This window comes from Sphingobacterium sp. N143 (genome assembly GCF_030325625.1).
Taxonomy (GTDB): domain Bacteria; phylum Bacteroidota; class Bacteroidia; order Sphingobacteriales; family Sphingobacteriaceae; genus Sphingobacterium.
Window position 1 is genome coordinate 461,371 of record NZ_JACAIS010000003.1, and the last position, 54,065, is coordinate 515,435.

Genomic DNA, 54,065 nt, shown 5'->3' on the forward strand with positions numbered 1-54,065 from the left:
GGTGACACGTATAATCTCGAGATGTCATGTAAAGTAAATGGCCAGCAGGTCTCTTCAGGTAATTTTGCAACGATGCACTGGACATTTGCTGAAATTATTGAGCGTATTTCTTATGGTGTCCATCTTTTTCCTGGAGACATTATCGGATCAGGAACGGTTGGAACAGGTTGCTTTCTAGAACTCAATGGGACCGGGCGGCTCGAAAACCCACAGCATAAAGACCAATGGTTAAAGCTAGGCGATCAAGTTGAACTAGAAGTGACTGCACTGGGGAAACTCTCCAATTCTATCGTACCCTATAAACAATAAATTTCTCAACATGAATTCTTCCTCATACGATACCATTACATTTGAATCTTCAACAGATAAGGCTATCATTGATAATCTGATCAAATATGCCATTGCACCACGACCAATCTGTTTTGCCAGTACGATAAATCATTTGGGACAAATTAACTTAAGTCCTTTCAGTTATTTCAACTTCATGTCCCATCAACCACCTATCTGCGTCTTTTCACCATTACGCAGAATGCGTGACGGTAGTACTAAACACACCTTAGACAATATTCAAGAAGTCCGTGAAGTGGTTATCAATATCGTCAATTATGCCATGGTGCAACAGCAATCTTTAGCAAGTACAGAATACCCTCAGGGAACAGACGAATTTAATAAATCAGGATTCACAGCCATCGCTTCTGTCCATGTTGCCCCGCCTCGAGTAGCCGAATCTCCCATTCAGTTGGAATGTAAAGTCAGGGACATTATTACATTGAGCGACGAGCCTGGAGCAGGAAATCTGGTCATCGCAGAAATCTTATGTATGCATGTCCACAAACACTTATTGGACAACGATAACAGTATAAGCCAGGCAGATCTGGATCTCGTTGCAAGGCTGGGCGGTGACTGGTATTGCCGGGTCACCGGGGAAAATCTCTTTATTGTCCCCAAGCCACTACGCAGGCTAGGCATCGGGATAGATCAACTTCCAGAAAATATACGACGTTCTGATACCCTAACAGGCAATCACCTGGGGCTCTTGGCCAATGTGGAAGCTTTACCTAAATTACAACAAGGCTTACCTGAGGATAAATATTTAAAATATCTCCGTTTGAATTTCCCAGAAGATTCTCCCCAGTTCACGCAAAAGGTTCATGAATATGTGGCGCAATTATTGGATGCTGGACAACTTGATAAAGCATGGCAAATCCTACTGTGTAGTACTCGTGTTTTGTAAAAACTCAAGTCATTAAGTTCACACGCTTAAATATGATCACATCTGGTTATTTAAACCAAGCTCTTTTGCTACTCGGATACCGTCTTCAATGAGCTTTCTGACATTTGGGTAAAGCTGAACAAATTCCATTAATTTATTTTCGGCTTTACTTACTAGGTCATATGCCCCATGGGCCCAGGCGATTTCAAAAAGCTCGGTCAGAGCTAACCAATTGTCTACATCTGCCGTCGTTAATTGATCAAAAATACTACTCCAGGCTTCAGAAAGTATAACAGGTTCTTTTCTCAGCTCCTGTATGGCAGAATGATTAGCAACTAACCCTATCTCTTCTGCGTTACTATCCAATAAACCCGCTTTTTCTAGCATTGGCTCAACAATAGGTTCATAGGCATCCTTATCTGCTGCACCAGCAAAAACTGAGACAATTTCTCTTCCAACCGCCATATCATATGTCCCCCATTCGGATCTGAAATAGATTTCCTCATCTTTATCTCGATAGACTTCACAATCACCAAATGAAATCAAAATTACTTTGTCAACATTGCGGATAATCTTCAACACAACTCCTTCCACTACGATTCCAGAAGAAAATATCAGGGAGCATCGCTTGCCCACTATAATATTAATTTTGGATAATTCAGCTTCTGAGAAGTCTTCCAAATCTTTCACCGCTCCCGCTAGGCGACCTACTGGGGCCCCAAAGCCTTCGATATGATAATCCGTGCCATGCTCCACTAGCTGTCTCCCCGAAACTGCTAATGCGGTCCCCCCCTTAGTTTGTAGGTAAGATAGTTCTATATCTGCATTAGCGGCCTTAAAAATTCCTGACACCTGTAAGCCTGAACTATATACAGCAGTACAGACTGCCTGCCCATCAATCGCTTTATCCAAACTTTGCTTTCCACCAATACGAAAAGCCATGGTATCTGCAAATTGATCAAGAACAACCTTTAGATGTTCAAAATCCGTCGTAACAAATAGCTGAGGCTGAGGCTTTGTAATATCATATGGATAATCTACAGCGTTTAGATCATAAGGTATTTTGGGTACACACTCCTGCATACAACTAGCGCTCTCCCCGATAGAAGACAGCAACCCGGCACCGTAAATCTTCGGATCATCAAGACTACCGATCAGCCCATATTCTACAGTCCACCAATGCAATCTACTCAATAATGCCATTTCTGATGGGGCTCCCATGTTATCTTGCACAATTTGCAATTGTTTTTCTGCAGCTGTCAATTCTTCTGCAGTTGTAGTGATATCCTCTTTCAAAATTGACAAATGCCGTATAGCTTCATACAATTCAAAATCATTACCAGAAGACAAGGCTTTGGTCCCAATTTCACCAAAATATTGTAGGTAGGCTGCATAATCAGGCTCACCAATGATGGGGGCATGTCCTGAAGATTCGTGAATAATATCCGGTGCAGGCGTATATTCAATATGTTCCAATTGACGTATATCAGCAGCAATCACCAATACTCGATGGGCCTGAAATTCCATAAAAGCCGCCGGTGGTATAAAACCATCAACCGTTACCGCCCCCCAACCGATCAACTTCAAGCTGTCATTCATTTGCTGCAGATCAGGGATATGCTCGATCGACAGTCCAGCTTTCTTTAATCCAGGAATATACGGATAATAAGCCACATCTTTTAAAAATGCATAATTCTGCCGCATGACATAGCGCCATAAGGCTTGATCCAAAGCTGTATAACGTTCATATTGTTGAGCGACGACATAGCGTTTTAAATGTTTGGGCAATTGCTCCAAAACAACGTTGTTGTATGTTTCCATTTATAATCGGTATCAAAAATAAAGTATGAGACTTTTTATATGAAGGTAGAAAATATTTAGGAATTCTGAAAGAACAATCATCCATAAAAACATTTTAAAACCAAACATACCAAAAGTTAACACAATAAAATATTCCTAAACAAACTTAAAAAAAACTATTTTACATAATTTAATTCTAAAAAGCTTATTCACCATGTTAATCCCAGCTGGATTTCCAATTTGTACCGTAAAACGACCTGCTAAAATTACAATTTCATATCCCTGTTCTTGACATTGCCGTAGTTTTTTCAACAGGACAGCATGCCCTAAATGAAGATCTGAAGTCGTAGGATCAAGTATAAGTTTGATCACCAAAGGACGAGCTGTCTGCTGAGCTTGTCGCATTTTGAGCATCAAACCATCTTTCGGCAAAATGATATCAGTGTTTTCTTCTAAATCTTTTAACATGAGGATATAAAACAAAAAAGCCCGAACGATATGTTCGGGCTTAGCTATAAAAGTGAATAAATTTTTAAATTTAATAGGCATACAGTTCCCGAACCATGATCGGGAGATAATAATTATAGAAAAAAGGAAAACGTAATATATTGTTCATTTTCTTCATGCCGCAACAAAGTTAATACTATATATCTAAATTCCAAAAAAATGCTCAGAGCCAAAAATTACCACAAAGTATGTCATCATCACACATCTTTCTAAGTGCTAGACACATTCGCTCCACTTGCTGTTTTTTTCTCCAACAACTTACCTTCACCATTATAAACATATATTTCAACTTGTCCTTTATTCTTTTTTTCCACGATCTTCTTCACTAATAATTGATTCTTGAAATACTCATGGTAGATTAAAGCATTGGCACTATATATGCGTTCAGCCAAATTATTGTGCTGATATAAATCAGTATAATTGATTTTATCCTTTTTATAAATATGCTTTACAAGCTGTCCATTTTTGTCAAAGGATCTAGATTCCAGCACTTGCCCGCTGCAATCCAATTTAGCTCTACTGATCAATTTATTATCTAAACCATAATCCGATTTTGTATGGTCAAATTCATTTTCAACAGTATAATGATCATCAAAAAAGATTTTTGACACTTTCCTCTTGCCTTTTTTGGGTTGATAAAACACCAATTTTTCCTGACTTATTTTGCCATTTCGAAAATCCCGCTGTACACTCGAGGTATCAGTGATTACATATTGAAAGTTTAAGACCTCATCAGTCTTCACATTCATTTGTTGCATAACGCCATGCCTTACCTCAACAATGCCACGTTTTCCATCTTTTTCAATCTTGAAATTCCCCTCAACTAATCCCTCCTGATTGATTGAAACAAAGGCATTGGATGGCCCCATAAACTGATTCTGTTGCAGAATATATTTACCAGTTTTTAATTTAGTCGTTTTACCATTTTCTATTATTCTGATAGTATCTTTAGGAGATTCTGACAGATGCAATTGGAAACTATTTTTATCCAGTCGAACATATTCCTGTGCCATGACTAATCGACTTGATATAACCATACTCATAAGTAACAAAAAACCTGATTTTAACATATTGTAATAATATTGTTGCAAATATGATAATACAATTATTAAACCAAAAAATTCATATTGCCGATATTTTTACTTCATTTAACATCATATCACCGTCATATACTATGCTTTATCCTATTGAAAATCATATAAAAAAAGGAGAAGTATCACACAGCATACTTCTCCTTTAAATTTTTAGTCTAAGTAGGTTTAGACAGACTCTAAATATTGTGCATAACAATATCCTTCTTCATTATCATTGGTCCGAACTAGCCACCATTGATCATTTGCCTTACTTATTAACGTAATAATTTCTCCTTTGGCGGCCTTACCTACGATAGGTTGGTCAGTACCGGGGCCTTTTCTAATATTTAGGTTACTATTTTCTGTAATCACCTTCACCTGACTTCCTGGCACTTCAGTGGCCACATCAACATTTAAGACAACATCACCAGTCTGAAAATTTGGGTCTATATTACCATAAATCTCCCAAAGTTTATTTTTTACATCGGCAGTTGGTGCAGTACCTCTAATCTGGAGTACACCATCCATCTCTGCATAATTCAGATCATTAACACCTGATGATTGTGCAGTATCTAAAAGGACTTTATACTTTTCTTGCAATGACATAATTTCGCTATTTTATTTTTTAACAACAATACCACTTAAATCTACTTTTTTAGGATTCAGATTATCCAAGCCTTGCTTTAAAGTAACAATTTTCGGCTGCTCTAAAGTACCGGTAACTGAAATCACGCCATCTTTTACGTTAGCTTGCACAGTAGGAAAATCTTTCATAAAAGTGTTTACTGCGGCTCCAAGCACTGCATCATTATTTGAGGTTTCAATTGGAGCCGGCGTACTAGAAACAGGCGCACTGACAATGATATCGTTTTGAATCGACTTGACATCTTTATCACCTGCTGTTTTAGCTATGGATTCAATCTGTTGTTTTTCCTCTTCTGATGCCACAGTTCCACTGAGGATAACTTTTCCTTTTTCTACTTCAACATCCACAGTTGTGCGACCGGTAAGTGCATTCTCTATTTTATCCTCCAATTTATCATCCGACAAACCGGACTTACATGCAGAAAATGAAAAAGCTACTGAGGCTGTTAAAAGACAAAATGTTAATTTGTAAAATTTCATATGACCAATTTTAGTTTATAATTTTCAAACAATAACCTTAACAAACTACTCAAACAATTGTTTGTCTAATAATTTTTAAACCTAAATTGCTTGTTGGATCATAATTATATAATTAAATTTAAAAGCTAAGGGATGATAACAGTGCGTAGACATGATAGTGCAATTGAATAGATTATAATTATGGGATTTTTGAATAACATTTTTGGCAAAAAAGAAAGTAAAAAGGACAGCATACAGGATTTTTGGATATGGTTTACCAAAAACGAGCAGGCTTTTTATCGTACTGTAAAAAATGCCGACGACATAGATCAGAATTTCTTCAGTAAACTTGCTCCAAAAATTGATGCATTACGGAAAGATCTCTACTTTTTGACGGGAATGTATACGGATAATATTGCAGAACTGGTCATCACACCTGATGGTGTCGTTAAAAATATTGCATTTGTAGAAGAACTAATCGCCTGTGCTCCTATTCTTCCAAATTGGCGATTTACTGCATTAAAGCCTGCTATTGACGATATGGAAAAATTTAAAATTAACATGTATGGCTTTTCCTTTGATATTAATGAGATGTTTTTCTACCCTATTGAGCATAAATATCATCCTGATGAAGTTGATATCGTCATCGTCCACCCTAACTATACTGAAGAAGATAAAGTTAATATTGCACATGGTGTAGAAATATTCTTAGATAATTATATTGGAGAACTGAATTCGATTATCGCAATAGATAATTTAAATGTCACTTCCAAAGACTTAGCAACTGACGAACTCATTCCATTAATCAAATTAAAAAATTATCTCATCTGGCGAGAAAAGGAATTCGTTGAAAAATACACGGATGTAAGACATCAAACTGAACATGATACTTATACAGCATTTGAAGGAATGTTACAAAATAACCTTCCTATTCTGGCCATAATCAACACTACGCTCCTTGAGTGGGATGGAAAGGCTTCACATCCATGGATCATCACGGTTAGGATCAGCTATGATGGAACAGCAACAAATGGAATGCCTGACAAGAATACCTATGATTTAATGGATAAAATTGAAGATGAATTGATGAGCAGTTTTCCTACTGATATTGGCTATCTAAACATTGGTCGCGAGACGGCTGATAACTTGCGAGAGATTTATCTTGCCTGTACAGAATTTCGAAAATCATCTCGTACAGTGGATCAGGTGATTGCCCGTTATCAGACTAGTCTTCAAATAGATTATACGATCTACAAGGATAAATATTGGAAATCTTTTGAGCGCTTCAATAAACAAGTGGATTAATACTTGGACAATGCAAGCAATCTCCTATTACTTTTTCATTAAGTATAGTATAATTTTATACCATGGCTGTACAGAAAAAATCCCCCTGTTACTAAACGAATTGATCACAATGGTATCCAGCTTTCGTGATTTATTGATCCGGGATCTTCTGCTCTGGATACTACAGGATTTTGGCGTCAATCAGGTGCCTTTCTATTTTACGTCTTAACTAAATCTTATACTCTTCAATTTTGCGGTATAATGTCGCAATGCCTATTTCCAACAATCTTGCTGCTTCGGCTTTATTTCCATTGGTATGATGCAAAACTCTTTGAATATGTCGTTTCTCTATATTTGACATGGAGAAACTGGATGCATGCATACGGCTTGCTGCTGCTTCAATATGGTCAAAAGGAAGACTACTGACATCCAAAAGTCCCCCCTCACTTAAAATAACACTCCGTTCGATAATATTTTTTAGTTCACGAATATTACCTCGCCAAGTATTTTTCTCGAGAGCGGCTATGAATTCATCTGTCATACGCAGTGGTTTTAGGTTAGATTTCAACGCAAAAACAGTTACATAATATTCTGCCAACGCTTTAATGTCCTGAATACGTTCACGCAGTGGAGGAAGTTCAATTGTAAAGACCGAAAGTCGATAGAAGAGGTCACTTCTAAAATGGTCCAGTTCTATTTCAGTATCCAAATTTCTGTTCGTTGCTGCAATAATGCGTACATTCACTTTTGTAGGTTTAGAATCGCCCACTTTTAAAAATTCACCAGTCTCCAATACACGAAGAATTTTGGACTGCAGGTCCAAGGGCATTTCACCAATCTCATCCAAAAAAATTGTTCCTAAATGTGCTTCTTCAAACAAACCTCTTTGATCCTTTGTCGCACCAGTAAAAGCTCCTGACCTATGGCCGAACAGCTCATTTTCCAATAGGTCCTTTGTAAATGCAGCACAATTTATCGCCACAAAACTATGTTCCCTCCTAGGGCTCGCCTGATGGATTGCCTGTGCAAACACCTCTTTACCGGTACCTGTTTCACCCGTTAACAGGACAGTTGTATCCGTGACGGCAACTTTTTGGGCAAGCCCGATTGCCGATCTGATCGCAGGAGACCGCCCTATGATTTTATCAAATGACAACTTATCTTCAAGTTGTCTTTCCAGCTGTTTTACTCTTCGGGCAAGTGCTGTTTTCTCACAGGCTTTATACAGCAAAGGAATAATCCTGTTGTTATCGTCACCTTTGGTAATATACTCAAAGGCTCCATTCTTAATCGCCTGAACTCCATCCGGAATATTACCATATGCCGTCAGTAGGATAATTTCAACAATTGGATAACGGGCCTTGATTAATTTTGCTGCCTCTACCCCATTTCCATCGGGAAGTTTGACATCACATAGCACGACATCCACATCCGCAGTTTCTAGCTTTTTCAGGCCCGATTTAATATCCGAAGCTTCAATAACATCAAATCCTTCCAAACCGATTATCTTGGCAAGCAATTTCCGAAGTTTCTCTTCGTCATCTATGAGAAGTATTCTATTCACAATAATTATTTTTCTAAAATTACGATTGTTCAAAAGAAATATTGAAAAAATTAGATCTAAAAACTAAAAATAAGTTAGATCGTATAACCTTTTGCATTTTAAACCAATTGACTATTGTTCAAAAAATTCTTTCAATCTCAAAAATAACTTTTACATTTGCAGTTCCACAGCATAAACAAATTGTATGTAAGATTAAAATTCTTTAAGAGCGTAACAGATACCATCGATTGTAAATAAATCGTTCCAATGGTTTTTTCTAACATTTAAAGGATTTTCAACATGCTTTCATTACAACAACTATCCTACAAACATCCGAATAGTGATTTATTGTTTAACAACATAAATCTTCATATCAACTCACAAGAGAAAATTGCTTTGATTGGCAACAATGGTGTTGGCAAATCTACCTTATTGCGTATCATCTCGGGAGAACTATCTCAGTCAGCTGGTAGCAAACAAGTTAATGTCCAACCTTATTACGTACCGCAGCTAACGGCACAGTTTAACGAGCTTACAATCGCCCAGGCTTTAGGGATTGACCATAAACTTAAAGCTCTATATGCCATTTTGGAAGGAGATGCTACAGCGGAAAATTTCAATATTCTACAAGACGATTGGGGTCTAGAAGACCGATGCAGGGATTTTTTTGCTCAATGGGATCTACCAGAAATTCATTTAACCCAGAAAATGGCAAACCTAAGTGGGGGTCAAAAGGCAAAAATTCTACTCGCTGGTATTCAGATTCATCAGCCTAGATTAATTCTGCTGGATGAACCCAGTAATCACTTGGATCTAGATAGCAAAAAAACACTTTACAATTGGCTTCGCTCCTCAAAAGATGCCATGATTGTTGTTAGTCACGATAGAACACTCCTCAATCTTTTAGATGACACGGCAGAAATGACTCCCAATGGTATTAAGCGATATGGTGGAAATTACAGGTTCTATGAATCGCAAAAGGAGATTGAACGCCATGCTTTACTACACGATATTCATGCTCAAGAAAAAGCCGTTAGAGTAGCCAAAGAAAAAGAAAGAGAGACAATTGAACGGCAAAATAGATTGAATAATCGTGGACAAAAAAAGCAGGAGAAAGCTGGTGTCGCCCGTATCATGATGAATACGCTCCGCAATAATGCTGAAAAAAGCACGTCCAAAATTAAGAGTGTCCATCAGGAAAAAATTGGAGAGATCAGGTCTAATTTACATGAACTTAGAAATTCGCAGTCCGCACTCGACGAGATCAAGATTGACCTAGGAAATAGCGGCTTTCCACAAGGAAAACGTATAATTAAAGCCGAAGATATCAATTTCAAGTACCGTACCCAAAAGCTTTGGGAGGAGAACATTAATCTACAGGTCCTCAGTGGAGACCGCATTGTCCTTCAGGGGAAAAACGGTTCCGGTAAAACAACATTGATCAAACTTTTACTTGATCACCTAACTCCAAGTCAAGGTAACATCCAGCGTCATAATTTTACATCGATCTATCTCGACCAGGAGTATTCTTTAATGGCTTCAAATCTGAGTATTTATGATCAGGCACTGCAATTTAATATAAAGGCACTGCCTGAGCATGAAATCAAGACTAGACTCAACCGTTTTTTATTTGGGAAAGATGATTGGGACAAACCTTGTCAGCTTTTAAGCGGAGGAGAAAAAATGCGTCTTATTATATGCTGTTTGACGATTAAACAACAGACTCCGGACCTAATTATCCTAGATGAGCCGACGAACAATCTGGATATTCAAAATATTCGTGTACTGTCACGTGTTATCCAAAATTATTCCGGTACCCTCATCGTAATTTCCCATGATGAAACATTCTTGCAAGAAATAGGTGTACATAAAACCATCTATCTAAATACCTAAATAAAAGGACGGTAAGCTTAAAATCATCCACAGATCAACCAGATCAAATTATTTTTGTAACAATCACATATTCTTTATTTAAAAATATGCTAAATCGATAAATTAATTTAAAAAAGTAAATTTTTATCAATATATTCACGATAATTTTAAACATAAAACAATAACCATCAATTAATTGAACCTTTCCATAGATATGTGTTCCAAAGAAGAGGTATCTCATAGGATTATTGTCAATTAATTACTTCATTTAATTATGTCAGATTATCAAATTAAAGAAAATCCCGAATTGTATGATGCCATAGTTGTTGGCTCCGGCGCAGGTGGTGGTATGGCAGGATATATCCTGGCTCATGCTGGTCTTAAAGTATTGATGCTTGAAGCTGGCCCTTTTTACGATCCGGCAAAAGATTCTTTGCAATTGCGTTGGCCGTGGGAGTCACCAAGAAGAGGGGCAAGCACAACCAGACCTTTCGGTGATTTTGACGCTGCTTTTGGCGGCTGGCAACTCGAAGGTGAGCCTTATAACAAAGTAGACGGCACCGAATTTGAATGGTTCAGGGCGAGAATGTTGGGCGGAAGAACCAATCATTGGGGGCGAATTTCTTTGCGTATGGGCCCTGATGACTTTAAACCTAAAGATGGTGTCACAGACGAATGGCCGATCAGCTATGAAGAAGTTAAACCATTTTATGATCGTGTTGATCGAATGATTGGGATATATGGTACTGCTGAAGGGATCCACAATGAACCGGATGGAATTTTTATGAAACCACCTAAACCCCGTTTGAACGAATTATATATTGCTAAAGGTGCAAAAAAAGCTGGTGTTCCCGTCATCCCTGGACGTGGTGCCGTGCTCACTGAAGTATCCAAAGATATTAAGGATCGGGGTACATGTTTTTACTGTGGTCAATGTGGTCGTGCCTGCAAGGTGTATGGTGATTTTTCATCATCTTCTTGCTTAGTTATTCCGGCCATGAAAACCGGTAACTTAAAAGTTATTGATAATGCGATGGTACGCGAAGTATTGACGAACGACGAAGGCTTAGCAGTTGGTGTTTCCTATGTAAATACCAAAGATCTCCAAGAGTACACTGTAAAGGGAAAAACAGTTATTTTAGGAGCTAGTGCCTGTGAAAGTGCTCGGATTATGCTAAATTCAAAGTCTCAGTCACACCCAGGTGGAGTCGGCAATAGCAGTGGATTAGTCGGCAGATACCTTCACGACTCCACCGGAGCTAGTCTTTCGGGATTTCTACCACAGCTACTTGATCGCAAAAGATACAATGAAGATGGTGTTGGAAGTGTCCATATCTATTCACCCTGGTGGGAAGATAATTCTAAACTGAATTTTCCAAGAGGATACCATATTGAATACGGCGGCGGTTTGCACATGCCATCCTATGGGTTCTTAAACTGGGTCCCAAAGGTTAATGATATCGGAAAAAACAACAATGGAAAAGCAAAAGGTGGATATGGAACTGCACTCAAAGAAGATTTTCGCAGTTTCTACGGAGCAAATGTAGGTATGGCCGGTCGTGGTACTGCATTAGCAAGAAAAGATAATTACTGTGAAATTGATCCGACCAGTGTTGACAAATTTGGAATCCCAGTCCTTCGTTTTCATTATAAATGGGCGAATGAAGAAATTGCCCAGGCAAAACATATGCAAGAAACATTTCAGTCCATTATGCACGAAATGGGGGCTATAATCACCTCAACTATTCCGGGTGAAGATACATTGTATGGTTTGGAAGCTCCCGGAAAGATTATCCATGAGGGTGGTACAACCAGAATGGGCAACGACCCTAAGACTTCAGTACTCAATAAATGGGGACAAGCACATGATTGCAAAAATTTGTATGTCGTCGATGCCGGACCATTCGTACAGCAAGGCGATAAAAATCTTACATGGACAATATTGGCTTTATCTATGCGAACAGCGGAATATATATTGGAAGAAAAGAAAAAATTAAATGGCTAAACCATGAATAGAAGAGAATCTTTAAGAGCATTGGGATTAATTGCTGCAGGATCGGGTCTTTTAACCACCGCCTGCAATTCGAAAGATACAAAGAATACAACCGCCGACAACAGTGAAAAACTACCTGGGGTTCAAGATTTTGAATATGAACGCACAAAACAGCTGCAAGACGAGAAGTTTTTTGATGAGCATGAAATGGCAACAATCACTGTTCTAGCCGATATTATCATCCCAAAGGACGGTAAATCTGGCAGTGCATCTGAGGCTGGAGTTCCCGAATTCATTGAATTTATTGTCAAAGATCTTCCGGACAATAAGGTGCCGATGCGCGGTGGCTTACGCTGGTTGGATCTTCAGGCAAAAAGACGTTATGGTACCGTTTTCATCAAATGCGATCAAAAAGATCAGCTTGCGCTCGTTGATGACATAGCTTACCCAGAATTGGCTAAACCTGATATGCAACAAGGAGCTGCGTTTTTTTCCTTAATGCGCAATCTTACTTCCTCAGGCTTCTATACGAGTGAAATAGGTATAAAAGACATAGGCTATGCCGGCAATAAACCAGGTGTATGGAACGGAGTACCAGATGATGTGCTCAAAGAGCACGGATTTGATCCAAGTAAATTTTTTGGTTAATAAAAAAACCTTTCCAGATCTGGAAAGGTTTTTTTATTTATTCACTTGCTAAGATCAAACAGCTACAGTTGTTCTTGCGCTGGGGCTACTTCCGTTGTCTCAGGAGCCTTGTCGATCAATTCCATAAACTGATCTAACTTAGGCGTAATAATAATCTGCGTTCTCCGATTACGTTGTTTTCCTGTCACTGTGGTATTATCCGCAATTGGGTTATACTCACCTCTACCCCCTGCTGTCAATCGTTTTGGATCTACACCGTATTTATTTTGTAACGCTTGAACAACAGAAGAAGCTCTTAAGGTACTTAGATCCCAATTGTTCCGAATATTCGGTTTTGAGATCGGATCCGTATCGGTATTACCTTCAATCAGCACTTCATAATCTCTATAGTCCTGAATAATCTTCGCTATTTTACTTAAGGTTACGTCAGCCCGGTCACTGATTTCATAACTTCCGGATTTATATAGCATATTATCTGCAAGCGAAATATAAACTACACCTTTTAACACCTGTACATCCACCTCCTGTAGCTCTTCACGACTAAGCGATCTGGTCAAATTATTTGTCAATACCAAATTCAAGGAGTCGGATTTATTCTTAGTCTCCACAAGATGTTTGATATATTTATTCGAAGCATTGATTTCATCAACCAATTTGGAAATATTGACATTTCCTTGAGAGTTTTGATTAATACTATTATCCAATGAGTTTTGTAAAGCGGCATAAGCTGCCTTAAGATCCGCGTTATTTTGTCTTTCAGAAGCCAATTGGTCTTCTAAACTTTTGATTCGTGACCGACTTTCAGTTAGCTGAAGTTGACTATCCTGATATTGGGTTTGTAAGTTTTTGTAATCTGTCTGTAAACCTATATACTTTTTTTTACTGACACCACATCCTGTAAAAAGCAAACTCGCGGTAAGGATGGACATCGGAACAACTATATTCTTCATGGTATTCCTATTTTTGTAGATGTTAAATTAAATCGTCAAACATGGTCAAGCAATATTTCAGCCAAAAAAATAACGACCGGTTGAATTAACACCCTTTAACATCTATTTCTCTAGCTCTTTCAACTCATTTGTAGAAAATATTTGCGCTCCTTTTAAATAGGGATTAGCTCCTTTTAAATAATTATAAATGATCAACTTAGCTTCCTCATTAGGTAATTTATGGAGATTTTTCACGAGGAAATTTTTATCATCAATAATATTATTTTTATAACCAAGAAAAGAAGGGGCATGAACCTGTACACTCCAGCGGATAAACCGGGCTTCTATATGATTGGGATTATTTTTAATCAACTCTTCCAGGTGTTTCTTGCCTTCCTTGAATTGACTTATTTTCTTGAATGGATTTCCCATATGTTTAGCCATCAGAATTTCATAGGCTGCCAGATATACCTTTTCGGTTGTAGATTTAGCCTCCTCCGTTAGAATATCAAAGTTATGTTCACATAATTCCTCATCTTTGACTGCTTCAGCATAATCTTTTCGGATCTTATCGATATTTACCTGCTGTCCTAATCCCGCTTTGGTTACGGTCATTAGAAATATTGTCATCACTACGCGTATCATCATAATTATAAATCAGGCTATTTTAAAAATATTTTCCGATTTAAATTACTAAAAAAATCGAATTCAAATATTAATTTTCAATTATCATACCACAAAGCCTATAAAATTATGTCAATATATCACTACAACAGTCTTTTTAACGAGGAAAACCGGATGCAAAAAAAAATTTTTAAAGCAATTTTGCGGCATGAGATTCAGATTAAAAGCAGGCCCTAGATGGTTAAAAGTAAGTTTATCAATTGTTTTTGGCATATTATTAGGGTGTTTAATAGGAGAAGTGGCTTTCCGTTTACTATAATAATCATTCATAGGCTCCTTTGTCGTTGTATAACCCAAAAAATGAACATCGTTAAGTTTTTGATTCTGTTTTTGTCCTTATTCACATGAGAGTAAACTGATTCTGAATCAAGAGGAAATAAGGCTCATTATTCTCATAATAGAATTATTTTTAGTATATTGCTTATACCAATATAAATTTAAGCAAGCTATGGAGACAAAGGCAGAGTATCAGATTTGGGACACTATCGTAAATAGTGCAAAAACTAAATTCGATTATAAGCATATTCGTGCTATGTTCAAAAAGGAAGACGACGAAATAACCGATAAATTTCTGTTCCATATTATTGCAGGATTTGCCTGCGGTGAAAATCATCAGACGATCTCAACCAACTTATTCAATGAGCTACAGAATATCAATTTCGAATGTAATGAACAGCAGATTGATAAATTTATTTCAGATAAACACGTTAAATTTAGTCCAGAGATCTATGCAACCTATCTTGCATTCTCGATGTTAGAAGATGGAGAGGATATTGATAATATTACTGAAGTAATTAACAACCTATTACAAATAGACCAATAATATTTTTCTAGCGTATCGTTTAATTTTGGAAGATCAATAACCAAAAAAAGTTCAAAGGCTAATTTTGAAATTCCACCATACAAAGAAGTGGTGGTTATATCTGTGATCCCCTACATAAAGTTAAAGCTGTCACTACCATATAGGGGGATGAAGAAAAGTACAGCTATTCGAGGAACTTATCCAGCTCATAATTATGAAGGTTTTTATCAGCTTTATAAAGAAATGGACATTTCAGATAGAGGATACTTCAACTTGAGCATATTATAGTAAACATCTTAAAATATTGACCAGAATATGAAAGTTGTTAAATGATCAAATAAGCCAATTATTGTATCTTAGCCAAATGACAGAATATGCAGCGATTTTTGACATATATCGCTGCGTTTATTGTAATTAGCTGTTTTTGTTTATTTTACTATATTTTTAAAATAGCCAATGAAACATAAACAGAACATTTTTTAAGGCATGAGCGATTCATAACGTGAATTCCGCTATTTGCCACACCATATATTTTATCTTCTTCTTGGAGCGCTCCTAGTATGTGGCCTTACATAAGTTCCATCCTTTCTATAATACCCCTTCACCTGGACTGTACCGCCTGATGGTGTATAGCTTGATGATGACGAAGAGTTGGAGCTACTAGATGATGAATTAGTACCGTAAGATGATCCATATAATTTTTTAGTCCAACCTTGTTTCCCGTAAACATATCTTTTGCTCTTTGTCCATCCTTTATATTTACCATACCTAAATTCCCTGTAAGAACGTTTTTCTCTACTACTATTTACATATATAGGACTGCCAGACGGTATTACAACAACTTCCTTAGAATATTCATCAGGACTGGAATACAAAACTATATCCTCATCTGCATACATCTGTATGTAGTTATTAGTTACACACGATGAAAAAACAAATATTGATAACAATAACAAATAGAACCTTTTCATATAATCCTACCTTTTCATATTCTATTTATCTACATATCTTTTGAAGCTATACTTAGATTTCATACTGGAACTTAAAGTGAAATTATTTGAAATCCCAGTTAGATTTAATATGTCATTATCTAATGAAGTTTCATACTTATACACATTTCCATCTGTAGACTTTATATCTATTCTGTTTTTACCTACCACATCATAGTCGCCCTTTTTAGTAGTATTCATCATCAATACGCCATTATCAAATTTCCAAATGACCGGGGGTGTTACGGTGCTTCCAGATTCAACCCATGATCCGGATAGATCAACACCTGATAATTTATCATCTTTACTACAAGAAAATAAAGTGGTTATAACCAATAATAATACTAATACTTGTTTCATAATAAGTTAGTTTTTAATTACCATCTCGCGCTGGTATACTCGTTTAACATCTTTTAAGTGAATTGGTTTTACGGGATTGAAATCTTCATTTTGAGATCTTAAATAAATAAAATCATCCTCAATTTTAACAAACTCTTTTAATATTATCCCGTCAATTGTCTGAAATACATATACTCTCCCCTTTACAAGGTGATTAAAATTCTCAATTGGGGTACCAACAAAATATTCCCCTGGCAAATACTCAGTTATCATACTAAGACCGTCTATTTCAAAAGCAAAGCACTCTTGCCCAATAAACGGGAAGTATACTTTCTCGATATTTTGTTCCAGTAATACATTATCACCATAACCTTCCAAAAAACCACCTTGCGCCTTAATAGGTACTACCCACATATTTGGCTTACCAGATCCTTTAAAAGCGGCAGGCTTAGCATTAGACTTAGAAAGATCATCACCCCAGATTTCCTCTTCTGTTACATTGAACGCTTCGAGAATTCTATTAACACTTTCCCTAGTAAGGTTTTTACTTTTAAACAAACTATAAAATGAAGTATTACTCAAATTAAGCTTCTCTCTAGCTTCAACAGCTGAAATACCATTTTCTTTTTGATATTTTTTTAGCCAAGATTGAAATTTATTACCTTGATACTCAACCATTTGAAAAATAATTACTAATAATACGTAATTTATATTTGCATAAATTACTAATAGTGCGTAATTTTGACATAACAAAAGAGCAAAAATACTATACTATTTGATTTTGACGAAGCAAAGATAGAAATAGTATTACTAATGTTTGTCATTAAAATGTAACGTATTAGTATTATTATGGAAAAAGTACCATTATTAAAACAAAAGAAAACCCCTAGTCTCCCATCTATAATGGAGTCAATGGAAATTAATGAAGCTTACAAAGTTGATGCTAAGCCATCATACGCTAGACAGCTTCAATACCACTTCAAATCCCACACTAGTAAACGGTTCAGAGTATGGACCAAAGAAGTTGATAATAAGGTTCAAACATTTATTGGGAGGATAGCATAATGAGCCAACTAACCAAATTATTCTCTTATGAAGGTAACAAGGTTACTTTCAAAAACGAACAAGGAATTGCTTATGTCAATGCTACACAAATGGCAAAGTCTTTTGGCAAAAGACCAATTGACTGGCTGAAGTATGATAACTCAAAACAGTATTTGGACGAATTATCCAAAGTGAGAAATATCACTTTGACTGATTTGGTGATAGTTACGAAAGGTGGAGTAAATTCAGGCACATGGATGCACGAAGATGTAGCCTTAGAATTCAGCCGCTGGCTATCCCCTGCTTTCTCTATTTGGTGTAATGATCGAATTAAAGAACTCCTTTCAGTAGGTATGACAGCTACACCGGCGGCCATGGAAGATATGTTAGCCAATCCTGATCTTATAATTCAAATGGCAACTCAACTGAAAGATCTTCGTTTACAGAATGCACAAAAAGATCACCAATTGGCTACAGCAAAACAGTATTTCGATAGAGTTCGCCCAAAAGAACTGTATTATGATGATGTATTGTCATCAGGATCATTGATCACAACTAATCAAATAGCTCAAGAACTAGGGATTACAGCTATTAAGCTAAACAAAATGCTGAAGGATAGTAAAATTATTTATAAGCAAGGAGACAAGTGGTTAATATCATCAGCTTATCGTGGTAAAGGTTATGATGATACGGTAACTTTCAAATACTTCAATTCAAAACAGGAGCCTATGACACGTATAGAAATGCGATGGACAGAGAAAGGCCGTGAGTTCATTCACAACCTATTTAAAAACTAAAAACACTTAAATATCAACTAATTAAACAATCTGAAACAGGTTGTCAGGCGTGAGCTATGCCTTTTAAAATAGCTCAAAATTGAGGTGTGGCGGAATTGGTATACTCAACCTACGGGAGTACCGAGTTACCGGATAAAATAGTAACAATGCAGGTTCGAATCCTGCCACCTCAACACAGCCGAAAGGCGATAAAGTTCTTTGACATATTGATTTCCTTGACAGAAGCGGATGAATGGTAACAACACGCGTGGAGTCTAAAATAACACCGATTTGAGGAAGTCGGGAGCTTGAAATACAGCGAGCTAATAAACCTGAATAGTCAGTTAGGTTAGTCAATTATAAAAAAGGCAAGGTGGCGGAACGGTAGACGCTAAAACCCACTCAATACAATAGATAGTAAAACATCGGGTAAATAAAGAAAGAGTATAAAAGTAAACGGTTGAAATCCGTGTCTGCGAAAACAGATCGTTAACAAAACTAAAACTCATGCAGGTTCGACTCCTGCCCTTGCCACAACGAAAATGCCCAACCTTTTGGCGGTAGTCTGCAGGCTAAAATAATACATCTGAAAACCGCCATTCTTTTAAAATCAAATCCCTAATCATATGGAAGAATATATTGAAGAAATTGCCATGAGGTCAGCTCTTAAGGTGATCGAATGGGAAAACGACTCGAATAAGAAGAAATTCAAGTCTAAACTACAGGTTACAAGAGCAGATATAATAAAAGCTTTTGATTTATCTACCTACTCAAATCTAGTAAGAAAAAAAGGGCTTAAGCCGGTAAGACAAGACGGCCAATCTTCAAAGGTATACTTCGATACTGCCCAGGTCCTTAAGCTGGTCCAATTAAGTCACCATTAATAAACTAAAATATGAAATACTTTAAAAGACAATTCAAGCGGTTAAAATATCGCTACGATCTATTGACTGATCAGGAAAAGAAGTCATTCAAAATGGACATTTTAGAGTGTATAGGATGCACTATGATGTTAATAGCTGTAATAGTAATTATGGTATTGAGCATTTTACTTGAAAAATCATAGGCCATGGGAATAAAACAAAAAATATTCGATATCCGGAAGAATATCGGTAAGCTAACTAAAGACACCGCAAACCCTTTCTTTAAGTCGAAATACGCCGATATAAACCAGTTGATTGAAATGACAGATCCTTTGTTGGCAGATAAGCAAATATTGATCACAATGCCAATACGATTAGGGTTTGTAGTAGTAGAACTAACTGACCTGGAAAGTGGCGAAACAATGGAAAGTGCAATTGAGCTTCCACAATCTAACGATCCTCAAAAAACAGGTTCCGCGATCACATACTTTAGGCGGTATGCGCTTAAATCTTTACTTAACATCCAAGAGGAAGACGATGACGCAAACAAAGCATCTGGTAACATCCAAGAGGAAGACGATGACGCAAACAAAGCATCTGGTAACATCCAAGAGGAAGACGTACGACCATGGTTAACAGAAACTCAATTCAATAGTTACCTGGCCCTGATCAACAAAGGCGAAAAATGGCTTGATAAGATCAAGAAAAAGTACAGAATTAAAAAAGCGTTCTCTACTACTTTAGAGTCTGCTGAAAAAAATTACAAACCTAAAACATAATTAAAATGGGAAGCATATTTCAAATAAACCAGGAGTACTTGCAGATTGCTAGTATTCTTGAAGAAAACGGAGGCGAATTAACTCCTGAACTCGAAGAATCTTTAAATATTAATAGGGACCAGTTACAAACAAAAGGTATTAACTACGCTTTGGTCATCCGTCAATTATCTGGAGAGTCGGATATGATAGATACTGAAATAAAGCGATTACAGGCTTTAAAAAAGTCTAAGGACAATACCGTTGACCGCATGAAAACTGTTGTCAAGGACGCAATGATACTCCATGGCATCGAAAGCATAAAAGGCGACCTCATAAATCTATCAATTAGAAAAGTAGGCGCATCAGTAATCATTGATGATGAAAATAAGGTACCTGAATCATATAAGGTTGAGCAACCTAAAAAACTCGACAAAAAGCAGATTTTGGATGATCTTAAGAAAGGCCTTGAAGTTAGCGGAGCTTCAATGAAAACTGATGGCAAGAGTTTAATTATAAAATAATGGCAAGCTGGAAGATGCACAAGTATTACCGAGGGGTTGTGATACCTCAGCTTAAGGACAGGCTAAATCAATTGAAAGTCTGTCCTTTTTTATTGGATGAAACAGACACCCATATTCTTGTAAAAGGCATCACCAAAACACCATCAACTGCCAAATTAACTAACAAAGATTTTTTACTATTCCTTGAAAAAGTATGGTGCTGGGGCGCACACCTTGGCATTTACATTTCAAACCCCAACGAAGAAGAAATATGGAAAATATTTTAAACAAAGCTATGTCTATAATCTATGAAAATCGGCATAAAGGCACTTTCTTAATATGCATTCAGACAAATGTGGCATCAATAGATTTTAATCATTTCAATGATGACAATAAGAGCATTAAAGATATTCGTTCATATTTTGAAGGTGAATTATCCATATCAAAAGGCGATTATTATGTACCTATTGAATCGTTCATCCCCGAATTAACAAAATATGTGGAATCATTATGAGAATAAAGAAAATGAGAACGGCCGAGGAAATTGCTATCCAAAGCCGATTAAAATCACTACAGGAACAGAAAAGAGAAAAGCTATTCCGCAACCTTGCTCTTATCCATAGCCTTGCAAAGGTGATCCTCATAGCATATCAGGATTCACTTAAAGGCACAAATTTCACCAAGCCGCAGATCAAGGCTAAATCAGATCAGATAAGCAAGCTATCCGAAGACATCATTAAGTCAATCGGAGACGCTGTAAGGCTTAAATCTGAAATGGAGGAATACATGGAGTACGAACATTTTACGGAAGTATATGAGCTGCTTACAATCCTAGTATTCCTGGATACTGATAGCATCAGAAGTATGACAACGGTTTTGACCGAGGAACGTCAAAAACACATTAACAACATCGAAAAATTAGCATAATCATGGCAAAAATAGACAGATTCGAGTATCTTGATAACGATCTCGACAAGAACTTACCATACAAGATTGTGGCGCCAAAACAAAGCGCGATACCAATTAGGACAAACAGCAAAGAAAATGCTTTAAGTATGTTCAAAGATATTACAGAACAAGGTATATCGGCCATACTTACTTTTAATTGTCCAATTACCAAGACCTGCAGAATACTTAAAACAGGTCCACAAACAATTTACAGCTTATCGGAGGAATAGATTATGGCAGATGACAAAAAATCGTTTGTTGCGTACGCCGATTGGCAGGGACAATTCAATCTTTTGTCTAATGAGGAAGCAGGGATTTTGATCAAACATATCCTATCGTATGTGAATGACGAAGACCCGATACTACCTGATGATAACAGGATTTTGAACATCGCTTTCGAGCCAATTAAGTTGCAACTCAAACGAGATCTTAAAAAGTACGAGACAAAAAAGAAGGATAAAAGCGAAAATGGAGCGATCGGAAATTTAAAAAGATGGCATGTTGATTTGTACGAACTTTTCATAAAAAATGAAATTTCACTTGAACAGGCTAAAAATATCGCTTCCAGTCGCACTAAATCGCATAGCGACAACAGCGATCGCACCCGTATCGCCTCGATCGCAAACATCGCTGATACTGTTACTGTAACTGATACTGTTAATGATACTGTAACTGTTACTGAGAGTGTAACTGTAATAGGCGATTCACCCACACAAAATTTTTCGAGTTCATTCGGTAAACAGCCAATTGAAAATTTAAAAAAAAATTGCGCCGGCCATACAAGTTGGCTCGATTCAATTGGAATGAAAAATTCGCTTTTACCTGATCAGGTTTTGGAATGGTTCGAAGCTTTCGTTTTGCATCTTCTTTCAACTGGAAAGACTGAGGAAACAGAATCAGAATTTAAGCGATACTGTTCATCCTGGATAAGCTCTGAAATCCGACAGGGCCGAAAACCAATGGTTGAAAATCAGTCAAAAGATGCTCAGTCATTAACACATGAAGAAATAGCGCTAAAGGTCATAGAAAAAAAATATGGAAAACAACAAACTTACCAAAGTTGATGCATACAACGCTCTGCAAAGCTTAGAATTGTGTATCGAAATGTTTGATTCCCCATTGGTTCGAAACTGTGATGAGCTTGAAATTGATAAAGTGATTTTACCGGCAATTCTGAAAGCTCAAAAAGACTTGGGATTTAATCCAAATGAGCAAAAAGAATCCCATTTACTGGATGGCATAGCTTTGGAAATAAAAAGGTCTGTTCCCAACATAAGGCTAGCTGAAATACCTATCGCTATCAATAAAGGGATTTTAGGCGATTATGGAGATTTTTTAGGCTTATCTATAGTCACAGTCATAAAGTTCCTAAAGTGTCATTATACAAGCTGGAAACGCGCTGAAATAGCAAAGCAATTACCAACAGAGGAACCCGAAAAACAAATTCCAACAAAAGAAGAGCAATTAGACCTAGCAAGACACCATTTACTTGACAGTTTTGAACGGTTTAAAACTATCAGAGATATTGGATATTCGGCCGTGTACTTGTATAGATATCTTAACGAAGATTTCAAGGTAATATCATTTACAAATGAAGTCAAATGGAAGATTTATTACAGGGCAATTTTGGGAATTAAAAACCAGCGTGACACCGGCACCATAAAAACCGTAATCAACAACATTCCAAAAAAAGACTTTGACTTGCTCAACGAATTTTTGAAAGAATACCCTGATGAAATTGAGTGCGCAAAAAAAGTAGCATTTACCATCAAGAAAAAAGAATTGCTGATTGCGATCAGGAACGAATCGGAACGGCTTGCACTTATCAGATTTTACAATGATCTGGTCGAAATGGAAACAGAATTAAAAGACTTAATCGAATAACAAAATGGAAAAACTAACACAAGAACATATAGAGTTCGAACATGATAAATTACGTAAAGAGTTATGGGCAAAAGCCTGGATTGGCACAGCGTCATCAAGTAACTGCACAACTACTTCTACTTGTAACAGATTTGCTGATGAATTTTTAAGCGAATTTGATAAACGATTCTCAAAAACTAAAAAAACTTCATAAAATGGAAAGAACATTAGAAAACGTACACGTAGTTATCTACAGCAAAAAGATGCTTAAAGAAGCTATAAAACGCTTAAACAATTTAGGCCAAGTAATGGAAATAGATATCATAAATTCTTTTGATATCCATGGTTGCGACCTGCTTGTTTTTCATGATGGATTTTTTAAAATGCTTGAACTGTTGCCGTCACACCCTAATCATGAAGTCACCTTAAATGAGCTTTGTGAAATGATAATAAGCTTAGAAGATCACCAATATAAGATTGGGGATATAGTTTTTTCAGAACTAAAACATAATCCCGGGGCCGGATTTACTATTCAACATCTGCAACGAAGAGATATGGTTGATTTCCATAACAGTCGAATATGCGATGAACTTTACAACACTAGACAAATTGACCAAGAAACTGCAGAACGATTGAGAAAGGATGCGCTATGTGGCAAACAATAATTGGAAACACACCCAGTAAATCAAACTGCTACAAGATAATCACTCTATCCGGTCACGGCTCATTAGCCAAAACACCTTCTCTCAAAAAGTACGAAAACGACTTCTTTATCCAGTGTAACCACTATCGAAATAAAATGATAAGTGGCTACTTCGAGCTTTACATAAAGGTTTTTTATCCCTCACAAAGATCTGACCTTGATAATAGCTTAAAGATCGTACTCGACTGCTTACAGAAGGTAAAAGCTATCAAAAACGATAATAAGTGTGTCAAGATCGTAGCAGAAAAATACCTTGACAAATTAAATCCAAGAATCGAATTTAAAATAGAATCAATATGAAAATTATTTCAAAAATATTATTGGCGATTGCCATTATAGCCTTGTTGTCATTGGCTTTTTCCTGTGGTGAAGATGCTATTCAATCTGAACAGACTAACAACAGTAATATTAAAATCGATCTCCTTTTTGAAAAAGACGGATGTAAGGTGTACAGATTTAAAGATTTGTATACAGTTTATTGGAGTGATTGTAGAGGGCGAACCGAATACAATTACACTGTAAAAAGTGGAAAAACCACCACTACCAGGAAACAACAAACTATTTGTAACTAATAAACTGTAATCACATGTTTTTAATAAAATTAATTGTAGGAATTTTTTGTTGTTTTTTAGGCTTCCTAATCGCATATGGTATAGGCAATCTTTTCGGATTTGATTGGAAGTGGGTATTTGTCGCTTTTGGGCAAATAACCTTTGTAATAAGATTCCTTAACTCAGATGATTAAACGCAAAACATCAACATGCTTATCCTGTGGAAATACTCGACAGATATACGCTAAAAAGATGTGTTGTTGGTGCTACGAAAAGCAAAGAAAGAAAACTCCCCTACCCAAGCCTACAAAGCAAATACGAAAATTTTCTAAAAAGAGTCTGGACCAGCTTAAGCGCTACCGGATACTACGTGATAAATATCTCGCAGAAAATCCTATTTGCCAATATCCAGGATGCAAAAGTAGAGAGGTGACACTTCACCACGCCCGAGGTCGCCAAGGCGCTTACTTAACTGATAAGCGCTTTTTTTCTGCCCTTTGCTGGCCACATCATCAACACATCGAAAACCATCCCGAAGAAGCACGGAAATTGGGTTTATCCTATTCACGACTAAATACTGAATAATGAAAGAAATTGATAAAAAAATTATTGATATGAGAGGTAAAGGCATATCAATGATAGATATTTCTAAACAGATAGGTATACCGAGAAACACCGTATACCACTATTACAACAGGGGTTTAGGAAGAATACCAAAACGAGTAAAAAATAAATCTGATAAAGAAGTTGTAAATACATACCATATCATGTATGACAACAAAACATATCCGTCATACTTCTTCCACCTTACTAGTAAAACGATAAACATTCACTCCAAGAACGTCATAAATGAAGGTGATATTCTAGTTTTTAGAAATAGGGATTTGCTGTTAAAAGATAGACTACCTATGAATAAAAACACGGTAAAAAGCAATTATTACCAAGGATGTGGATACTATGAATTCATATACGAACCTATTTAACCAATGGCGCCTTACTGGCGCCTTTAAAAGAAAAGAAGATGGGACATCAATTAAGAGGATTTATAGAATTATATCCAGTAAAATTTCAGCCAAATCAGAACAGCGACAACCCATTCGATGGCGAGGATGTTGTAAGCGAAAATCCTATTTCTATAGCATTGAATACTATCGAGATGATAGAAGAAGGCTTTATATATACGTCTATTCTTATGCCTAATGGTCAAAAGTTTTGTGTAAGAGTGCGATTGACTTATGATCAAATAAAGTACTTAATCAAGCAAGCAATTTAGCCATGGAAAATCAAATCAAAGTAGGACAAATCTGCGAGGTAGCAGTGATAACCGATAATAGTAAGTATCCTTCATTGTATAATATTGGAAACACAGGGGTATTAATAAATGAATATCCTAGCGGGAATGCTGAAATACGTGTAGGTGTAAATGATAGTGATGGATATGGATCATGGCATGCGTCCAAAGGATGCTTCAAGAAGGTAGGCAAGTTAACAATCACTAAAGTAAAGTAGGTTATGACAATCGAAGAAAACAACAATATAGTAGACCTCGCATCTAAAAAGAAAGATGGTGTCTACTCTAAAAAGCCTTACACCTATGCTGTAAAAAATGGCAAGATGGTGGCGTATGCAGACTATTCAGGTGATGTGTACCGGTGTTTCCGAGGATTCAATTCGCATATAGGAAAGGTGCAGAAATATGAAGTCCGAGCAACGTTAACCAAGATCATTAAAGAATTATAAACCATGAAAAGAGAAATAGAAACAAAATTATTTGAGTTTACTCAAAATAACTCAGGTGGTATTTTTGATGTAAACGAAAATGTATGCCATAGAGTAGTAATTGAAGCTGTCGATAAAAATCATGCAATAGCACTACTTGAACCAATGATTGAACATCAAAGTTATTCATGTTCATGTTGTGGCGATAGATGGTCGTCTTGTTATGCTGATGAATTAGATATTTCCGAATATAAAACCGAGGGACTATTTGTAAGTATCTACACACACTACTCAGACTATGAACAACGGTGGTATACCTTATTTGGTGATTTACCAAGAAAGAGTGATCCAGCAGTAATTAAAAGATCCTGGGGCAACGAATTTGGGACTTTGATTTTCTTCGAAAATGAAATCCAATATCTGCAATATCTAGCGAATCAATACGGATGGACAACGCCCGACATTCGCATCCATTACTTGGACGGATCAAAGAAGGAAATATTCAAAGTTGAAATAGACAAGTAGCCCCCTATTTATTAACCCTTATAAATATTAAAAAAATGATAACAGTACATTGGCATTTGATCGTGGTGATAGTCATTACGGTTTTTCTTTTGGCAGGTGCGTTCAAAGAACGTGATGGGTTAGATATAACACCTATATTCTACATTTTTGGGATAGTGGTATTATGGGCCATATATGGCGGTATTTTTCTTTGGTAAACAAATAAATATTAGAAAAATGAACTATCATATAACTAGCGACAAATTCCATAAGTCAGGATTCGTGCCTAAAAGCAAGCATTCAGAAATACCTAAAGCTGCCATTGTAATTTCATATCTAAAAAATAGAGACCGTAGCAATGGATTTAAAACCTGCTTAGGGGAAGGTCATATAAGAACCATAGTGATCAATAATTTCATTATGAGGGGACTTAACTTAAGATTACACGCATGTCTTGATGAAAAACTTGAACTGATTGCTGACAATATGGATCTGTTCAAAAAGTGGGTAACTAAAGAGCTACGCGATAATACTATACTCCTTAGTCGCAAAGAATTTGAAAAACTTAAATCTTAAAACAAATGAATAACGAAATAACAAGGCTAACACCTCAGCAAGCAATAGAACAAGGCTACACGCATTTCACTATTGATCAAACTGACATTTGGGACTCTATCGAACATTTTGTAGAGTATGGTAGACCTGAGTCTTACCCTGACAATAAACTTTTTCTATTGGACAAAAATAAAACGGCTTTCAGCATTAGTGCAGAAACCATTCAATTTTTACTTCAAGACCACATAGAGAATCAAGAAGATTACTATTGTGAAGATGATTCGTTATCTGATGAACTTGCCGAAGCAGACTTTGAAAAGATAGCCGAATTGGTAAATGTAGGTTTCACAAAACGGTTTATGTACCCGACCGATATAGAGTTGGTAAAAGAAGAAAGCGAGGTACACGGTGAGTAAGGCACTAAGCATAAAACAACCTTGGGCAAGCCTTATTGCTCATGGTATAAAGGATATTGAAAACCGTACCTGGGCTACTAAGTACCGTGGCACGATTTACATCCATGTGAGTGGGAAAACACAATTCAATGTCCAATTAACAAACGAGCAAACCAAACTTGCAATTCCAGTTCTTAAAACAGCTTTCGATGGCACCATGCCGTTCGGCGCCATTATAGGAACTGTTGATATTGTAGACTGTGTTATCAATCACCCTAGTATTTGGGCTGAGAAAACAAATGATTTCCTAGTCGATATTGGAGATGAAAAACCAATCTACAATTGGGTATTAGCCAATCCAGTATTGTTTGACGAGCCTATTTTGAATGTAAAAGGCAAGTTATCACTCTGGGAATTTGAAGGAAAGGAGACCAAAGGAAATGGATAAGGAACAACTATGGCTCGAACGTCTTCGAAAATATATTGAGGACAATAAGGAAGATGAGCACCGCCATAAAGTATGCACATGGTGGCTAAGACTTGAATACAATAATGAAACCCCAACTGCTCAAATAAATTATTGGCTAAATAAGTCTGTAGCAAAAGGAATTTTAGGTAAGGAAACATCTTGTTACTACACCAAATATTGGTTTTTAAAAGAAAGTGAGGTAGGAAATGGATAAGCTATTTAGACAGGTAAGCGTAATAGATCGTGAACCTGAAAAATATGGATACTACGATACAAATGTTGGTAATATTGAATACAGCCCGACTAATGGCTGGCAATGGGGAATTCCTAACCCAGATTACTGGCTTGAAGAAATTTCGGTTAATAACAGTCAGGAAAACATCGCCAAAGAATGCCTTTCAGAATGTGACCGTCAATTAGATAAATGGGGAGTACAAAATCATAACCCTTTAATGTGGCATGCCATCCTAGGCGAGGAATTTGGCGAAGTTGCAAAAGAAGTTGTCGAATATTCTTTCGATGTAAGCAAAATTTACCGACTGAAAAAAATGAGAGAAGAATTGATACAGGTTGCTGCTGTTGCAATATCTTTTGTTGATAGTTTGGACAGGAATTTATTAAAGTCAGAAAGCGAGGTGAACTGTGATTGAGAATAAAATCTACCATGCCATTATTCTTCGCTTGGAAGAATTGGAACACAAAGGCGCTTACAATGGTAATGCACACCATCTAGCTCAAGACCTTTCAAAAATGGTAGCTATCGAGCTTTTATCTAAGCAACAAAGGCAAATATATGATGAATTGGAATCAAGCCCTTATTGTGCTGTTGATGCAAAATACTTGTCTTATGCAACTGGATTGGACTCAAAAAACATCGCAAGCCAAATAAGACAAATTCAGACAAAATCTAATTTGATAGGCATTAAAAAGGAAGGTAAAAACTTCAAGTATTATCAATTATGACACCCCAGGAAATAGGCGAACTAATCGAGCTTGTTATCAGCGATATCCTCTCATTGGAAGAAGCAGCGTCGATAGAGTGTATAGATCCGCGCGAACTAACCCGTGTGATAGATGAGGTGATGACTTTCAAATCTCGTCATTCGCGTAATAATTCGGTGGTTTGCCTAGAACTTGGAAGTTTAGAAAGGAGAAAGTAATGAGTCACACAATAAAATCCCCATGTATGGAACACGTTGATTTATCATTGACGCCCGAAGAAGCTGCAAGCGGATTAATCAACAATTTCCATAGCTATTATTACGAACTAGCAGTGGGTAAAGAAACAGCAGAGTTACATGCACGTGTTCATGCAGGAAAAGCCGTTAAACTACTCTATACAATGGCTTACGAGCTGGAAAACGAAGAAGTGAAACACTTTTGGGGTAAAGTGATGAGAATATTAAGAAAGGGAATAAAGAAATGATAACAGTAAACAGTCTGTCAGGCGGGAAAACAAGTTCATTTATGGCAATTCATTTCCCTGCTGATCATGAATTATTTGCTTGTGTCGAACAGTTTGCGCCATACTGGACACCCGAAGAAAGGAACCAATGGTATGATATCAGAATTGAAAGAGAAAAATCACATAATTGGATTAGACGCTTCAATAGTGATTTTGTAATGAGCGCTGAAGATGACAGAACATTAATTGCTCTACATAAATTGTCTTTAGAACTTGGTACAGATTATAGAGGTAGACATAACGGCACAGGTAAAATTGAAGTATTATTTGCACGTGACTATGGAGTCGGAAAGTACAGAACTTATGACGATATAGTTGAAGATTTCCTTCCAAATTCTAGGAAACGGCTTTGTACCGAGGTTTTAAAAGTAGCACCTATTTATAATTATGTCAGAAGGAATATTGCGCCAATTGAAAACGTAGAAATGCGATTGGGTTTTAGGCTTGATGAACTAGATAGAACCGTGAACTTATATTTTAAAATAGTAGAAATAAAGGATCGCAAACCAAATCCCAATTTCAGCTTGCAAAGCGTTATAAATGATTTTAAAATACCGGATTATTTGGTTAAATGGTGGGATATAATGGATGTTGAAGGGCAAGTAAGAAGAGGTGAACGTGAGTTAAAAACTAATCCTTTTAACTGTTATGGAGACGATTACTATAGGGTTCCATCTTTTCCTCTTATAGAACACGGAATTACGAATAGTATTGTCGGTAAATATTGGAGAGGAAGACCTGAATACGATTTCCCAGAAATATCAAATTGTTCCATTTGCTTCCATCATACGATTAAACAACTGCAACAGCAATGGCGTAATCCTTTTGCAGCACACAAAATGAGATGGGCCAGAGAAGCCGAAAAAATAAAAGGTAGAACTTTTAAAAGGCACCAAGTAAATGGGAAGTCAATCCCTATGTCGATGCAGAATATATTACAATTACCACTTCAACTACAAATGGATTTCATTGATTACGCCAGTTGCGATTCCGGTAGTTGTACAGATTAATTAACCCCCACCCTAGTATAGTCTAGGGTGGTAAAGAAGAAAGAAAATGCAATTAAACATAGATTTCAATATTAAATCAATCCACGATAACGAAACCAATAGCAACAAATTGAGTGTCTCATTGGATGTTAACAAGAGTGTTTTAGAACATCTTACAGCTCTTGAAATGGCTAAACAAGCATTAGCCAACGCGCTCGAAGCATATGTAAAAGTGATGCCAGAAGGCATGGTCACTGATAAGGAGTATGAAAAATTGATAACTACACCACTTAAAAAATTGAAAGGGTTTGAAGTATGAAAAATATAATCCGAAAGATTTGGGTTCGTTTCCTCATTAAGCAGCTAAAAAAGGGAGTGATCGACAGTGATTCTGCCACAAGAGTACTTGTCCATTATACACTGGAACAGATGCAAAAGAACGGCGTTAGCGAATTGGAGATCGAATACTCTGCACCTGAAAGAACAGATGTAAAACTATTGATTTTGGCTTATTTAACTGATAAAAACTAATTTCTATGTTAAAAGCCAAAAGACTATCCGACGGACAAGTATTTCCGGTATGGAAGTACCTTAACGATAATAGCGGAATGATTTCTGTATGGTGCCGTGATTGGTACGGTCATCATATAGTTGGAGAAGATTGTAAATTAATTTGGGAGGAATAAACTATGAAAATAATAGACAACAGAGAACTCTTTGAAGTAGAGTTCAACAGTAACACTATGCATGTCTTAGCATTAGACTTAAAATCGGCCATTAGCCATGTTTTAGATGAACAATCAAACGGCGGCGAGGACGACTTTATTCGTGGTGAAAAACTAAGCGATAACGAGTGTATAAAGGCAGTCACTTTCGACGAAGAGACAGGTAAACATCTTAATCTTGTGGATTGGATCAAAGAGGAAATAAACACAGGAGATAAACCGATTATCTTAACATACACGGAAGTATGACCCTCACCAAACAACAAAGAGAAGCGCTCCGACTAAAGTATTCGGGGCGCTGCGCTTATTGCGGATGCGAATTAGGCCAAAGATGGGCAGCGGATCACATTCTCCCCGTCGTCCGAGATTGGGTTAATGGTGGATGCCAATACCCAGAACGCGATACATTTGAAAACCTAACCCCTGCCTGCTTATCCTGCAATACCATAAAAGGATCGTTGAGTCTGGAAAGTTTCCGAAAGGTCATTGGCGGTTTTATCCGTTCACTCAATAGAGACAGCACACAATACAAGTTTGCAAAGAGGTATGGGCTTATTGAGGAAATTGAAAGACCTGTTAAATTTTATTTTGAATTATGCCAGAATACTACAAATACAAAAACAACATCTATAAGCTCATAGATCATGCACAACATAAAACATCAGGTAGCGAAGATATCCCTGTAGTAGTCTACACGGATGGAAATATCCTGTATACAAGAAATGTGTCTGAGTTTTACGAACGATTTACACACATACCACATGATTCATTGGAGGTCGCAGTATTTGAGCTTAAATTAAAAGCCTAGACCAAAAATCTAGGCTTTTACTATTGGATCAACCCAATAAATCTTGTGATCTGTCAAATTAAGCACATCCATTGGTGAAACGTGACATTCAACAATATCCTCTAGTCCATCCCCAAGGACATACTTCAGCGTTTCCGCGGACTCGACAGATCCCTCCAATATAGTTCCTTCATCGAGCACATATAAATCCGATGTAATCATATTGACTTTGTTTTTAGTAATCCACTCCCGAAGCTTATCTTTGGTCATTAGGACAACTCTTTCTCCAGCTTCCTTTGCTTCTTTTATCTCTTCATCAGCAACGTCCGGAAATTCTTTCCTTACAGTCGCTTCGTACAGTTCCCAACTGCCAGTACGGATAGCTTCGTTTCTCAAATAAAGCTTTCGGCCGTACTCTCCGACTTCATTAAAGTATTGTTGCAATGTTTTCATATCTATAGTTCAATAAATACACTTCCGTTTAGGTCTTCTTCACGAATGTTGTTCAATGCATCTTGGATTACCAAAATATGTGGCTCATGAAATGGCACAGCTGTAATTCCCTCACAATCCAACGCAACAAGCCATTCAAAAACATTCGGTACCGTAATAGCCTTCCATGTGACATTTTCGATATCCTCACAATCTGATGGCGCAATTATGACATTATAGCCTTTTCGCTGTAGCTTTTTCAAGACTGAGTGAGTAACCTTTTCAAATCGCATTTTATTTGTTACTTTTAATTAAATATACAAAATTATGTGTTATCATACTTCCACTCCAAGCACGGCCCAGCTGGTTAAATAGTTTAAAAACCTTCAGGTGCATTACCAAAATGAGGAAATCTTTCATGTGAGTGGCTTTACTCGTCCCTACTTGCCAGTTACGCTTAACGCTGATCCTGGTTCTATTGTTCCGGCCCGGTGGAAACTCATTCCATTCTGGGTAAAAACTGAGGATGATGCAGCCAAATATGCGAACACATTGAATGCCGAATCGGAATCAATCTTTGAAAAGAAGTCATACAGCAATTATATCGGCAAAACCCGGGGCCTTCTTTACGTGAACGGCTTTTACGAACCTCATAAAGTAGCTGGGCAAAAGGACACTGAGAACTACTACATCTATACTCCCACCAAAGATATTTTCACCCTGGGTATCGTATACAGCGATTTCAAAGACTATGAGACCAATAACGTGTACCCGACGTTCTCAGTTATCACCACAGCTGCAAACCCTCTATTGGAGGAAATACACAACGAGAAAAAACGTATGCCGTTGATCATTCCCCCGGCCAGTAGGGATGCATGGCTTTCCGCTAGCACAAAGGAAGACATCCAGCAATTAATGATCCCTTATGAAGGTGAGCTATTAGCACACAAAGTATTCCGTGTAACCGGGGCTAAAGGAGATACTAACCGGCCGGAAATACAAGACGCTATTTAGGCTTGAATTGGGCTTGGTACGCTTCAAGCTTCCGCATGATCTCCTGTAGCTCTGAATTTGCTTTTGCTACCCATTCAGCCCGCTGTTTAACAGCAGCCATGGGGTTCATTATCTGGAAATCATCCCGGTTACTCCCACCACGTCTACCCTCAGTATAGATCCTTACCCAGGATGCAAGAAACTCTTCGGGCGTGTAGAACTTTCGCGTCACCTTATGGTAAATCCAGGCACCATTAAGCTTAGCATCGTTATACATCGATTTCACCACGATGGGGATTTCCATCTTCTTTTTTAACCACTCACGTTCCATAGTCCAAAATTAGAATTAATATTTGATAAATTACTAATAATATTAGTAATTTTAACACATGAAAACTCTAAAGGTACAATACAAGGGTAAGATTATACACGCCAAGTTTACTATTGAGGAAAAAGGTATGGGGCTGAGGGATTACTACATTCATCATAAAAACGGTTATTCCTTTTATATATTCCGTAAGTCTGAGGGGGTATGGCGGATTGCGTACGGTGACCTGGATGAGGACCTAAAGGAATCTATAATTGCCGCGCTGTCGGAAAGGTTTGGTTAAATGAAAACACCCGAAGCTTGGGGAGCACCGGGTGTTTTTACCTATTATTAACCTATTTTATGAACTCTAATTTAATTATTTTCTCCTTAAAAACCAAATTATCCCACAAACAACAATCAATAATCCCATGGCCCAACCAATCCAGTTACTGAATATCCCTGTTGCTGAGGGCTGTTGGTCAATATCCTTTGTCTCCCGTTGCCGACGGTCAGTGCTATCCCGGCCAGCTAAGCTATCCTTTGTCTGCTTGAATGATTCAGCCACATCCTTCAGAATATTACGAGCTTGGTTAGTCTTGCGCCTGGTGTAGGACACTATACTATCAGCTTTGAAGGTGACCGATCCGTCAGGTCCTACCTTCACGTCAGTACCAGGTGTTGGGAATATTTTTAGTTTATCATCGGTCTCGCTGGTTGTGTTTGATGTCTCCTTAGATTTATCCACCTTTCCGGTTGTCGTCTCAGTCGAAACCTTTACATCACTCGAAACTGACACAGCGTCAAGCTGCTTGTTAATCTTCGTTGTCTTTCGGAATAGCCCGCACCCTGATAACAGGATGCAGACAATCAATATCAGTGTTAATCTCATAACTTCTCGATTTTAGTGGACAGATCCGTTAGCTTTCCGGCTAGACTATCCAGTTTCGGGACAACATCCTCAATAGGTTTTACGAGGTCATTACCCCGGATTACTTCTATCTTAGTACTTGCGTCTGAGTACGTCGTACTGACCATCAGTATTAAAATGAACCATTTCATTTCCTACCTCCTATTTTATCTTTTTGTTGCTGAGCGACACTGTCGACCTTAACCGCTGCGCTGTCTACTTTAGTTGCGGCTTGGTTGACTTTCTCGACGGCCGGCTCCATTCTGTTCTTAACTTCCAATAGCATTTGTTGATACAGGCGCTCCTGCATTTCAGACTTATCTTCCTGCAAGCTGTTGACTTTATTGAATAGGATGATGATCGCCGTGAGCATTATCCCCATCATTCCAGTTACTAAACCTGTCCGTAATTTCCCCGTAATTCCGAAGTCTTTGAACTCCTTTTCTTGCTTGCTTTCTGCCATTATTTCCACAAACTAGCATAATAATTCACTTTGGCCCGACGATCGTCAAGGCCGTTATATCCCCCATTTACAGCACGGCATACTGCACGGATACTTGCTTCCGAAAGATCCTTAGCTTTGGCCCAGATGTTTTTGAAGTCGAACTCCCGGACAGCCGTGGTAAAGTAGTAGGCCGATTCCCCGATCAGATCAGGATTATCATACAACTCCTGGCCGCCATATCGTTTATAATCGAAGCCACCGGTACATTGCAATGCGCCGCCGCCACGGTATTTCCAGCCATCGCCGGGCTTGGTGTTTCCCAGCTCCGCGGCCTTTTTAGGATTGCCTAATCCGTAAACCCGTTCCGCTAATGCCCACGGATTGCCAGCCAAACGCCCTGCTTCTGCCACAGTGACTTTTGCCGAATGCCGGCCGACACCGAAAATTTGCATTATTCGTGGAGCTGTGTAGTTCATATTCTCCCGTACAATTGTGAACCCTCCGCTTTCGTGGTGGATATTGGCAAAGAAGTGTATCGTCTGAATACGGGTACGACCAAACTTTGCTGCAAACTTAGACAGTGTCTCTCTGCCAATAACACCGTCGGGAGCTGCCCCGACGGATTTCTGTAATTCCTTTATTCTATCTCTTGCTGTCATACCAAACTACTCTTGATTACCTCTCTTAACATATTGGCCAGACTCTCAGTCCCGAACTTTAAAGCATAGTTGTCGTTTCTGACATAATCAGGCACAATCTGGAAATTTTCGTTAATTTCCATCAGATAAGACTTATATCCCAAAGCATCATAATACTTATAGGTCATACCCCCACTAGCTGCACTACTCACCCTTACAAAAGGAACATCATCACCCTGGGGCGCAGTAGGTAATTTCTTCTTGTATTCTCTGGCCAATCGTCTTGCCCATGCTTGAGCAGATGGATTTGTCTTTTGAGTTGTTATAACCCATGATATATCCTTAGGGTCTGTAGTTGAATTTACAAACGTATGAAAGTCAAAAGCTATAGCCCCAGTAACAAACTCGGCTTGCAGCAAGGCAGAAACTGCCTGAGTTTCTATTTCGGATAAAGGAGATGGCCCCCTGTAATCCTGATCAGATGGATTATCAGAACCTCCCGCCCAACCTACTGGATAATTTCTGTTTGGATCGACTCCATTTAAATTCTTTCTCCCAGGACTTAATCCTAACGCATTTTGATTCCATTGATAGGGACTTGCGCAAGCCACAACAACGAATTCGCAGTTCCACCTTAATGCTTCCAAAAATTCATCATCTTTCCATTGATTACAGATAGCATCCATAAGAATCCAAGCAGCCATGCCGCAAGTTTTCTCCCCACCATGAGTAGCCGCTGTTATGACTATCTTCAATCTTTCGTCACCTCCAAATCCTGTGTTTTTAATTAGGTTTGATGGCCTGAACCTGTAATAATACAATGGCAGTCTAGCTCCTCCCGTGTCTTCTTGTTCGCCAAATTGTGTCTTAGATACGTAATCTGGGAACTGTGAAACCAATCCATCATACAACCCATATAGATAGTCAACAAATTGATCCTTCAATACTATTGGGTCAGTATCTGTCATGCTTAATGTTGTTGTAGCGTTGTAATATGGCACATCAGTATCGAAAGAAAACTTTCTTTCTAATGTTACCTGACCTGAAGGCCGAGGTTGTCCATTGACATAATAATCTGGAATGCCATTTACCACTAACTCGTTGGTTGAGGAATTATGGTAGAATGTCGCTATCATAACCAAAGCTGTATCCAACGAACCCATCTGAGATATCAATGAAGTAATTAGAGTGCCGCCTGACCGTTGAAACAACAGAGCGTAATAACCACTTGTGTTCGCAGGGAAATCAACAATCTGACCGGCGGTTATCAGCATTCTCTCATTTGGAATGACTACAGCTGAGGTGCCGGATGTTAATATCTTTCGGTTTGCCAAATCAAAATTGATGGAACTTGCCGGGCCGGAAAAGAAACCGATGTTTCTCGGATTTCTCTCTTTCCACCTAGCCGAAACACCAGGTACACTACCTACAATTGGATTGGGATCTTGAGCTACCCATTCCCTGCCATTATACATAACGGATTCACCAACCCTATAAGCCCTATCAACCCATGATGGTAAAATAAAACTTCTAGGCTGACTATTAATAAAATAATCAGTTATTCCATTAACATTAAATGTATTAGTATTACTGTTATGATAAAAAGTCGCTAGAAAAAACAGACGGCTTGATACTGTATCAAGTGAAGCTATAGGAACAATACTTATTACTCCTGCAATTGTGGATAATATCGCATAATATCCACCTGTTTCCGATGGAAAATCAATTGTTTGCGGAGTATTAATGATTATCCTTTTATCATTTATACTAAAGGAAACTGTACCTGTAATATATAACTTCCTCTCATTAAGATTGAAATTCAAATATGAAGGCGATGCAGTCAACTGACCTCTACGGAACTTATCTATAGGTAACCACCGATCTGATATCTCAGGCTCAGAACCTTCCAATGTATCTTGAACAGCTTCCCAAAAATAGTTCTTGTCATAAACTACACTTCCGGACTTGTATTTCCTGCCTACCCATGTAGATTTATACCCTTCTTTTTTTATACTGTTCACTAGGTAGTCTGCTAATCCATTTACCACAAATTCACCCGTAGTATTATTGAGGAATACCGTCGCTATGAATAGGTTAGTATTTGGCAATGAACCTAATGCTGTTTGAAGATAAATAGCAAAATTAAGGGTTGAAGGATCAAAAATTAATGCATAATAACCTGTAGTTTCTACCGGGAAGTCTATTGTTTGCGGAGTATTATAAAGATATCTTGTCTTACCGATATTAACTGACCCTATACCCGTAACTGTCAGCTTCCTTGTTACTACGTTGAAATCGAATGATCCTGAATCAGAATTAACTACACCAATAGGTAAAGGCTGTTGTGGCAACTCCACACTACTCCCTAAGCTCCAGGTGGTGCCGTCCCACCATAGATTCATGATAGATCCTTCTGGGTTTGTAAATGTTTGACCATTCCAGGTCCAGTCTCCTGGTTCTATGATCTGCATTTTACGTGTTTCACCTGATGGTCCTGCAGGCAATGCCCCGGCCGGGACTGGTTTCATTTCTATGCCTTGAATACTTATAAATTGATTGGCTAATTCAAAATCGGTATACTGTGCTTCCCCTGTAGCGTTTTTACCTATCATCATTTTGTCGGCTCCGGTAATTTCCGTAGCCTTATCCATTCCGTCCCAAAAATTTACTGTTGCCATGTTTTACTTTATATTAGAATCTTCAAAATATGAGTAGATGTACTCTTTAGTTTCTCTTTCAGTGTTTACGATTTCTGCTAGTACTCCGGTAAAACTTGATCTGAGATAATCAATTGTTCCCTCTACTAGGATGAATCGTTTATTGTTTAAATACTTGCCGATGTTGGCCGTTATATATCTATTTTTATTGTCCTGTAAATAGTCGTTATTTTCATTTACCAGTATGTATTTCTCGCTTACACATCTTATTGCAAATCGGTTGAATGGATTAATCCTGTTAAGATCAAACCCTATTCTTAACTCATCGTGTGCACGGGCGTATGATTTTGTAAATTGCCTAAGTGAATGGAGTAGTAATGGCTGGCGTGTATCATCCCAAGGGGTGTACCAGTCTTTAGTCATCTGACCTTCTTGATTGTATATTATGCTTAATGAGTCTTCGCGGTACGGGTAGAAATATCCATTCTGACCAAATGTTTGAAAGTCACCCCACATGATATTACGACGATCTGTTGGCTTTGTAAATCTTTCTTGGAGCATTGTTTGGAATACTACTCCTTTGGGGACCTGATTGTCGTTATTAAATGATATAGTAAGGTTTTTAATGAAGCTTGTTATGTTTATTAATCCATCATTCCATCCACTTTTTTTGTATGCTACATTAGGATACAATCTCACAAAAAATATCGCTGTTTTCATGTCATAATCCTGATCTGATCCAGGAGCTATATTTATTGTTTGTTCTAATACAATATCTGCTGATACTTGGCCGCTCCTGTATTTATCAGGAAATACTACCGGAATAACATCAGTTGTTGAAGTATTGACAGGCCAGAAATAATAGTCATTAGAGAACTGCTGTTTCCATATTGTTCCTCTAGGATCTGAATTAACATCAGGGGACAACGAAAACAATGATTCAACGCCAGCACTGTTTTTAATTTTCATAAACAAACCAATGTTCAGACCTGTATTTGGTTTACCAACTGCTGAAATGTTTAATGTAAAAGATGATTTTTCCCCATTATAAGTAATTACCTTAAAATCTTCTGATTGAATAATCCAATCATCAATGTTAACTGTATTTGGTATCGGGGGAAAATTTTCAGAATCATCTGATAAATTGATTATCCGGTAATTTGACACTAATGGCCTATAAAAGCTTCGTTCAACATCATAACTGACATTTCCATTATCGTTATATAAAGTTGGCTCAAAGTTGGATAATGATGTTTGCAACGGAACATCAGGATTAACAGTCCAATAATCTATATTATCCACTTCATTAGTATCGCTACTGAAAGTAAAATTATATGGATAAATCATATCAGGCCCGTTATTAAGAAGATATGTATTTTTGGCACCTGCTGGGATCACAGTTCTTTCACCACCAGTATCAATTTCGTTAAAAAATGTTTCTCCAAAAGTTACATTTGATTTTGATATGAAATTACCAGTATAACCATATCTCCATAAGGTACCACCACCAATTTCATGGTTATATTTATTTACAACCCACCATTCCCCATTGTATTGAGTCAATAGGCAATTAAACTCATCTAAAATACCTTGTATGATAGTATAACACTTTTCTAGATCCCCTTTCTCGATATCCTTTATTGCCCTCCATTCTGACACAAATGATCCTGCCAATGGATTTATATCTTCACTAACAAACTGATCACAGTATAGATCACACACTATATTAATCGGCAGATCTAAGCTTGTTTCATAAAGGCATTTAACAAGGATGCTTAATTGAGAAACTTTGTCTGTAATCAAGGTATCAACTGGGTAATCAACATCCTTAAGTATTCCTAATCTATCGGAGGCAGTCAAGCTAATTACCGGGTTACTTTCGATTGCTACATTAAAAAAATCAGGAGTTACAAAACCTATCCATTCAATTTTATCGTTATACTTGAAGACACACCTCAATTCTGTCTCATTAGAAGTAGCCAGGTCATCAATGTTAAAAAGCATGTCTTCGTAAAACTCCATGGTCGCCGAAGTTGCTCGGATAGCCCCTCCCTTCTCTCCCCTATCATTTCGAAATGTTAATGAAAAAGGATTTGCACTTCCTTCTATCTTATTTTTATCCCGTTCTGGATCATATGTACCATCTACATTAACTGTAATAAACCTTCCCCGGTCATCTTGTAAATAGTCTTCGTTATTTACAATAATAAATGCCTGTCCTACATATTCATCTACTTGTAGTTCTATCGTAAGTTTGTCACCATCACGATTACAATAGTTCAATATGTATTTAGTGTTATATGCCATTATGATAGTCTGTTGTTACGGGTGTTATTAATATCGAATGAGCCTACTAAATCATCGCCCTTTATGCGTAAATCCACTGTTTGCTGCCTTTCATTATTGTATAATGCTCCACGATAAGAAGAATAGTCCTGTGATTGATATCCAAAATAACCGCCATTAGTACCTGATTCTACAGACCTACTAACGGATGATGATGCAAATGACCCTAAAGCAACTAAAGCAGCACCTGCAGCAATTGCTAAAAATGGGTTAGATACCATAAACTTGAGAGCAATACCTGCAGTACCAAAAGCTATCATTTGCTCCCCAATTTGCTTAGCAAGTCCCCCCAGAGTTGATATCAAAGAGTCGCCAATAGCTCCTAAAATATTCCCACCTGTGGCTAATGCTTCGCCCAAGGCAGACATTGAATTAGATATAACCGACACTAATCCATCGCCCATTATTTCACCAATAGCATCACGCGTTGTTTCAAATCTTGATTTAATATCATCAAGGCCTTTAGCTAAAGGATTTATATTTAAATCACCAGGTTGAATATCAGGTAGGGTAAAATCTAGTGAAGGATCGGCTGTTGCGGGCTTCATTTTAGATATTACAGCATCAAGCTGTTCCTCTAATTTCATGCCCCCTATTAAGGCTATTTTGAAAGGATCAACATTACCGATTTCCTTGATAACTTCATATATTTCATTGTATTTAATATCTATGTTTTCAAGCTGGGTAATTAATAAACGTTGATCTCTACCTTGTTGAATAAACTGATTTAACTCGGTGTTTAGACCTGCAATTTTATCGGTTAGGTCCTCTACCTTGTCAACTCCCAGGCCGTACTGATTATTGACGGCAATCTGGTTTGTTATAGCTATATTCTCAAGATCATTAATACCTTCTTGTAATACTGCTCTTTTTAATAGGTTATCTGCTTTTTGTTTTTCAAGTTTAGCAATACGATCATTTAACATCATTGATCGATCAAGTGCATCAGCCGTTCTTATAGCCACTTCTGCTTGATCTTTACCTGAACCAAGTGTTACACTATTTCGTAAACTTTCAGCCTTAATCTTATTTTGAGCAATTGCGGTCTTGTTGAGATCAATTTCTTTTTGCAATGCCTTATTTGTTTCATCTAAGGCAATTTGCTGTGAAAACTTTTCACCAATCTTACCATATGCCGCCTGTGCTCGTGCAGTTGCTAAAATAGATTTACTCAATTCATCGTATGCTCCTTTAGCTTTCCCCAACATTATCTGTTCAGAATTGAACTTCCCAAATAATTCTGGATACTGCTTAATTAACCTTTGAGCAGCATTTTTACGCTCATCAACACTTTGAGTTGTATCTTGTGAAATTGAATATAATGCTCTTAATTCAGAAGCTTCTTGACCTGATGACTTTGCTGCTTCATACATCACTGTAGAAACATCAGAAAGACTTTCCACAAGCTTGTCAAATTCACTTTTGTTATCCTTTGTTGCTTTATTAGCCCTTTGGGACCACATTGTATAAGCTGTCCATGCTGAAGTGATAGCAGCCACACCTAACGCTAGAAGGTTACCAGATGAAAGCATGCTGGCAAAGGTTGCTTTTATTGCGGCCCCTGTACTACCTGTTTGAGACTTTAGTACAGCAAAGTTTGAAGTTAACTGTTGAATATTGTTACCAATACCCATCATACCGAAAGGAGCATCTTGTATAATCCTGTTAAATTCCATCGCAACACCATTTGCAGCTCCGAATGACCTTGTTAGGTTATTTACTCCGTTTACCGTTGATGGAGGAACTATATTTTTTGTAGCATTGCCTGCCTGTAATCCAAGGTTTTTTAATCTTTCAATCTCATCCTGCGTCTCTTTTATCCTGATATTGTATTTGGAAATACTTTTAATATCAGTAGCATTCTCAAGGTTTTGTTTTAATAATGTTAATCTATTTTGGAGACCGCCAATAGAGTTACCGTTTACTTTCTTAAAAGCATTGTTAATGGCATTAATATCCTTTTGGGTCTTGCTCGCAAAATTATCGAACTCCTTCCCAGCTTTTTTAATATTACCACTCCAGTTGGTTAAATCTGCTTCAAGTTTTGCGCTAAACCCCATTTTTGCTTTGTTTTTTCTCTAAATAATCCTTGTATTCTGCTAGATATTTTTCTTTGGATCCTTGAGACACCACATTATTTTTTCTTTCTCCTTTCATAGGTAGGAATTGGTCTAATGTTGGGATCTTTTGAAGCTTAATGTTTGATGATATATGTGAGTGATAGGCAATAAATCTGACCTTTTGCATTTCCTCTTTTGACTGCCTATTGTATGAATAGCATTTAAGTAGATATTCATACCATGCCATTTTATAAAAATCATCAAGACGCAACCCCAACTCTCCAACAGCAAAAGATAAGTGATCTATTTCCCAGTCGATTTTAACTTCTTTGATGATGTGTTTTTTTTTGACTCCTTAAGATCATTATCTACATCATCATCCCCTGATTTTGGTTTGTCAAATATCTTCAAAACATCTTCGCCAAAAGCTGAAACAAGAAATAGATTCCTGATCTTAACTATTGATCCTGGATCTTCTTTACTCATATCATCTATTACATCGTACATCTCATCAATAGATATTTCGCTTAATTTTGCGCTTCTCCCACTAGTTTCACATATCCCGAAATAGATAATCTCAGCTAATGATTCATATACATTAGAAGAAATTCGGTTGAGAATTGATGGTAAATCAATTCCCCAACCTTTTTTCTCCAAATTCATCATCACCCAGCTGCCAAAACGGATTTTTACTTCATCCCCCTTGAATTTTATAGTTGATTCGTTCATGATTAATAATTATTAAGGGGTTACGTGAGGATCAGTTTCTGATACGTCACCGTTAATGGTTAATGATGCTGTGAAAGTTGCGTCATCAGTTGCGGAGTAGGTATCAGATACGTTTGTAATTGTCCCTTTGAAGTACATAAATCCATCAAAGTCACGCTCTAATCTGAATTCATACACAGTACCGTCGCTGATCTGCTTACGGGCCATGTCTTTTAATTCTGCCAAAGAAGCTTTTGCCGATTGTCCGCCAACTGCTGTTGTATCGATTACCTCCCCCTCGATATCTACCGTCTCGGTAAGCGTTTTTGGACGTCTTACTGTTTTGCCCTGGGTACACATATTAACCTTATCAACTGTTTCAATAGCCAATTGATGTGATGATTGTGTAAGGCACGCGATAGGCTTCCACGCACTGGCGGTTGTATCGTATACAGCTAATCCGCCATTAAAACCGTTTGCATATTTTTCGTCTGCCATTTCTTTATTGATTTACTATTATTGAATAAATTAATATCTTACTTAAAGCCGTTTGGCCATTTGCAAACTCATCTGTTTGCTGGACAATTGGGGCTAAAACCTTTTGTATATTGATGTTTTGAGATGATAGGTTGTGATTTCGACCAGTACGGATAGCTTTCTTTACAAAATCAGCAATTGACTCTGATATTGATCTGTCTGTAACGCCTGCAGTTGAAAACTTGGTAACAATACGGATTGTTATATTTTGTTCCATTCGTTCGATGCACATATTCTGAATAGCTCCTAAATTCTCCTGTTGATCTTGAATTACTATATAACATGACGCACCTCTAACAACCGGAATAACTACATTAGGATTAACCAAACCATCAAAAACAGGAATCACCTTACTTTCAATTGCTATATTGCTGATAGCTTCAAATACTGCTGTTCTTACTGCTTGTGTCGATTCCATTAGCTTTTAACCTCTTGGTCCAATATTTCTTGCAACTTCTTCTCAAACTCTATTTTTACTATCAGAAAATTATTGTACAGATATGGCTTTCCTTGTAAAGTACCTTGGCCGTTAACATAGAATGTCATTGCTATATCCTTTATCCATTGGGGATATGGCGCCAATATATCCGCTGCAAATAACCCTGTTCCAAACTCAATGTATGCCGGCAAGGGGTCCGAACCCATAACACCAACTTCACCCTGCAAACCACCTTCTGATATCTTCTTTTGGACTACGATAAAGTTTAGACTCTCTCCTGATTGATAACTATGAGTATTCAACGACCTTTGAGCCATTATTTCAATCCTGGTAAGGCTGTCAATAACCAGCTTTCTTATCTTGATAATTACTCCTGTCTGATACTGTTTCAGATCCTTAGTGACAGTGTTTATCAAAGATGACCCTCTAGCCATTATTTGGCTTGGTTATATCAAATACCCACTCTTGACCTGTACGGCAATTTTCAACCGTTGGCGATGTGATAATCTGATAGTCGCTACCTTTCCATTCTACTACCATCGCGATAGTAGGATCAAAGTTTTTCCTTACTTGGACACCTATCCTGTAAGTTGCAGGCAATCCCATCTGTACCTGTTCAATGTTCCGGCTTTGCTTTAACTGCTCGATCCTGGCCCATGTAGATAATACTTCAACATCAGTTTGAATCCATCCCCCTGATCCATTCGATACGGTCTCGAACGTCTTGAATTTTATCTTCTGGTCATATCCTCCTAGTCTCATCATAGCTTAAAACATTGGGTTTGTTGAGTTCTGTCTGTACGTATAGATAGATGCATTGTTAACTGTGCTTTCTGCTCCATCACCACCGAAATTATCCCTTTTTGCGTAATCGCTCGCCACGTCCTGGATAACTGCTTTTTGAACATCTTCCGGCATTGGCTCATAGGTTGATAAGGTGGAAATAGTATAGTTTCGTCCTGTCCATTTTTCAGCCTTATGAACCGCCCCATTTAAGAGAGTGGTTAAGTACTGATCTTGGTCAGTGAAATCTATATTAAGAGCATTCTTTACATCGTCCAACGTTACCATAACTAACAGCTTTTACACGGTCCTACTTTCTTTGTCTGCTTTTTAACAGCAGCCTTAGACTTTTTCTCTGATTCGGTTTCCTCCACATATTCGGCTACTTTGGTACGGACTAAATAATTGGCTGCTCCGTCTCTGACTTCTCCTACTGTTCCAGCCTTTTGCCCGTTGTGGTCTTTTAATAATTTTACCTTTGCCATCTTATTTACCTTTTTGTGCTTGCCAGTTTTTCAAATCAGCATCATTGATGAACGCATCGTTATCCGACTTTTCCTCTTTGTTTTTACGCTGGTTTAAAACATAGTTACCGAATGATACTAGGTCTTGCTCAGAATGCTGTCCAGTGTTTGATAGTAACTCTAATCGAACCTCCAAAATGTACAGATATTCGTGCATGTGTTTCTCTTGGTTCCACAACAGCATCTGATTCACATTGGATAATTGTTTAAAGTTTTCTGCCTTCAAAAACTGACATAACCCATTATACTTTGTTTTTAGCTCATCTCTTTCCTTTTTGAGCCTATCTAAAAATGTTTCAGCCATAATTGATTTGATTTGTAAAAAAGGCGGCCGTAACCGCCTTTCCCAATTAAAAAATATATAACCTAAGTATGAGCCTATGGAGTAACAGGAACTAATGGGCCTTTTACAATTGCCTTGTTATTGAAGATTGCTAAAGTTGCACGGCCTTCTATACGGAACATGATTTTGTTACGTTTTGCTAATGCAGCATCTTCGAACATTCTTAACTCTGGGGCCAAGCGAGTGACATAAGCCAAGGCATTACGGTCAAAGGTCAAGAAGTCTGTCTTAGCAATACCTGTAGTTGTAACTACATCTAAACCGCCAACAGTTAACTTGCCATTACTGAACGCCATTGAACCAGCAGGAAGGTCATATTCACCTGAACCATCTGCTTTATTCAATCCCAGGCTAACTGCGGCACGAGGATTTAAAATAGAGTGCGTTGGTTGATAGAATTCGTTAGTATCTTCTACGATTTGTCCCCACCCTGCATCAATAATGCGATCAACTGGACCTGTGAAAGTTCCATTATAAGCTGTAGCTGCTGTCAACATACCAGTAACCGGATTAGTGTCTGTTGATCCGTTAAGGATAAACTTGTTTTCCGCTGTTTTGTAAGATATAAGCAACTTAGCTTGGAGGTATGATGTTAACCATGAAATATCATCCAACATCTCACGCTCAACGATCACATACCCTGCAATCCATTTGAAAAACGCAGCCTGACTTGTCAAATCGTAATCAACCTGTGGCTTATCAACGGCGTGGTCAGTCCATAACCCAACTTCACCCTCGCCACCATTCTCCTTTGGATAAAGGATTGAATTGCCACTAGATGATCCCCCCGGGATAATATCTGATAACCAAACGCGATTGTATGGATTAACGATCAAACCTGTGCGCACATCTTGGATAAACGGTGTCGCGTTCGGGAAGTTGTTAGCGATAGACATATCACCGACAGCTTTCAAAGCAATTGTGACCTCAGGGCTACCCTTTTTAAAGTTTTGGATTGCATCCTTATTTGCTTCAATAGCTTCACCAAGATATTGGTTGAATGATTTTGTCACCGGCTCGTCGTCACGCGTAATTTGTGATGCCTTTTTGATTTGAGAAGAAAGTTTGTCCAATTCTTTTTTGGTTTCTTCTTTCTCTGTTGCGATAGCCTTATTTACTGCTTCCTCTGCAGCTTTTTCAGCTTCTTCTTTGGAGATAAAACCCTTTTCTGCCAAAGCTTTGTTAACAGCCTCAGTGGCTTTTGTTTCAGCTGCTTTATTAACAACCTCTAACGCTTCCTCCTGTGCTTTTTTTTCTTCTTCTGTCATTACTTTAATGTTAAAACTTGAAAAAATGATTTGTTCACAGTCGGCTCATCCGTCGAAGTGGTTTCGTCTGTTGGGGTAATTACTCCCTCACCGCTCGGCTCCTCGTCAAGTGACTTTAATATTGATTCGATTTGTTTTAGTCTCTCGTCAGAATATGGAAGGTTGAACATTTTCGTCAACAATCCCATCAATTCAGATGGAGAATCAGCGCTTTTTAACGCTGTTACAAGACTTGTTCTGTTTGATTGTTCCTTGGTTAGGAAAGAATACTCTTTTAAGCGGTATTCCTCTACAATTGACTTATTCTTGCCGTTACGCTTCATGATCCAGGCACCTATAGACATACCGGCTTCAAATCCGTTATCTACTAGGAACTTCACATCATAAAATGCATCACGGCCCAAATTGGTCTTCATGTTAAACTGGGTACCTGTCTTTAATCCTATTGGATCTTTTGCATCAATAAATGCAGGAACACCTATCAATTGATTATCATCATGGTTTAGGTATACTTTGATAATCTTTGCACGTTCGTTTACTGTTTTTAGGAATGAATCAGGGCTAGAAATATCACCGTGGCTATCTTTTAGGTTATATGTGTTCGCATAACCTTCAACATAACCCTTTACATCATCTAGTTCAGATAAGTTAGTGGAAATTGATTTCTGTAAAAATTCACTCATTGCTAAAAATATTACTAAACAAAGCTAAAACAATTAGCATATTTTAGCAAGTATTTTGCTAAAAATTTTTACATATTTTAGCAATGTAGATTTATTTAGCAGAATTTAGGCTTTGAGCATAGCTTTCAGACACGTAGATTACAATGCATGAACAGTTGACAACGTTCTTTGCGCTTGCACCTTCTGAGTGTGGGCGCTGCATCAATTCGGTGGTATTGTCTTTAGGATCGTATACCTCAAATGCTTGGTTTTCGGGGATAGCCTTATCGTTATCCATTTGCAGGTGCCATCTTCGAGGTTCTTTGGCATACCTATGAATCCATAGCTTATAAATTGGTTCGCCTGTTTCCTTTTTCCAGTCATCTTTAGCCTGATCCTTTGCCATGTTGGCAACATTGGCTAATTCAGTACGGGTTATCATCTTGGCCCTATTGATCAACATGTCGTCACCAAGCTTTTCGACCATGTATTGGGCTATCTTATCGAAATCTAAACCCATTGCTTGACCTGTGGCTAACGCTTCCTGGATAAGTCTTTTTGTAGTGTCGTTTATACCTGTAACCTTTCCGGCCAGTGACTGAAAAATATAATTTGTGATAATCCGTCCCCAGGTATTCAGGAAAAAACTGGCATCTTTGCGGACCATCTGGGTAAAGTTATTGTATTGAAAGGTTGCAAAAGCGATAAAGACTTCCTCGTACATAGGCTTAAGGGCATCGAACAACGGTTGATCGTTGAATGCACCATAACTATTTGCTGATTGCCTGATCTGCTCTTTAAGTGCATTGAAAATACGTTTGGTGTACTTCTTCTCAAAGGCGTTAAGCATTCTATCCTGTGAGAGGATTACTCTATTTAACTTTTGCTTTGCTCGGTTCATATTTTACCAAAGGAAAATACCGCCATAGATGGCCCATAACAACACAACCCCAATAAGGCATAATATGGATGTAAAATCCATGCCTCCTTCATCAACTGTAAACATCCTTGCGATCAATAATGCCGTAATGACTATCACCACGATCAAATGCCAATAAACTGTTATCATAAATTATTATCTAATGTTATTCCACTTGAAAAGTCAGACAATGGCACCATGCCGCCTGCTATAAAGATCTGATTAGCGTATTCTTCCTCTACTTCATCATATCCTAGCATCACACGTACTTCATTGATAGTACAAACCTTAAGCAATGCTTCAGCTTCATCGCTGGATAGCTTTAATTCGTCGTATACGCTTACATCATAGTCAACCTTGTAGTTTTTCTTATCCCTTTCAGAAAAAGGCTTCACAAGCCATCTATTTAATGCATCTTCCTCGATCGATAGATAAGGGACAACAACGTCAGTAACTAAAGATAGCTTAGCTTCTTCAAGGTTATGCTGTATCGGGTTTTCGTTGAATAGAACAGGATTTACACCCCATAACCAAGGAAGTTTAAACCCTGACCATTTGAGCCCTTCCAATACCGCCAAAGCTGTTGGGCTCAGTGCCATTGAAGTATATTGCAAAGGCATCGAAGAAACGACTACTTTGTTCTTGTTGTCGGTTCCGTTGATCTTTTTATCTACAATATCGGTAGTAGCTTTATTTTGATCAGGAGTCAACCATAATTTAGGATCTGCATGGTTAGGGCTTAAGATACCCTTTGCCCCTTCATTCTCTGTGCTGTTGATCCAGGCTTTCAATGAAGCATCGTTAAGCTGCAGGTACTTCAATCCAGACTCAAGCGGAGCCATACCCCTATCTTGACTTCCCATCGAATCATATTCAGGGTTTGCCCTTTTGATCTGAAGCACATCTTTAGCATCCAGTGTACGGTTAAACCCATTCAATAGGTTCAGTTTCCATCCTGTTATTGGATTGCTTACATCGCCACCACCATAAACAGGAGTCATAAGGTTGGCCGGAGCAACATATAATTCAAGCGCTATATCGCTATCGTCGGCCGTCTCACGGTAAAGGAAGTATTCGCCCTGGGCATTGTAGAATATACGGCCTAATTCTGATAGATCACGCCATGACTGTTTGGGGTTTGGGTTTTCCAATAGTGCTTGAAGATCCTGACCTGTTGTAGCGAATTCAAGGGCTTTGGTAGTGTATATCTTATACTTGCTTATCTCTATCTTTGATTTCGATTTCTTGCAGCTCTTGTACACCTTAGCCTTTTGGTCCGGCTTCTCCTCGTATAGGTAAATTGGAGCAATTAAGGTCTTTTGGACTATCTTGTTGATGATGGAATAAACCTCGGGGTTTGATTTATACCCTTTCTTGATATAATCCTCACAGCTGTAGTTATAGAACACCACATCATTAAATCCGACCAGATTGCCGTAAAGTATGGTATTAAGGACATTGTCCAAGTGCCTTTTATCTGTTTTAGGCGCAATACCCAACGCCTTTTTTGCATAATCTACAATACCCATTTTATTTTATCCTATTGAGAATTCAAACTTAAACCTATACTCAAACCACATTCGCATCATTATCATATCTGCATAGTCAGGGGATCGCCCTAACAGTTCTTTTATCTTTTCTTTTGGTAATACCGCTTTGGTAGTGTCCTTATCCATATCATGCTGTTTAACTTGCTCCAGCTCTTGGATAATGCAATCTTTTATTTCACTATCATCACATGCTACAAATATCCCTGCTTCATTTATCTTCTTAGCCAAAGCATAGTACATTTGACTCTTAAGGTTACGATAGTTTTCCGGCTCTTTAGTTTCGGGATTATCGAGAGGGGAACTGTTGTTTACGAAACCGTTACATTCAAGAATATCTACAACCCCACCGCCAACACCGTCCTCATCGACTATAATATTGGACATTGGAACAAAATATTGCTCCTGCAGTTCTTTAATAGCCTTTGCCGCTTCCGTTACCTTGTTCTTTGGTATCGTTACGATCTTAATTAGCCTGAATCCTGACCAAACCCCAATAACTGTCTTATCCCTTCCAAAACGAGCGATATCCGCTGTAATAAACCGTTCCCCTTCATTGACAAATGAGTTGCTGAATATGTCCAATATCCTGATATACTCGATCAATGCAGCTGGGTCATCGTCATACTCCCAATTACCATACAACAAACGCTCTTTCTCGTTTACTGTCAATGTCCTTTGTAGGTTTTCAAGATATCCTTTAGGAAGTTTCTTGTTATCTGACGGTAGAGCCTGAATAAACTTGCGCCATTCTGGTATTGTACCCTTTTTGCTCGGCAAGTAGTAGTCGCGGTACAGGTAGTTTTTAGATGGGTTACAAGTCTGTAGTAGCTTTCCCGTAAGGTTATATACATCATTCTTCCAACGACCTATTGAAGCATTAAGATTGTTCTTAGCTGCTTCCTCAAACTCCCCTGCCTCCTCTATCCATCCCCTAGTCATCTGCATTGAACCAAAACGATAATATTGCGGATCCGAGGGGAGGTATTTAGCTTCTAACAGATAAACCCTACTGTCATTATACAGCTTGAAATAGTTATCCTGTCCATTGAAAGAATAGTAATTACTTGTTATCCCCCAGTGGTTGAACACCTCATGAATAGAAGGTATCGTAAACTTACGGATATCGTTAAGCTTCTTTCTTGATATGAAGTAGTTTGTTGCTTCATACATCAAAGCATCACCAAAAATCAAAGAACAACCTAAATATGATTTGCCTGACCCTTTGGAACCTCCATAAGCAATATCAGCAACTACAGGATCAACCCATAATTTGCATACTTCTTTTTGCTTATCGTTGCCATTAGTATCAAACGTTATTTGCATTACTTAATCACCATTCCTGTCACTTGTTCTATTCTAGCATTTACCTCGTGTTCTTGCTTATCAGTAAGCCCCAAATCGCGAGCTATTATATTGGCATTAAAGGCCCCAACTGTTGCCCCTTCGAATTTTTGATTATAAATAACTTCCTCAATGCGCGTAATGACCGTCGAAAAATCTTTTTCATTTTCAGGTAATGATTGCTTAAATTGTCTAAAATAAGCTGCATTACAATCCAAAAACAAGCAAAGCCCTTGAAGTGTATAGGGCCTAGCTGTAGGTACTTGCATCACAGTGCCAGCCATATCACCCGATTTAATGGCTTCTGATTTTAACCATGGGTTTTTATCACACCATTCGAAATACTCTGTAGCAGCTTCCCATAGTAAATTAGACGAGCCAAAAAGCTTATCTCTACCATGTTTTGATCGAAGTTTCCAAAATTGATTTCCTTTAGGTGCTGCCATTGCTAAAAATTTTGCTAAATAAAAACAAATATAAGCTAAAAATTTTAGCTATAAAAAATTTCACTGCTAAATTTATTTGCAAAAAGAAAAGCCCCAACTTTTCAGAAGGGGCTGTATTGGGAGGTTATGAAAGTTAAATGTTATTTTAATTTTTTCTGTACATATTTCTTTAATGGGCTTTCAATCAATTTATGATCCGGTTCTACACTAGATGTTAATGACTTCTTTTGTGAGATAGCTTCTTTACGCAACTCTAACAACCTTTCACCTTGGGATTTTCCATTTTTAATCATATTAGAATTTAGATTTTCCAAATTTGCTAATACTATTAATTCATGGGTATTTGCATAATCCCTTATATTCAACCCACCTTTACACAATTCCGGATTCTTTTCTCTCCATTGTTTTGATGTGTGACCATACATCGCAACATAAATCAAGTCTGCTTCGTTTGCATAAAGAATTCCCTCTTTTTCTTTTGGCAGATTACTAAGCGGTATAAGGGTATCCTTTATAGCATCAGTTTGTATTTTATAGTTGACCTTTGATAAATATCTTCTAATGTCCCACTTTCCTTGGATCTCAGTAAGCTCTTTTAATCTCTGGAATTCTTTTAATACAAGTAGTTTGAACATTGGACTTAACCATGTACAAAACTCCAATGCTATATCCTTGTGAGCGAAGGTGCCACCACCTGTTCGTCCAGCTTTTGAAACAACGCCTATTGCATCAGTAGATTCTACCCACTTCTTTGGAGACATGTTAAAGCTATTTAAACCAGCTTCTTTTTTAAAGGTATCGAATTCGGCCCCTTTAAAATTTGGATTATTAAGTTGCTCCCATAAACCCAGGAATTCGATAGTATTTCTATTTCTCATCCAATGTTTAATATGGTCATCACCTTCTTCTCCTTTGACAATATCAGTAAGGCTCACATATACTTCATCTCCTACCTGAAGTAATGTTATATCTTTATCTTGTACAGTTAATTTTAGCATAAATAAAAGTTTACTAACAAATATAACTAAAAGTGGTCAATTTCGCCCACTTTAATAAAGGCGGCTTTTACACCGCCTTTCGTTGTTTACTTAATCTTTAACCAAATACCGTTGATAACTGTGCGCTTGCGATCCGAATCCTTTTCTTCATAAGAGTTATTATTTGCCTCTAAAAGAATCGATTTTAGCAATTCGACTTCCTCATTAGTCAATGTCGCTCTGGTTACTGATTCCACTACTTCAACATTCAACCTAGCATTGTTACGGATGCTCTTAATGTGCTTATCCTGGCTATCACTTACGTTGCAGTAGTTGATCGTGTTAGAGTCGATGTCTCTTACCATGTAGACTTTCGCTCTCTTTGG

Annotated in this window: 78 protein-coding genes and 1 tRNA gene (2 of these 79 only partly in view); 41 read left to right on the plus strand and 38 right to left on the minus strand. The window is 37.7% G+C overall.

Annotation, left to right across the window (positions count from 1 at the left end):
- Positions 1-309: the 3' portion of a fumarylacetoacetate hydrolase family protein gene (locus tag HX021_RS08060; RefSeq protein ID WP_286589640.1), read on the plus strand. The gene continues 666 nt to the left of window position 1, outside the view; the window shows 309 of its 975 coding nt (coding positions 667-975); the start codon falls outside the window, past its left edge; it ends in the stop codon at positions 307-309.
- A gap of 10 nt (positions 310-319) precedes the next feature.
- A complete protein-coding gene (locus HX021_RS08065) occupies positions 320-1,234 on the plus strand; it encodes a flavin reductase family protein (RefSeq protein ID WP_286589641.1) in 915 nt (304 codons plus the stop codon).
- A 36-nt stretch (positions 1,235-1,270) separates the two neighbouring features.
- On the opposite strand, the gene HX021_RS08070 is transcribed toward HX021_RS08065, so the two are convergent.
- The 5 genes from HX021_RS08070 to HX021_RS08090 all read right to left on the minus strand — a co-directional run bounded on the left by HX021_RS08070 (position 1,271) and on the right by HX021_RS08090 (position 5,718).
- Positions 1,271-3,034 carry an aromatic amino acid hydroxylase gene (locus tag HX021_RS08070; RefSeq protein ID WP_286589642.1) on the minus strand — a complete coding sequence of 588 codons (1,764 nt, stop codon included), beginning with the start codon at positions 3,032-3,034 and terminating at the stop codon, positions 1,271-1,273.
- A gap of 135 nt (positions 3,035-3,169) precedes the next feature.
- Positions 3,170-3,562: a hypothetical protein gene (locus HX021_RS08075; RefSeq protein ID WP_286589643.1), complete on the minus strand. Its 393-nt coding sequence runs from the start codon at positions 3,560-3,562 to the stop codon at positions 3,170-3,172.
- A gap of 167 nt (positions 3,563-3,729) precedes the next feature.
- Positions 3,730-4,533, minus strand: coding sequence for a hypothetical protein (locus HX021_RS08080; protein WP_286589644.1), 804 nt, complete (start codon positions 4,531-4,533; stop codon positions 3,730-3,732).
- A gap of 246 nt (positions 4,534-4,779) precedes the next feature.
- Entirely contained in the window at positions 4,780-5,199 is a 420-nt protein-coding gene (locus HX021_RS08085; RefSeq protein WP_108633042.1) for an SH3 domain-containing protein, read from the minus strand.
- A 12-nt stretch (positions 5,200-5,211) separates the two neighbouring features.
- Complete coding sequence (locus HX021_RS08090) at positions 5,212-5,718, minus strand: BON domain-containing protein (protein ID WP_286589645.1); 507 nt, start codon at positions 5,716-5,718, stop codon at positions 5,212-5,214.
- Positions 5,719-5,898: 180 nt separating this feature from the next.
- Here HX021_RS08090 and HX021_RS08095 point away from each other — a divergent pair, with 180 nt between their 5' ends.
- Complete coding sequence (locus HX021_RS08095) at positions 5,899-7,002, plus strand: DUF695 domain-containing protein (protein ID WP_286589646.1); 1,104 nt, start codon at positions 5,899-5,901, stop codon at positions 7,000-7,002.
- Positions 7,003-7,210: 208 nt separating this feature from the next.
- Here the strand turns inward: HX021_RS08095 and HX021_RS08100 are convergent, their stop codons facing one another.
- A complete protein-coding gene (locus tag HX021_RS08100; protein ID WP_502958997.1) occupies positions 7,211-8,545 on the minus strand; it encodes a sigma-54-dependent transcriptional regulator in 1,335 nt (444 codons plus the stop codon).
- Between the two features lie 279 nt (positions 8,546-8,824).
- Here HX021_RS08100 and HX021_RS08105 point away from each other — a divergent pair, with 279 nt between their 5' ends.
- From HX021_RS08105 to HX021_RS08115, 3 genes are all read left to right on the plus strand, one after another.
- On the plus strand, positions 8,825-10,417 hold the full coding sequence (locus tag HX021_RS08105; RefSeq protein ID WP_286589647.1) for an ABC-F family ATP-binding cassette domain-containing protein: 1,593 nt from the start codon (positions 8,825-8,827) through the stop codon (positions 10,415-10,417).
- Positions 10,418-10,670: 253 nt separating this feature from the next.
- Positions 10,671-12,401 (plus strand): GMC family oxidoreductase, encoded by a 1,731-nt coding sequence (locus tag HX021_RS08110; RefSeq protein ID WP_286589648.1) that lies wholly within the window; start codon positions 10,671-10,673, stop codon positions 12,399-12,401.
- Positions 12,402-12,404: 3 nt separating this feature from the next.
- Complete coding sequence (locus HX021_RS08115; RefSeq protein WP_286589649.1) at positions 12,405-13,037, plus strand: gluconate 2-dehydrogenase subunit 3 family protein; 633 nt, start codon at positions 12,405-12,407, stop codon at positions 13,035-13,037.
- Positions 13,038-13,099: 62 nt separating this feature from the next.
- Here HX021_RS08115 and HX021_RS08120 read toward each other — a convergent pair whose 3' ends face one another.
- Together HX021_RS08120 and HX021_RS08125 are read right to left on the minus strand one after the other, a co-directional pair.
- Positions 13,100-13,987 carry an OmpA/MotB family protein gene (locus HX021_RS08120; protein ID WP_286589650.1) on the minus strand — a complete coding sequence of 296 codons (888 nt, stop codon included), beginning with the start codon at positions 13,985-13,987 and terminating at the stop codon, positions 13,100-13,102.
- Positions 13,988-14,089: 102 nt separating this feature from the next.
- Entirely contained in the window at positions 14,090-14,614 is a 525-nt protein-coding gene (locus tag HX021_RS08125) for a hypothetical protein (RefSeq protein WP_286589651.1), read from the minus strand.
- Positions 14,615-15,098: 484 nt separating this feature from the next.
- Between HX021_RS08125 and HX021_RS08130 the strand changes: the two genes are divergently transcribed.
- Positions 15,099-15,473, plus strand: a complete 375-nt coding sequence (locus HX021_RS08130; RefSeq protein ID WP_286589652.1) for a hypothetical protein — start codon at positions 15,099-15,101, stop codon at positions 15,471-15,473.
- Between the two features lie 512 nt (positions 15,474-15,985).
- Here HX021_RS08130 and HX021_RS08135 read toward each other — a convergent pair.
- The 3 genes from HX021_RS08135 to HX021_RS08145 form a co-directional block, all read right to left on the minus strand.
- Positions 15,986-16,351, minus strand: a complete 366-nt coding sequence (locus HX021_RS08135) for a hypothetical protein (protein WP_286589653.1) — start codon at positions 16,349-16,351, stop codon at positions 15,986-15,988.
- 93 nt (positions 16,352-16,444) lie between these two features.
- On the minus strand, positions 16,445-16,801 hold the full coding sequence (locus HX021_RS08140) for a hypothetical protein (RefSeq protein ID WP_286589654.1): 357 nt from the start codon (positions 16,799-16,801) through the stop codon (positions 16,445-16,447).
- Positions 16,802-16,807: 6 nt separating this feature from the next.
- The gene (locus HX021_RS08145; RefSeq protein WP_286589655.1) at positions 16,808-17,458 is read right to left on the minus strand and encodes a S24 family peptidase; all 651 of its coding nucleotides are present in this window, start codon (positions 17,456-17,458) and stop codon (positions 16,808-16,810) included.
- Between the two features lie 386 nt (positions 17,459-17,844).
- Between HX021_RS08145 and HX021_RS08150 the strand changes: the two genes are divergently transcribed.
- From HX021_RS08150 to HX021_RS08295, 32 genes are all read left to right on the plus strand, one after another.
- Entirely contained in the window at positions 17,845-18,621 is a 777-nt protein-coding gene (locus HX021_RS08150; protein ID WP_286589656.1) for a phage antirepressor KilAC domain-containing protein, read from the plus strand.
- Positions 18,622-18,701: 80 nt separating this feature from the next.
- Positions 18,702-18,794: transfer RNA gene (locus HX021_RS08155), tRNA-OTHER, on the plus strand.
- 432 nt (positions 18,795-19,226) lie between these two features.
- Positions 19,227-19,484 carry a hypothetical protein gene (locus HX021_RS08160; protein ID WP_159332874.1) on the plus strand — a complete coding sequence of 86 codons (258 nt, stop codon included), beginning with the start codon at positions 19,227-19,229 and terminating at the stop codon, positions 19,482-19,484.
- Between the two features lie 185 nt (positions 19,485-19,669).
- Positions 19,670-20,242: an ERF family protein gene (locus tag HX021_RS08165; RefSeq protein ID WP_286589657.1), complete on the plus strand. Its 573-nt coding sequence runs from the start codon at positions 19,670-19,672 to the stop codon at positions 20,240-20,242.
- 5 nt (positions 20,243-20,247) lie between these two features.
- On the plus strand, positions 20,248-20,742 hold the full coding sequence (locus HX021_RS08170; protein WP_286589658.1) for a siphovirus Gp157 family protein: 495 nt from the start codon (positions 20,248-20,250) through the stop codon (positions 20,740-20,742).
- Positions 20,742-21,008, plus strand: a complete 267-nt coding sequence (locus tag HX021_RS08175; RefSeq protein WP_286589659.1) for a hypothetical protein — start codon at positions 20,742-20,744, stop codon at positions 21,006-21,008. Before HX021_RS08170 ends, HX021_RS08175 begins: the two co-directional genes overlap by 1 nt.
- Positions 21,009-21,016: 8 nt before the next feature.
- Positions 21,017-21,235, plus strand: coding sequence for a hypothetical protein (locus HX021_RS08180; RefSeq protein WP_286589660.1), 219 nt, complete (start codon positions 21,017-21,019; stop codon positions 21,233-21,235).
- On the plus strand, positions 21,232-21,648 hold the full coding sequence (locus HX021_RS08185) for a hypothetical protein (RefSeq protein ID WP_286589661.1): 417 nt from the start codon (positions 21,232-21,234) through the stop codon (positions 21,646-21,648). The genes HX021_RS08180 and HX021_RS08185 overlap by 4 nt, the downstream gene beginning before the upstream one ends.
- A 254-nt stretch (positions 21,649-21,902) precedes the next feature.
- Complete coding sequence (locus HX021_RS08190) at positions 21,903-22,733, plus strand: DUF6291 domain-containing protein (RefSeq protein WP_286589662.1); 831 nt, start codon at positions 21,903-21,905, stop codon at positions 22,731-22,733.
- On the plus strand, positions 22,705-23,553 hold the full coding sequence (locus HX021_RS08195; protein WP_286589663.1) for a hypothetical protein: 849 nt from the start codon (positions 22,705-22,707) through the stop codon (positions 23,551-23,553). Before HX021_RS08190 ends, HX021_RS08195 begins: the two co-directional genes overlap by 29 nt.
- Before the next feature lie 4 nt (positions 23,554-23,557).
- Positions 23,558-23,746 carry a hypothetical protein gene (locus HX021_RS08200; RefSeq protein ID WP_286589664.1) on the plus strand — a complete coding sequence of 63 codons (189 nt, stop codon included), beginning with the start codon at positions 23,558-23,560 and terminating at the stop codon, positions 23,744-23,746.
- Between the two features lies 1 nt (position 23,747).
- Complete coding sequence (locus tag HX021_RS08205) at positions 23,748-24,197, plus strand: hypothetical protein (protein WP_286589665.1); 450 nt, start codon at positions 23,748-23,750, stop codon at positions 24,195-24,197.
- Positions 24,182-24,535 (plus strand): RusA family crossover junction endodeoxyribonuclease, encoded by a 354-nt coding sequence (locus HX021_RS21675; protein ID WP_353621024.1) that lies wholly within the window; start codon positions 24,182-24,184, stop codon positions 24,533-24,535. The genes HX021_RS08205 and HX021_RS21675 overlap by 16 nt, the downstream gene beginning before the upstream one ends.
- Entirely contained in the window at positions 24,532-24,807 is a 276-nt protein-coding gene (locus tag HX021_RS08210; RefSeq protein ID WP_286589666.1) for a DUF4884 domain-containing protein, read from the plus strand. Before HX021_RS21675 ends, HX021_RS08210 begins: the two co-directional genes overlap by 4 nt.
- Before the next feature lie 563 nt (positions 24,808-25,370).
- Entirely contained in the window at positions 25,371-25,769 is a 399-nt protein-coding gene (locus tag HX021_RS08215; protein ID WP_286589667.1) for a hypothetical protein, read from the plus strand.
- Positions 25,770-25,807: 38 nt separating this feature from the next.
- A complete protein-coding gene (locus HX021_RS08220) occupies positions 25,808-26,059 on the plus strand; it encodes a hypothetical protein (RefSeq protein ID WP_286589668.1) in 252 nt (83 codons plus the stop codon).
- A gap of 239 nt (positions 26,060-26,298) precedes the next feature.
- On the plus strand, positions 26,299-26,526 hold the full coding sequence (locus HX021_RS08225; RefSeq protein ID WP_286589669.1) for a hypothetical protein: 228 nt from the start codon (positions 26,299-26,301) through the stop codon (positions 26,524-26,526).
- Between the two features lie 3 nt (positions 26,527-26,529).
- A complete protein-coding gene (locus HX021_RS08230) occupies positions 26,530-27,030 on the plus strand; it encodes a DUF7296 family protein (protein WP_286589670.1) in 501 nt (166 codons plus the stop codon).
- A 35-nt stretch (positions 27,031-27,065) separates the two neighbouring features.
- Entirely contained in the window at positions 27,066-27,227 is a 162-nt protein-coding gene (locus HX021_RS08235; RefSeq protein WP_286589671.1) for a hypothetical protein, read from the plus strand.
- Between the two features lie 19 nt (positions 27,228-27,246).
- A complete protein-coding gene (locus tag HX021_RS08240; protein ID WP_286589672.1) occupies positions 27,247-27,585 on the plus strand; it encodes a hypothetical protein in 339 nt (112 codons plus the stop codon).
- Between the two features lie 5 nt (positions 27,586-27,590).
- Positions 27,591-27,980 (plus strand): hypothetical protein, encoded by a 390-nt coding sequence (locus HX021_RS08245; RefSeq protein ID WP_286589673.1) that lies wholly within the window; start codon positions 27,591-27,593, stop codon positions 27,978-27,980.
- On the plus strand, positions 27,973-28,407 hold the full coding sequence (locus HX021_RS08250) for an ASCH domain-containing protein (protein WP_286589674.1): 435 nt from the start codon (positions 27,973-27,975) through the stop codon (positions 28,405-28,407). The genes HX021_RS08245 and HX021_RS08250 overlap by 8 nt, the downstream gene beginning before the upstream one ends.
- Complete coding sequence (locus HX021_RS08255; RefSeq protein ID WP_286589675.1) at positions 28,400-28,642, plus strand: hypothetical protein; 243 nt, start codon at positions 28,400-28,402, stop codon at positions 28,640-28,642. The genes HX021_RS08250 and HX021_RS08255 overlap by 8 nt, the downstream gene beginning before the upstream one ends.
- Complete coding sequence (locus HX021_RS08260) at positions 28,635-29,078, plus strand: MazG-like family protein (RefSeq protein WP_286589676.1); 444 nt, start codon at positions 28,635-28,637, stop codon at positions 29,076-29,078. The genes HX021_RS08255 and HX021_RS08260 overlap by 8 nt, the downstream gene beginning before the upstream one ends.
- On the plus strand, positions 29,071-29,391 hold the full coding sequence (locus HX021_RS08265; RefSeq protein WP_286589677.1) for a hypothetical protein: 321 nt from the start codon (positions 29,071-29,073) through the stop codon (positions 29,389-29,391). The genes HX021_RS08260 and HX021_RS08265 overlap by 8 nt, the downstream gene beginning before the upstream one ends.
- A gap of 223 nt (positions 29,392-29,614) precedes the next feature.
- The gene (locus HX021_RS08270) at positions 29,615-29,854 is read left to right on the plus strand and encodes a hypothetical protein (protein ID WP_286589678.1); all 240 of its coding nucleotides are present in this window, start codon (positions 29,615-29,617) and stop codon (positions 29,852-29,854) included.
- 41 nt (positions 29,855-29,895) lie between these two features.
- A complete protein-coding gene (locus tag HX021_RS08275; protein ID WP_286589679.1) occupies positions 29,896-30,903 on the plus strand; it encodes a hypothetical protein in 1,008 nt (335 codons plus the stop codon).
- A gap of 46 nt (positions 30,904-30,949) precedes the next feature.
- Complete coding sequence (locus tag HX021_RS08280) at positions 30,950-31,201, plus strand: hypothetical protein (RefSeq protein WP_286589680.1); 252 nt, start codon at positions 30,950-30,952, stop codon at positions 31,199-31,201.
- A complete protein-coding gene (locus HX021_RS08285) occupies positions 31,198-31,413 on the plus strand; it encodes a hypothetical protein (protein ID WP_286589681.1) in 216 nt (71 codons plus the stop codon). The genes HX021_RS08280 and HX021_RS08285 overlap by 4 nt, the downstream gene beginning before the upstream one ends.
- A 158-nt stretch (positions 31,414-31,571) precedes the next feature.
- Positions 31,572-31,856, plus strand: coding sequence for a hypothetical protein (locus HX021_RS08290; RefSeq protein WP_286589682.1), 285 nt, complete (start codon positions 31,572-31,574; stop codon positions 31,854-31,856).
- Positions 31,853-32,248 carry an HNH endonuclease gene (locus HX021_RS21680; protein ID WP_353621025.1) on the plus strand — a complete coding sequence of 132 codons (396 nt, stop codon included), beginning with the start codon at positions 31,853-31,855 and terminating at the stop codon, positions 32,246-32,248. The genes HX021_RS08290 and HX021_RS21680 overlap by 4 nt, the downstream gene beginning before the upstream one ends.
- Entirely contained in the window at positions 32,203-32,415 is a 213-nt protein-coding gene (locus HX021_RS08295; protein WP_286589683.1) for a hypothetical protein, read from the plus strand. Before HX021_RS21680 ends, HX021_RS08295 begins: the two co-directional genes overlap by 46 nt.
- 9 nt (positions 32,416-32,424) lie before the next feature.
- Here the strand turns inward: HX021_RS08295 and HX021_RS08300 are convergent, their stop codons facing one another.
- On the minus strand, positions 32,425-32,847 hold the full coding sequence (locus HX021_RS08300; protein WP_286589684.1) for a hypothetical protein: 423 nt from the start codon (positions 32,845-32,847) through the stop codon (positions 32,425-32,427).
- A gap of 2 nt (positions 32,848-32,849) precedes the next feature.
- Entirely contained in the window at positions 32,850-33,089 is a 240-nt protein-coding gene (locus HX021_RS08305; protein ID WP_286589685.1) for a hypothetical protein, read from the minus strand.
- 127 nt (positions 33,090-33,216) lie between these two features.
- Here HX021_RS08305 and HX021_RS08310 point away from each other — a divergent pair, with 127 nt between their 5' ends.
- The gene (locus HX021_RS08310; RefSeq protein WP_286589686.1) at positions 33,217-33,840 is read left to right on the plus strand and encodes an SOS response-associated peptidase; all 624 of its coding nucleotides are present in this window, start codon (positions 33,217-33,219) and stop codon (positions 33,838-33,840) included.
- On the opposite strand, the gene HX021_RS08315 is transcribed toward HX021_RS08310, so the two are convergent.
- Positions 33,833-34,150, minus strand: a complete 318-nt coding sequence (locus HX021_RS08315; protein WP_286589687.1) for a hypothetical protein — start codon at positions 34,148-34,150, stop codon at positions 33,833-33,835. The genes HX021_RS08310 and HX021_RS08315 overlap by 8 nt on opposite strands.
- Positions 34,151-34,208: 58 nt before the next feature.
- Between HX021_RS08315 and HX021_RS08320 the strand changes: the two genes are divergently transcribed.
- Positions 34,209-34,430, plus strand: a complete 222-nt coding sequence (locus HX021_RS08320) for a hypothetical protein (protein WP_286589688.1) — start codon at positions 34,209-34,211, stop codon at positions 34,428-34,430.
- A gap of 75 nt (positions 34,431-34,505) precedes the next feature.
- On the opposite strand, the gene HX021_RS08325 is transcribed toward HX021_RS08320, so the two are convergent.
- From HX021_RS08325 to HX021_RS08440, 24 genes are all read right to left on the minus strand, one after another.
- Positions 34,506-35,018 carry a hypothetical protein gene (locus HX021_RS08325; protein WP_286589689.1) on the minus strand — a complete coding sequence of 171 codons (513 nt, stop codon included), beginning with the start codon at positions 35,016-35,018 and terminating at the stop codon, positions 34,506-34,508.
- On the minus strand, positions 35,015-35,188 hold the full coding sequence (locus tag HX021_RS08330; protein ID WP_286589690.1) for a hypothetical protein: 174 nt from the start codon (positions 35,186-35,188) through the stop codon (positions 35,015-35,017). The genes HX021_RS08325 and HX021_RS08330 overlap by 4 nt, the downstream gene beginning before the upstream one ends.
- Positions 35,185-35,499 (minus strand): hypothetical protein, encoded by a 315-nt coding sequence (locus HX021_RS08335; protein WP_286589691.1) that lies wholly within the window; start codon positions 35,497-35,499, stop codon positions 35,185-35,187. Before HX021_RS08335 ends, HX021_RS08330 begins: the two co-directional genes overlap by 4 nt.
- A complete protein-coding gene (locus tag HX021_RS08340; RefSeq protein WP_286589692.1) occupies positions 35,499-35,891 on the minus strand; it encodes a hypothetical protein in 393 nt (130 codons plus the stop codon). Before HX021_RS08340 ends, HX021_RS08335 begins: the two co-directional genes overlap by 1 nt.
- A 245-nt stretch (positions 35,892-36,136) precedes the next feature.
- A complete protein-coding gene (locus HX021_RS08345; RefSeq protein ID WP_286589693.1) occupies positions 36,137-38,797 on the minus strand; it encodes a M14 family metallopeptidase in 2,661 nt (886 codons plus the stop codon).
- Between the two features lie 3 nt (positions 38,798-38,800).
- Complete coding sequence (locus tag HX021_RS08350; RefSeq protein WP_286589694.1) at positions 38,801-41,083, minus strand: hypothetical protein; 2,283 nt, start codon at positions 41,081-41,083, stop codon at positions 38,801-38,803.
- Complete coding sequence (locus HX021_RS08355; protein WP_286589695.1) at positions 41,083-43,182, minus strand: hypothetical protein; 2,100 nt, start codon at positions 43,180-43,182, stop codon at positions 41,083-41,085. The genes HX021_RS08350 and HX021_RS08355 overlap by 1 nt, the downstream gene beginning before the upstream one ends.
- A 303-nt stretch (positions 43,183-43,485) precedes the next feature.
- Positions 43,486-43,911 carry a hypothetical protein gene (locus tag HX021_RS08360; RefSeq protein ID WP_286589696.1) on the minus strand — a complete coding sequence of 142 codons (426 nt, stop codon included), beginning with the start codon at positions 43,909-43,911 and terminating at the stop codon, positions 43,486-43,488.
- 12 nt (positions 43,912-43,923) lie between these two features.
- On the minus strand, positions 43,924-44,388 hold the full coding sequence (locus HX021_RS08365) for a hypothetical protein (protein WP_286589697.1): 465 nt from the start codon (positions 44,386-44,388) through the stop codon (positions 43,924-43,926).
- A gap of 4 nt (positions 44,389-44,392) precedes the next feature.
- Positions 44,393-44,845: a hypothetical protein gene (locus tag HX021_RS08370; RefSeq protein WP_286589698.1), complete on the minus strand. Its 453-nt coding sequence runs from the start codon at positions 44,843-44,845 to the stop codon at positions 44,393-44,395.
- Positions 44,845-45,300, minus strand: coding sequence for a hypothetical protein (locus tag HX021_RS08375; protein ID WP_286589700.1), 456 nt, complete (start codon positions 45,298-45,300; stop codon positions 44,845-44,847). Before HX021_RS08375 ends, HX021_RS08370 begins: the two co-directional genes overlap by 1 nt.
- Positions 45,293-45,631, minus strand: coding sequence for a phage head closure protein (locus tag HX021_RS08380; RefSeq protein ID WP_286589702.1), 339 nt, complete (start codon positions 45,629-45,631; stop codon positions 45,293-45,295). Before HX021_RS08380 ends, HX021_RS08375 begins: the two co-directional genes overlap by 8 nt.
- A gap of 3 nt (positions 45,632-45,634) precedes the next feature.
- Positions 45,635-45,937: a head-tail connector protein gene (locus HX021_RS08385; RefSeq protein ID WP_286589704.1), complete on the minus strand. Its 303-nt coding sequence runs from the start codon at positions 45,935-45,937 to the stop codon at positions 45,635-45,637.
- 2 nt (positions 45,938-45,939) lie between these two features.
- Positions 45,940-46,134 (minus strand): hypothetical protein, encoded by a 195-nt coding sequence (locus HX021_RS08390; protein WP_286589706.1) that lies wholly within the window; start codon positions 46,132-46,134, stop codon positions 45,940-45,942.
- Position 46,135: 1 nt separating this feature from the next.
- Positions 46,136-46,477 (minus strand): crAss001_48 related protein, encoded by a 342-nt coding sequence (locus HX021_RS08395; RefSeq protein ID WP_286589707.1) that lies wholly within the window; start codon positions 46,475-46,477, stop codon positions 46,136-46,138.
- A 74-nt stretch (positions 46,478-46,551) separates the two neighbouring features.
- Positions 46,552-47,784, minus strand: coding sequence for a phage major capsid protein (locus tag HX021_RS08400; RefSeq protein ID WP_286589709.1), 1,233 nt, complete (start codon positions 47,782-47,784; stop codon positions 46,552-46,554).
- Positions 47,784-48,467 carry an HK97 family phage prohead protease gene (locus HX021_RS08405; protein ID WP_286589711.1) on the minus strand — a complete coding sequence of 228 codons (684 nt, stop codon included), beginning with the start codon at positions 48,465-48,467 and terminating at the stop codon, positions 47,784-47,786. Before HX021_RS08405 ends, HX021_RS08400 begins: the two co-directional genes overlap by 1 nt.
- A 91-nt stretch (positions 48,468-48,558) precedes the next feature.
- The gene (locus HX021_RS08410; protein ID WP_286589713.1) at positions 48,559-49,347 is read right to left on the minus strand and encodes a putative phage head morphogenesis protein; all 789 of its coding nucleotides are present in this window, start codon (positions 49,345-49,347) and stop codon (positions 48,559-48,561) included.
- A gap of 3 nt (positions 49,348-49,350) precedes the next feature.
- A complete protein-coding gene (locus HX021_RS08415; protein WP_286589715.1) occupies positions 49,351-49,515 on the minus strand; it encodes a hypothetical protein in 165 nt (54 codons plus the stop codon).
- Complete coding sequence (locus HX021_RS08420; protein ID WP_286589716.1) at positions 49,512-50,894, minus strand: phage portal protein; 1,383 nt, start codon at positions 50,892-50,894, stop codon at positions 49,512-49,514. Before HX021_RS08420 ends, HX021_RS08415 begins: the two co-directional genes overlap by 4 nt.
- A 6-nt stretch (positions 50,895-50,900) precedes the next feature.
- Positions 50,901-52,238: a phage terminase large subunit gene (locus HX021_RS08425; protein WP_286589717.1), complete on the minus strand. Its 1,338-nt coding sequence runs from the start codon at positions 52,236-52,238 to the stop codon at positions 50,901-50,903.
- Positions 52,238-52,702: a DNA-packaging protein gene (locus tag HX021_RS08430; RefSeq protein ID WP_286589718.1), complete on the minus strand. Its 465-nt coding sequence runs from the start codon at positions 52,700-52,702 to the stop codon at positions 52,238-52,240. Before HX021_RS08430 ends, HX021_RS08425 begins: the two co-directional genes overlap by 1 nt.
- A gap of 140 nt (positions 52,703-52,842) precedes the next feature.
- A complete protein-coding gene (locus tag HX021_RS08435; protein ID WP_286589719.1) occupies positions 52,843-53,700 on the minus strand; it encodes a KilA-N domain-containing protein in 858 nt (285 codons plus the stop codon).
- An 86-nt stretch (positions 53,701-53,786) separates the two neighbouring features.
- Positions 53,787-54,065: the 3' portion of a hypothetical protein gene (locus tag HX021_RS08440; protein WP_286589720.1), read on the minus strand. The gene runs 48 nt beyond the window's last position; only the last 279 of its 327 coding nucleotides appear in the window; its start codon lies beyond the right edge, outside the window — the gene reads right to left on this strand; it ends in the stop codon at positions 53,787-53,789.

What these genes read in the sequence shown, in the direction of transcription:
- HX021_RS08135 (WP_286589653.1), bottom strand. Translation starts at nt 16,351, where the DNA reads ATGTATGCAGATGAGGATATAGTTTTGTATTCCAGTCCTGATGAATAT.
- HX021_RS08290 (WP_286589682.1), top strand. Translation starts at nt 31,572, where the DNA reads ATGAAAATAATAGACAACAGAGAACTCTTTGAAGTAGAGTTCAACAGT.
- HX021_RS21680 (WP_353621025.1), top strand. Translation starts at nt 31,853, where the DNA reads ATGACCCTCACCAAACAACAAAGAGAAGCGCTCCGACTAAAGTATTCG.
- HX021_RS08220 (WP_286589668.1), top strand. Translation starts at nt 25,808, where the DNA reads ATGGGACATCAATTAAGAGGATTTATAGAATTATATCCAGTAAAATTT.
- HX021_RS08240 (WP_286589672.1), top strand. Translation starts at nt 27,247, where the DNA reads ATGAACTATCATATAACTAGCGACAAATTCCATAAGTCAGGATTCGTG.
- HX021_RS08370 (WP_286589698.1), bottom strand. Translation starts at nt 44,845, where the DNA reads ATGGAATCGACACAAGCAGTAAGAACAGCAGTATTTGAAGCTATCAGC.
- HX021_RS08205 (WP_286589665.1), top strand. Translation starts at nt 23,748, where the DNA reads ATGGAAAGAACATTAGAAAACGTACACGTAGTTATCTACAGCAAAAAG.
- HX021_RS08275 (WP_286589679.1), top strand. Translation starts at nt 29,896, where the DNA reads ATGGCAATTCATTTCCCTGCTGATCATGAATTATTTGCTTGTGTCGAA.
- HX021_RS08390 (WP_286589706.1), bottom strand. Translation starts at nt 46,134, where the DNA reads ATGGCAAAGGTAAAATTATTAAAAGACCACAACGGGCAAAAGGCTGGA.
- HX021_RS08190 (WP_286589662.1), top strand. Translation starts at nt 21,903, where the DNA reads ATGGCAGATGACAAAAAATCGTTTGTTGCGTACGCCGATTGGCAGGGA.
- HX021_RS08095 (WP_286589646.1), top strand. Translation starts at nt 5,899, where the DNA reads ATGGGATTTTTGAATAACATTTTTGGCAAAAAAGAAAGTAAAAAGGAC.
- HX021_RS08200 (WP_286589664.1), top strand. Translation starts at nt 23,558, where the DNA reads ATGGAAAAACTAACACAAGAACATATAGAGTTCGAACATGATAAATTA.
- HX021_RS08110 (WP_286589648.1), top strand. Translation starts at nt 10,671, where the DNA reads ATGTCAGATTATCAAATTAAAGAAAATCCCGAATTGTATGATGCCATA.
- HX021_RS08260 (WP_286589676.1), top strand. Translation starts at nt 28,635, where the DNA reads ATGGATAAGCTATTTAGACAGGTAAGCGTAATAGATCGTGAACCTGAA.
- HX021_RS08345 (WP_286589693.1), bottom strand. Translation starts at nt 38,797, where the DNA reads ATGGCAACAGTAAATTTTTGGGACGGAATGGATAAGGCTACGGAAATT.
- HX021_RS21675 (WP_353621024.1), top strand. Translation starts at nt 24,182, where the DNA reads ATGTGGCAAACAATAATTGGAAACACACCCAGTAAATCAAACTGCTAC.
- HX021_RS08425 (WP_286589717.1), bottom strand. Translation starts at nt 52,238, where the DNA reads ATGCAAATAACGTTTGATACTAATGGCAACGATAAGCAAAAAGAAGTA.
- HX021_RS08245 (WP_286589673.1), top strand. Translation starts at nt 27,591, where the DNA reads ATGAATAACGAAATAACAAGGCTAACACCTCAGCAAGCAATAGAACAA.
- HX021_RS08385 (WP_286589704.1), bottom strand. Translation starts at nt 45,937, where the DNA reads ATGGTAACGTTGGACGATGTAAAGAATGCTCTTAATATAGATTTCACT.
- HX021_RS08180 (WP_286589660.1), top strand. Translation starts at nt 21,017, where the DNA reads ATGTCTATAATCTATGAAAATCGGCATAAAGGCACTTTCTTAATATGC.
- HX021_RS08300 (WP_286589684.1), bottom strand. Translation starts at nt 32,847, where the DNA reads ATGAAAACATTGCAACAATACTTTAATGAAGTCGGAGAGTACGGCCGA.
- HX021_RS08375 (WP_286589700.1), bottom strand. Translation starts at nt 45,300, where the DNA reads ATGGCTAGAGGGTCATCTTTGATAAACACTGTCACTAAGGATCTGAAA.
- HX021_RS08335 (WP_286589691.1), bottom strand. Translation starts at nt 35,499, where the DNA reads ATGGCAGAAAGCAAGCAAGAAAAGGAGTTCAAAGACTTCGGAATTACG.
- HX021_RS08125 (WP_286589651.1), bottom strand. Translation starts at nt 14,614, where the DNA reads ATGATGATACGCGTAGTGATGACAATATTTCTAATGACCGTAACCAAA.
- HX021_RS08380 (WP_286589702.1), bottom strand. Translation starts at nt 45,631, where the DNA reads ATGATGAGACTAGGAGGATATGACCAGAAGATAAAATTCAAGACGTTC.
- HX021_RS08215 (WP_286589667.1), top strand. Translation starts at nt 25,371, where the DNA reads ATGAAAGAAATTGATAAAAAAATTATTGATATGAGAGGTAAAGGCATA.
- HX021_RS08170 (WP_286589658.1), top strand. Translation starts at nt 20,248, where the DNA reads ATGGGAAGCATATTTCAAATAAACCAGGAGTACTTGCAGATTGCTAGT.
- HX021_RS08090 (WP_286589645.1), bottom strand. Translation starts at nt 5,718, where the DNA reads ATGAAATTTTACAAATTAACATTTTGTCTTTTAACAGCCTCAGTAGCT.
- HX021_RS08115 (WP_286589649.1), top strand. Translation starts at nt 12,405, where the DNA reads ATGAATAGAAGAGAATCTTTAAGAGCATTGGGATTAATTGCTGCAGGA.
- HX021_RS08255 (WP_286589675.1), top strand. Translation starts at nt 28,400, where the DNA reads ATGGATAAGGAACAACTATGGCTCGAACGTCTTCGAAAATATATTGAG.
- HX021_RS08130 (WP_286589652.1), top strand. Translation starts at nt 15,099, where the DNA reads ATGGAGACAAAGGCAGAGTATCAGATTTGGGACACTATCGTAAATAGT.
- HX021_RS08065 (WP_286589641.1), top strand. Translation starts at nt 320, where the DNA reads ATGAATTCTTCCTCATACGATACCATTACATTTGAATCTTCAACAGAT.
- HX021_RS08160 (WP_159332874.1), top strand. Translation starts at nt 19,227, where the DNA reads ATGGAAGAATATATTGAAGAAATTGCCATGAGGTCAGCTCTTAAGGTG.
- HX021_RS08085 (WP_108633042.1), bottom strand. Translation starts at nt 5,199, where the DNA reads ATGTCATTGCAAGAAAAGTATAAAGTCCTTTTAGATACTGCACAATCA.
- HX021_RS08120 (WP_286589650.1), bottom strand. Translation starts at nt 13,987, where the DNA reads ATGAAGAATATAGTTGTTCCGATGTCCATCCTTACCGCGAGTTTGCTT.
- HX021_RS08235 (WP_286589671.1), top strand. Translation starts at nt 27,066, where the DNA reads ATGATAACAGTACATTGGCATTTGATCGTGGTGATAGTCATTACGGTT.
- HX021_RS08105 (WP_286589647.1), top strand. Translation starts at nt 8,825, where the DNA reads ATGCTTTCATTACAACAACTATCCTACAAACATCCGAATAGTGATTTA.
- HX021_RS08350 (WP_286589694.1), bottom strand. Translation starts at nt 41,083, where the DNA reads ATGGCATATAACACTAAATACATATTGAACTATTGTAATCGTGATGGT.
- HX021_RS08410 (WP_286589713.1), bottom strand. Translation starts at nt 49,347, where the DNA reads ATGAACCGAGCAAAGCAAAAGTTAAATAGAGTAATCCTCTCACAGGAT.
- HX021_RS08270 (WP_286589678.1), top strand. Translation starts at nt 29,615, where the DNA reads ATGGAACACGTTGATTTATCATTGACGCCCGAAGAAGCTGCAAGCGGA.
- HX021_RS08395 (WP_286589707.1), bottom strand. Translation starts at nt 46,477, where the DNA reads ATGGCTGAAACATTTTTAGATAGGCTCAAAAAGGAAAGAGATGAGCTA.
- HX021_RS08320 (WP_286589688.1), top strand. Translation starts at nt 34,209, where the DNA reads ATGAAAACTCTAAAGGTACAATACAAGGGTAAGATTATACACGCCAAG.
- HX021_RS08315 (WP_286589687.1), bottom strand. Translation starts at nt 34,150, where the DNA reads ATGGAACGTGAGTGGTTAAAAAAGAAGATGGAAATCCCCATCGTGGTG.
- HX021_RS08430 (WP_286589718.1), bottom strand. Translation starts at nt 52,702, where the DNA reads ATGGCAGCACCTAAAGGAAATCAATTTTGGAAACTTCGATCAAAACAT.
- HX021_RS08225 (WP_286589669.1), top strand. Translation starts at nt 26,299, where the DNA reads ATGACAATCGAAGAAAACAACAATATAGTAGACCTCGCATCTAAAAAG.
- HX021_RS08165 (WP_286589657.1), top strand. Translation starts at nt 19,670, where the DNA reads ATGGGAATAAAACAAAAAATATTCGATATCCGGAAGAATATCGGTAAG.
- HX021_RS08150 (WP_286589656.1), top strand. Translation starts at nt 17,845, where the DNA reads ATGAGCCAACTAACCAAATTATTCTCTTATGAAGGTAACAAGGTTACT.
- HX021_RS08075 (WP_286589643.1), bottom strand. Translation starts at nt 3,562, where the DNA reads ATGCCTATTAAATTTAAAAATTTATTCACTTTTATAGCTAAGCCCGAA.
- HX021_RS08415 (WP_286589715.1), bottom strand. Translation starts at nt 49,515, where the DNA reads ATGATAACAGTTTATTGGCATTTGATCGTGGTGATAGTCATTACGGCA.
- HX021_RS08280 (WP_286589680.1), top strand. Translation starts at nt 30,950, where the DNA reads ATGCAATTAAACATAGATTTCAATATTAAATCAATCCACGATAACGAA.
- HX021_RS08420 (WP_286589716.1), bottom strand. Translation starts at nt 50,894, where the DNA reads ATGGGTATTGTAGATTATGCAAAAAAGGCGTTGGGTATTGCGCCTAAA.
- HX021_RS08365 (WP_286589697.1), bottom strand. Translation starts at nt 44,388, where the DNA reads ATGGCAGACGAAAAATATGCAAACGGTTTTAATGGCGGATTAGCTGTA.
- HX021_RS08185 (WP_286589661.1), top strand. Translation starts at nt 21,232, where the DNA reads ATGAGAATAAAGAAAATGAGAACGGCCGAGGAAATTGCTATCCAAAGC.
- HX021_RS08435 (WP_286589719.1), bottom strand. Translation starts at nt 53,700, where the DNA reads ATGCTAAAATTAACTGTACAAGATAAAGATATAACATTACTTCAGGTA.
- HX021_RS08285 (WP_286589681.1), top strand. Translation starts at nt 31,198, where the DNA reads ATGAAAAATATAATCCGAAAGATTTGGGTTCGTTTCCTCATTAAGCAG.
- HX021_RS08145 (WP_286589655.1), bottom strand. Translation starts at nt 17,458, where the DNA reads ATGGTTGAGTATCAAGGTAATAAATTTCAATCTTGGCTAAAAAAATAT.
- HX021_RS08175 (WP_286589659.1), top strand. Translation starts at nt 20,742, where the DNA reads ATGGCAAGCTGGAAGATGCACAAGTATTACCGAGGGGTTGTGATACCT.
- HX021_RS08080 (WP_286589644.1), bottom strand. Translation starts at nt 4,533, where the DNA reads ATGGCACAGGAATATGTTCGACTGGATAAAAATAGTTTCCAATTGCAT.
- HX021_RS08400 (WP_286589709.1), bottom strand. Translation starts at nt 47,784, where the DNA reads ATGACAGAAGAAGAAAAAAAAGCACAGGAGGAAGCGTTAGAGGTTGTT.
- HX021_RS08325 (WP_286589689.1), bottom strand. Translation starts at nt 35,018, where the DNA reads ATGAGATTAACACTGATATTGATTGTCTGCATCCTGTTATCAGGGTGC.
- HX021_RS08355 (WP_286589695.1), bottom strand. Translation starts at nt 43,182, where the DNA reads ATGGGGTTTAGCGCAAAACTTGAAGCAGATTTAACCAACTGGAGTGGT.
- HX021_RS08070 (WP_286589642.1), bottom strand. Translation starts at nt 3,034, where the DNA reads ATGGAAACATACAACAACGTTGTTTTGGAGCAATTGCCCAAACATTTA.
- HX021_RS08330 (WP_286589690.1), bottom strand. Translation starts at nt 35,188, where the DNA reads ATGAAATGGTTCATTTTAATACTGATGGTCAGTACGACGTACTCAGAC.
- HX021_RS08360 (WP_286589696.1), bottom strand. Translation starts at nt 43,911, where the DNA reads ATGAACGAATCAACTATAAAATTCAAGGGGGATGAAGTAAAAATCCGT.
- HX021_RS08140 (WP_286589654.1), bottom strand. Translation starts at nt 16,801, where the DNA reads ATGAAACAAGTATTAGTATTATTATTGGTTATAACCACTTTATTTTCT.
- HX021_RS08210 (WP_286589666.1), top strand. Translation starts at nt 24,532, where the DNA reads ATGAAAATTATTTCAAAAATATTATTGGCGATTGCCATTATAGCCTTG.
- HX021_RS08230 (WP_286589670.1), top strand. Translation starts at nt 26,530, where the DNA reads ATGAAAAGAGAAATAGAAACAAAATTATTTGAGTTTACTCAAAATAAC.
- HX021_RS08405 (WP_286589711.1), bottom strand. Translation starts at nt 48,467, where the DNA reads ATGAGTGAATTTTTACAGAAATCAATTTCCACTAACTTATCTGAACTA.
- HX021_RS08195 (WP_286589663.1), top strand. Translation starts at nt 22,705, where the DNA reads ATGGAAAACAACAAACTTACCAAAGTTGATGCATACAACGCTCTGCAA.
- HX021_RS08295 (WP_286589683.1), top strand. Translation starts at nt 32,203, where the DNA reads ATGCCAGAATACTACAAATACAAAAACAACATCTATAAGCTCATAGAT.